The following is a 46,336-nucleotide window of genomic DNA, read 5'->3' as shown; positions in this document are numbered from 1 at the left end:
AGCAACCCTCGTTCAACACCGCCAGTGTAGGGCGAACCACCTCACCGCCGGCATCCAGAAAGGACATACGGTCTTACCCTGCACCGCATCTGAGGTCGCTTGATGAGCGAAGCAGCCATAGCGTCATGCCGCGAGCTTTGTAACTGTGCTAGTACACAGTCAATCCAGGCAGGTTGTTCGGCTGGTAGCCCGACGGCGGTAAAAATCGCGATCATGTCCCGCTAACTCGAGACGCGCTCTCCGCCGTCGAACTAGCTCGGGTGTCGCAGCTCTAGTTCACCAGTTGCGACATTTTCAAGAAACAAGGGGTGCTATGCTACCAGCTCGGGCGCCACGCGTCATATTTTACGAAATCGTAGATTTGGGCGAATTAGTCCACTTAGCGGACCCTTATGAATTTCACTGCCTGCTCCTGCTCGAGCACCTTGTCATCCATCCCGAGAAGAGTTCGATAAGGGGCAATTCTGCACAAGTCTATATTCTGGGTTAGGATGTGATTCCTAATATCCGATGGAAGCTGACCAAATTTGCTGTGCTGCTTGAGGGCGTCTCTAAGATGTCCGCTGGCAAGACTGTCGACGATTCCCGCGCTATTGATATGCCCGCCCAGGTTGAAATAGCTCGCGTTGGCAGTTGGAATTGCCCGCCACTGTTCGGGGCGCACTAACGCAGGGGCTACAGCCTGGGTTGGTCCCGGGGCTGGATCGATCCCAGTCGGTGTCAATTTGGCGACTTTGATCTCATTGTTGCCCGGCGAAGCGTTTGAATGGGCCGGCAAGGCGGTGATTTTCTTGGTCTGCTCGGGGGCAGCGGGCCCGGATGCGAGATCTTTGGTCGACGACGTCGGGTGCTCCGGCTCCGCAACGCGATCCGGATCGATCAAGCGTATCAATGGGAAACTCAGCGGACGCTCATCGTTGCCGCTGCCGGCAAATCCCGGGATGTCGTAGGCCGAGCGCTCGGCCGAAGGCTCGTAGCTTGGTTGCTGAGGCTTCGCGCTCATCGTGCCCGATCCAAGCAACGTGGCGGCTTCGAAGACGACTGCTCCGCCGATGACTGCAACGGCCGTGACAGCACCAAGTACGGGCCAGTCCATCGTTTGTTCCGCTCCCAGCGGCTCCGCTGGCTTCAGCGTGATCACTCAAAGAGATCACTGGATAGTGTAGGGCTTTGCGTCAAATGACCACTGCGCCTGTCGCAGCCGGTTATCCTGGTCGGGAACTCGCAATTCGTTCGTTCGCTTCGAGAGATAGGCAAGGATCATGTCGGGCTTGCCGAGTATTTCAGCGGGAATATCGGGTAGGTCGACGATCTGGACTGGCGAGGCGCTTAAGATTCCAACAATCATGGCTTCGCCGTTCGGCGGAGAGACCACATAGCGAACGCCGGCGTAAGGATCAGTAGCCAGTGGTATGACCAGAGGCCTGCCGGGCTTGATGTAGTTTGCGTTGACTCGATTGGTCCGGGCGAGAGCCGGCGTATTTGGATAGATTTGGTTCAGGTGGCCTGCCGCATCCACATCCATCAGCACCACATAACCAGGCTTTTTGCTCGTGACTTTGAAAGATACGAACGAGCCGACACTGACGGTCTGGCTGGGCAACATTTCGACCGATAGTTGGGCCTCGTTGGCCGGCGTGACCTTGGCGAGATCAGTCAAGTTTGGTGCCGTGTTCGGGACCGATGGGACCGTCGAAACTGGTGGGGGGGGGGGCGCTGGAACATCGGGCACCGCCGCGCCCTTGGCCGGCGGCGGCTGTTGAGGCGGCGTTGCGACCTCGGCCGGCGTAGGCGCCGGCGGCGCGACTTGCGCCGGCAGATTTGACGGCGGCGGTTCGGTGCCTTCCAGGATCCGCACCGCGGCGACGGCCGGCGGTGCCGGAAGGCCCGCCACGGTGCCGATCAAAACCGCGATAGCAAATCTGATCGGAGACATACACACCTCAGGGGGCTGTGAAGAACGCAATAGAGCCCACGCGCGCGTCAGATGGGAGGTACGTGGTCATGACCTTGATGATCTGGCCTGGAGCCTTGCGCTGATTCAGTTGGAGCAACGCCTGCTCGAGATCGACAAGTCGCTGGGTGGTGCTGACTGCGACAACTTGCTCGGCGCCGAACGGCGTGCGTACACGCAAAGGCAAACTGAGGCTGCCCGCCCGCATTGGCTCTTCATCGGACGCTAACGGGTACAACATCTGGACCGTTCCGTCGCCCGAAATGTCGAACAGGATGACGGACCGCCCGGCAACTTCGGTGAGCTCTATCTGGATCTGCTCATTGTTGCGATGCTGGGAATCATCGGGCGCGACGCGCAGCGACTGGGGAGACTTGGTTGCTATCCGCTTCAGCTCGCGGATCGCCGCCGTACGATCGACGATGGTAGCAAGCTCTCCGGGGTCGACCGTGTAGGCGATGACATCCCCCCAGGAGATCACGTCGTGCGACTTCGGATCCCAGATCAGATCAGGATTATCCAGGGGCTGGACGATCTCGACACTGGTCTCGCGCGAATTGATGATCGGGAAGCTCTTGCTGTTTCCGTCGAGCGCTGCCAGGCGTATGGGGGGCGGCCTCTTGGTGCGGGCCGCGTCGCTCGGCGTGCTGGGGAAGCTCGAGGGCTTCCCGGCAGCCGCATTTGGATTTGCCAGCGCGACCTGCTGGCGCGCTGTAGAGGGCAGGGGCAGACTTGGTGTCAACTGGAACATCACGTCGCGGTCAATCGGAAGACCCCGAGAGGTCTTGGTCACGATATTCTGACGCTGGTCCGACAACTGGTAGACAACTTGGCGAACGTTACTGAAGAGCTCTTTCAACGTGATTATGCCGTCATGGTCGGCATCGGCGCCGCCTTCAAGTGCGCGCGCAACGGCGTAGCTGAGGGCGCCACGCAGCCCTTCGATCGAGGGGACCTTGACCTCCGGAGCCTTCGTGTTGCGGTCGACTGCGGCGAGGAAAATGGTGTTATCGAGATCGAGATCCGTGGCTGGATCAGATGTATTCGTCACCGGGGTGAGCTTGTCCACCGCCAGCCTATAGGTCGGCACCTGTCTGAAGCTCATCTCAGCAGCGCGCGGATCGATATCTCTGGCCAAACCACCACCGTGGCATGTGTCCGCCACGAACAGCACCTTGGCGCCACGCAACTCGAACTGTCGGATGAAATGGTTGAACTCACTTCCGAGGATGCGCTCCTTCGAACCTTCCGCTGTCGGTTCGAATCCGGGCAGCACGAACACGTCCTGCATGCCGTCAGGCTCCGAACCCTTTGTGGTCTCGGGCTCCTGAGCGCCGTGCCCGGCTATTGAAAGGATGATCTGATCGTTGGGATTGGTCCGCTGAACCAGAGCGCTGATATTCTGGAGAATGTTTGTGCGGTTGGCGTCGCCATCGATCAGCGTCACCACGTCCGCGGTGCCCATCGCGTGAAGAGCTCCCTCGATATCGCGCGCGTCCGCCACCGAGCCCTTCAAGGGACGGACGTGCTGATAGGCGTCGATCCCGATGATCAGTGCCCGGATCGAGCCACCATCGGGATTTCTGAGATAAAGGCGAGGGCCCGAACCCGCGAACGCCACCTCTGCCACCAGAGCGACGAAGACTGAGACGAGTGCGAGGCGTATCGCTGTCATGTCGGCGCTCTATTGTCGAACGAATTCCACTCGTCGGTTCAATGCGTAGATGTCTTCCTGATTGAGACCGGAGGAATCCACGATCTTGATTGGCTCTGTCGAGCCAACGCCTTTGGTTTCGATCGTCGCAGTTACACCAGCATTCTTAAGGAAGGCGGCAACGGCTTCCGCGCGGGCCGCTGAAAGCTTCATATTGTTCTCGTCGCTGCCGCGTATGTCCGTATGACCGACGAGTTCGATACGGGCCGTTTGCTGCTCCTTGAGCGCTTCTGCAAGCTCGTGCGCCGCTTGTTCGCCGATTGGCGTGAACGTCGTCTTCGCGTACTCGAATGTGATCGGGATCGGAACGGCCTGAGGCATGATCCCGCGAACGGACTGCGAATAGATGCCGCCCAGCGTGCCATCGCGCTGATCTTTCGCAGTTCGCACAAAAACCGTGGAGCCGTCAGCCATCTTGACGTTCGCCGCGAGGAGCCGGGCCTGGCCGGACCGATTGACGAGCCCCTCGATTTCGAATTTCTCTGGCCGGGTTCTAGTCAGTGTCTCATTCTTGACGATTGCGATCGCCCGGTCATAGGCTTCCGCGGCTTCCGCAAAGCGACGCTCGCCGAAACGGACCTCGCCCAACGTAGCCGAGGCCTGCCAGAGCACTTCCGGCGCCTCGGCTGTCGTCAGCAGCCTTTCGTATTCTGCGACGGGCCGGCCCCGCGCCATCAAGGTCTGAGCGGCGGACAGGCGTAACGCAGCCAAACGAAGCTGAGCCGCGGTCTGATATGCTCCGCAGTCTGCGCTCGCTGCGATCTTATCGATGGAGGCCTGAGCGTCCGTCTCGTGGGCGTCATCGATTGCGCGATTGAACGCATCAAGGACCGATTGGCAATCTGCGGCGGGTGCCGGCCTTCCGGTGAGCAGGCAGGCAGTGGTTGCGGTAACCAAATACCATTGAACCATACGCATCGTTTGCGTCCTAAAGTAGTGTAGATAATAAATGGTCGGTGGAGCAGCAAAAAGGTTTTATACAACAAAGGAGAGGCAGAGCAGAGTTCCTTCCTGGCGCTACGGAGGGCGACACGCGTCGAGCTTAGCGGCGGGCCCGGATTGGGCCCAGCGCGAAAAGACACGATCTCCCTGCAAACACACCGCCTGCGTTTGCCCAAGATCAAGCTGGGGTCTCGTCCCTATCGGTGGACCCTCCGTCTGGCGTTACGTGCGGGCGCGGCAGATATATCCGACTTCTCGGGCTTGTCGGAGGCATAGGCGCTTTGGGCCACGAGCATGTTGTCGTCGATGAGCGCTTTGAAGCGCACGGGTTGATAGCCGCGGGCAAGCAAGGAGGCGAGCGGATAGATGTTGCGACAGACCTTCCCATTGCACCCGCCGGTCGAAGACTCCATGACCTCCGCCCTGCGGTCCGGCGTGAAGCGTAGGAACAGCATGACGTGCGAACCAGGCTTGTTCAGCGCGTCCCCAGGGCGCAATTCCCAGGGATCGCTGACGGGCTTAGCAATCGCAGGAATGGCAGCTGTTGTGTAATGAACCGAGAGGCCCCAGGAGGCGCTGACAAAGGCTGAGCAATCGACTCCGGCGACGTCGTTGCGTGGCTCGTTCTTGGTGCAAACGTTGCCGGCCTTGACGCCACGCTGCATCAGTGCCTGGAAATTCGCGAGCGATCCATGGCATCCCCAGCAATAGGGTACGCCGCGAACCTGTTGGCCCATCTTTCCCTGCAGATACCAGGGGCGCCGGATGCGGTTGAAGCCAGAACAGGACGTGTCCGGATCGGCACCATAGTTTTGTGGTGTAACGAGCCATTGAACGCCTTCGAAAGCAAAGGCTGTTTCGATCACTTGCTGGCGGTTCGACGGTCGCACGGCCGCAATGGCTTTGAAATCGCTCGAAGGCGCTGTGCGCGCATCTTGAATCCGGGGCCGGACATCGATGAACTTGGCGTTGCGCAGCGGACGGAAACCCACGCCGACGACCTCGACGCCAGTGCGCTGGGTGCGCAGGAAATAGACGTCACCGTCTCCCGAGACCGTTACGAAGCGGCGGGTGATCGGCGTGTTTTCCAGCGGGAGCTCGTAGACGCCCTCGAGGTCGCCATTGAGCGCATAGCGCGCGACGAAAGTGCCAGCTCCCGAGGCGTTGTTCGGGATGTTTTCCCCGAGGATATAGAACCGGTTGTTGTTGTCGATCTCGAGGAATTCGACTGCGCCGAGCTTATCCCGCACCCGCAGATGAATGTGGGCTACGGTTTCGTCGCTATCCATAGTGCGGACTTCGATGAGCACACTGTTTTCGCCCTTGTCGGGAGTGATGTCGGCGATAACAGAGCCCTGGCCGCGAGAGGCCACATATTGCCGGCTGAGCTTGCGCCCCTGCTTGATGGCCACGGCACGCGTGTTCTGGTCGAGGAGGTCGGCCGGATTGCCGGGCGGCTGAGACCCCATCTGCGCGAAGGCAGACGTGGCGAACACGTCATCGACGTCGCGGGAGCTAATCTCTTCGAGCCTTATCGTGGAGCCGCCGACGCCGCGCGTCGAGACCGGATCGCCGGTCTCCTTGAGAGTGTGGATGCCATTGTCCCAGACCATGATCTCGTCTTTCCGAACGATCAAGTCGTTCGGCTGAACGCTCGCAGGCATTTCGAGAATGTTCGGATCTTCTGCCGGGCGCTTCGGGTCGAACCGCACGATCCGCTGATTGAGCTGGTCAAGCAACAGGAGATCGCCATTCGCGTCGCTGGTCAGGGCTTGCGGCCCAGCGAGTTCGACATCCTCGCCGGCATCGGCGATGCCGACTGTATCGGAGGAATTGCCACTGCCGAATCGCTTTACGATCAGGTCGTCTGCGAAGGCGCCGTGTGCCGCGAGTACAATCGCCGCTGCAGCAGATGCAAAACTCAGCAACCGATTGCGCAGTTTCGGCATGGCTAATTTGGTCAAAGGGATTGAAATATTGCACCTAATTTACATCCGGCCGGGCGAAAAGTCAGCATTCTTGTATTGAATATGGTTGACAGCGACCGACCGGGCTCGGGTACCCTGGCGGGCCGTGGAGCCGGCTGGCCACGCCGGCCCTCCTGGTCTACAGTCAAGCAACAGTGGCCTAGCATTTCGCACCAAACGAATTTTTGGAAACCCATCATGGCCAACAATCGATTGGAACGCGTAAGCAGGGCCCAGCCTGACGCAATCACCCTTTCTGTGCGTTGGTCGCTCAAAGGGGAAGGTTGGTTCGGTGATCTTCCCTGCATTGGCGACCGGCGGCCGTTCTAATGCATTAGGATCAGCGGCGAACTGTCGGCAGTCGATTCGTTTCGACTTCGATCAAGCTTGCCAGTGATATGAAGGTTGCGATCGAGTGTTGGATCCGAAAAATCTGAAGAATAGCTGCGCGATCTTAACCGCCGGTTTAAGCTTCGCCCCGAAATACGCGGCCTCACGGACATTTGATCGAGTAGCAGGAGCGATAATGCACTGGCTTTGCGCAGCTACATTCGCATCTGGCCTTGTTCTTGCCAGTCACTCCATCGCAGTCGCCAATGACTCCGCGGCCGAACTCTCGATCGGCGGCCTGCAATTCACGCACGCGTCAAACGTGCAGATGAAGAGCGAGGATTTGAGAATCTCGCTCGATCGCATCGATGTCCGATACGAGTTTCTGAACACGTCGTCGGCGCCGGTGACCCTCACGGTCGCGTTCCCGCTCCCCGACATTGATCTGTCGGAAGGTGAAAGCATCTCATTTCCGTCCAACGATCCCCTCAACTTCGTCGATTTTGCCACGAGGATCGACGGCAAGCCAATCGAGTTCAAGACTGATCAGCATGCCTACATCGGCAACAATGAAGTCACGGCGATTCTGCACGAGCTGAATGTCCCGTTGCTGCCTCTCGGAGCGCAACAGTTTCGGCCGCAAGAGCTCGCTCCGGCTGTCCGAAACAGGATGGCGTCGGAGGGGCTGCTTATGCCGGCGGGCAGTGACGAGCGCGGAAAACCGCTGTATTCGCCAGGTTGGATAGTTAGGACCAAGGTGTACCGGGAGCAGACATTTCCCTCTGGCAAACCGGTTATCGTAGAACACAGCTATCGGCCCAGCGTCGGCGCCAGTTCTGACACGATTCTTCGCAAGAGCCTGCGGCAAGACAAATCGATGGCAAAAGAGATCGAGCGCTATCGCAGGGACTATTGCGTAAGCGACGAATTCCTCGGCGAGCTTGACAAGATCGCGGGCGCTTCTCGCACCAACAGTGCAAAGGTGCAGGAACGGCGGATTAGCTACGTCTTGAAGACAGGGGCAAACTGGGCCGGACCAATCAAGAGCTTCCACCTCACGATCGACAAAGGTGGCAGCAACCGCCTCGTCGGCTACTGTGCCGGCAAGCTCTCGACCTCTGCCAAGCCGGATCTAGACGTGAAGACTAACGATTTCATTCCGGACCGTGACATCAAGGTCCTGTTCGTCGGGCGGTTCTGACGTCGATTGTGTAGGAGTGTGCGGGTGCATTCGCGCGATCCACCTGGTGACAAGTTGTCACGCAAATATTCGGCGATGTTTCGGACAATTCTAGTCTGGCCACCCCTCGTTTAAGCGATCGGCATAGGTTAGCTCGGTCCTCAAGCCCATCATCGATTGCGGTCAGAACGTCTGTACCCGCAGTTGGCACGGCCTGCTTGGATCACTTCCCTTTGGACTTTCCAAGTCTTGCAAGTAATTCCCTCGCTTCAACGCTCCCGGATAGCGAGGCCTTCTCGAGCAATTGTCGCGCTTCGGAGACGTCCTTGCGGCCGCCGATGCCGTCGGCAAAGCAGCGTGCCAAGTTTAGCATTGCGGCGCTATCACCCAAGGCCGCGCTTCTCTCATAGAGCCCGCGCGCTTGCTTGGCGTCTCGCGCGGTTCCCAGGCCTTTTTCGGTAAGCTGCGCCATCATGTTGATCGCCCGCGGGCTGCCGAGATCGGCTGCCCGCTTGTAAAACCTGTAAGCCATTTCGGGTTTCCGGGCGACACCGCTACCTTGCTCATACAGAATTCCCAAGCTCAATATAGCCGGAGGAAAGTTCATTTCGGAGCCCGTTTCATAATAGAAGCGAGCACGTGCCGGATCCTTGTCGACACCCGTTCCCTTTTCATACATTTCGCCGAGAGCATAGAGCGCGGGTATATTGCCAAGCTCAAATGCTCTCTTATAGCTCAAGAGGGCGGAAGAATAATTTCGGGCGGCAAAAAATGCTCGTCCGAGTTGATAGTGGAAGCGGTCAATTTCGGGAAATTGCTTCACAGCCTCGGAACAAGCATTAAGCGCGTCACTCACCTTGATGTCGTCAACTTTGAGGCCATGGGCTGGCTGCCCCGTCTTTGCGCCTTCCGGATCTGTCGCAAGCTCGTCGCACAAGTTCGTCTTGGACGTATCACGATCCGGCTCGCGGAGATTTTCCTGTGTTCGCGTGCTCAAAAAGACCTTCGCGCCCGAGAGTTGGCCGTACATATACGGCGTTTGTTTTTGACCTGTGGACCTTCTTACGTCATCGCGAACGCTTCGAAAGAAGAAGCTGATCTCGAGATTCGGCTGAAGAAGATACTTCAATATGGCAGAAGCGAACGGGCTGTTGCGCCCGTTGCCTTCTTCGGCAAACTTTCCCGGCTCGGCCGCAAAAAAAATTGACGCGCTGCGCCCGGTTTTCGTCGGCTCCAACGTTGCGTCAGATCCGAATGTGCCTTCGTATTGTTCGAGTTTTGCATCGAAGGGATTTTCGCGCATCCCGTCAAAGAGGACCAGCCCGAGAGATCGTGCTCCGCTGACGGCGCTCGTCGCTGTATGCAACGAAATCATTTCCCTCCTCGAGGATTTTTGTGCTGCAAATTCCGCATCCACGGGAATTAAGTACATTTCACCTTTGCTGCTGGCGGCATAGCCGGCGTAGTAGACGATCGCGATATCCGACTCTCCGGATTTTTCGGCCAGCTTGCGAAGCGCCGCTTGCAAGTCCTCGCTTCCGACGTCTCTTCGCAAAATGACATCATAGCCGAGACCCTCAAGCACAGCAGCGATATCTTTCGCATCGTTGGCCGGGGTGCTCAGGCGAGCCACATTCTTGTAGTTTGAATTCCCTATGACGAGAGCAACTCGGTTTTCGGCAGCAGAATTCAGCGTACCAAAAGCAAGAAACGAAAGCGTGAGCAGACCCAAGCGAAGCCCGATAGACCGCCGGTTCCGCGATATTCCGTGTTTGAAATGCCGGTCAGATAGAGCGCGCTTCGCTTTTAGCAGGTTGTAGAATATCTCATTGGTTCGAAGGGCCAGCAGCATTAGACAATTCACCATCGTGATATTCCGACGAGGTCGACAGAATGTGAGCGGCCTCAGTGGCTCGTATCTTGGTCCATTCCGTGAAGGTCAGCAACTTCAGGCCAAGCATGCCATAATCGACGCGCAGATAGCCGTGCGGACCACGGTCGATGGCAGCCGGAACTCGTTTTGCAACGTCCTGTGCCATCACGCCAACATAGTAAGTGCTATCCCCGACGTACCTGTAGCGATAAAGCTGCAGGCCATTGTGCACGACATCCAGCGGAACGATGTCACGCTTCAATCGGAAGTCCGATGGGACCCTGATGTTGCTCGCCGCATTTGCTGCTGCTTGCGCGGCAGCCTCTGCCGCGGCTTTGGAGGCGGCATTTGATGCTGCCTTCGCTGCCGCGGTGGAGGCGGCGGTCGATGCGGCCCTGCCTGCAGCGTTGGAGGCTGCAGTCGTCGCGGCCCTGCCTGCAGCGTTGGAAGCAGCAGTCGACGCGGCCCTACCTGCCGCATGAGATGCGGCAGTCGACGCGGCCCTGCCGGCAGCGTTGGAAGCGGCAGTCGACGCGGCCCTGCCCGCAGCGTTCGAGGCGGCAAGCGACGCGGCCTTGCCTGCAGCGTGGGAGGCGGCCGCCGACGCCGCCCTGCTTGCCGCGTTAGAGGCGGCCGCCGATGCTGCAGTTGATGCCGCCCTGCCGACAGCTGCGCTGACGGAATTGCTTACGGAAGTGCTGACGGCATTGCTGACCACGTTTGAGACAATGTTCTGCACGTTGTCCTGCACGCGCGACGCAACACGACGATATTCCTTGTTACGGGTTTTCTCCAGTTCCGAGCGGGTAAACCTGGAAACGAGCAATCCCTTCTTGCGGGCTTCCTCGATCGCTCTGGTCATACAGCTGTAATTAGTTCCTTTCGTCCTGCAGAGCTGGAATGTGAGCTGCACGTATTCGGGATATTTCGCGATCGCCTTGACGCAGGCATCGGAATGGCCGCCAAAGCATTGGTTCACATCTTCGTCCTGAGCTGTATTGAGCATCCACTCCGTCGAATTTACTGGAGCCAACAAGAAGTCGCTGTCGGCCGGCAGCCGATGTGATCGCAGACTAGGGTACATTTCGGAGAAGTCAGTCAACAAGCGTTGATCTCGCGACGACTTCAATACATCCCAGGCTTTTTCCACGGACACAGGATTTTTTCTTGTCGCGCTGACCGACGCCGAGTTTGGATGATACTTCGAGGCAGGAGGCCGTGGGAGTTCGACGGTCTCTGCCTGATCGGAAGGCGCTGAAGCTTGCAGAGACGCGAGCGTCGACCGCGCCTGGTCCACGCGGTCGCCATATGGGTAGAGATCTAGGAATGCTCGATAGGCAGAGACTGATTTTTGTCGCTCGACAATTGTCCAGGCTAGATTTTCTGCACTTTCCAATTGTGCGACTCGTTCGCGGACCTCTGTCCCGTGGGGGCTTGCCGGAAATTGATCCGAGAAGCGTCGGAGAGTTGCCACGTCATTCGTGACGCGAACGAATTGCCATGCCAAAGCCTCGGGGTCGGGGTCATCGTCTGCGCTTGCCACGCCGGAAGTGTCGCCCTGCTTGAGGTAAATCTCTTCCTTCGAAAGCGTGCCGTAGACGCTCGGCTCCTGATACTTGGTTTCATTGAGCACATCGTCGTGGACAAGGCGAAACAAATAGTTGACTTCCAGTCCGGGCGTTTCGATATGGCGCAAGAGAGATCCCGAGTAGGGGCTGTTTCGGCCTCGTCCGTCCCGTGCGATGGTACCCGCAGCGGCGGCGTATGCGACCAATACGTTGTCGGTAACTTCGACAGGCGCTAACCCGCCGAAAGCTTCGGGCAAGCGAGCTGCATCTTCACTCTTCACAAGGGAAATTACTGATTTTTTCGACTTCGGATTTGGAGGTGTTGCCGCAGTCCGCGTCTCCTTGGCTGACGCGAAAGGATTGGTTCGGCAGGCATCAAGGATCACCAGCCCAATAGCCTTGGGCGTGATTGATATGTCGATCAAAGTTTCGAGATTGATGGCCTCGGCGTAAACATCAACTGCTGATTTCACCTCGGCGTCGATAGGAATGAGCCAGTTTTTGCCGTCGATCTCAACGCCATGGCCGGCGAAAAAAATGACCGCTTGGTCGGCTGTGCGCGCAGCTTTTCCAAACTCAATAAGCGCGCGTCGGAATCCGTCAAAGTCCAAGTCATTTAGATGTTTAACGGTAAAGCCCAGCCTGGTTAGTGACTCCGTCATGTCGGCGGCGTCGTTTACGGGGTTAGGCAGTTGGTTGACTTTACGATACTGGCTGTTTCCAATGACGAGGGCGATCCGGTCTTGGGCCCATGCTTGCCCAGCGTGCATGGTCAAGAAAAGTGTCAACACAAGTGCCGCCTTCTTGGCGCGCCAGCTATCTCGGCGGCTAAGCACCTTTAATGGATTACGCATTATCGGCTTCCTAAAAACCTAAATGCTATTACAAATCCCTTCCGACGATAATCCCCAAGGTAGTTCTGGAATTAGATAGTTTGGTCCGACGAGCTTGTCTCCGAGGTCTATTGTGAACGCCGCGAGTTGTACCAGACTGCGACCTTCGCGGGCGGTAAGCCATCTCGGAAACTATGATATCGGGCTCGCATCATTTTGCACCCATCCTATTGAATTCACAAGAGTCGTTGTCTGCCCGTCTCGCTGCATTCGTAGTCCGTTGACATTAACTTCCCAAGGATCGATGGTTTTGGCAGTACGCAGCTAAAACAACCCAGGTGGTTTCTGCTGCTAGCGAATCGACGTCTTTTCGAAGCGAAACGGCCTTCCGGGTGAGGAGCTGGTAATGTCGCAGAAGTTAATTAGTTTTTCCGCGATTTTTCTGCTCCAGATCGCCAATACAGCGTTTTTGCCGGGCTTGGCCGCAGCCGGTGAGAATCTGACAGAGGATCAAATCGTCGAAGCTTTGACGGCCAAGAAAGAGGTATCTCGGCAATTGGTGAATCGTCCGCGGGTTGATACGGCGGCCGAGTCAGTCTTTCTTGAAAGAATCCGTGGCCTTGAGCGAGTGCTCACGCCCGAGGAACGGGAAGAGGCCGCGGTAATTGCCAAGGACAAGCCACAGATCGACTTGGAAATCACGTTCGAATACAACTCGGCCGAGATCAATTCAAAATCCTTGCCTTCCGTTCAGGCGCTTGGTCGCGCCCTCAACACCCCCGATCTGAAGGGCTCCACCTTTTTGGTCGCCGGGCATACCGACGCGGCCGGGCGCGACTCGTATAATCAAGATCTGTCCGAGCGCAGGGCGGTTTCGATCAAGCGCTACGTGGTCGAGAAGTTCGGAATCCCCAGCGCTGGGCTCGTGACCGTGGGGTACGGCAAGACCAAGCTCAAGGACCCAGCCCACCCCTTTGCTGACGTGAACCGCAGGGTTCAGGTCTCCAACATGTCTGGCGCGATGGCGGCGTCCAAATAGTGGAGCCTCCTTGGCCTTGCCAGCGTCACAAGAAGACGCCGCATCTATTTGGAAGCGCCTGTTGCTAATCCGCAACAGCGTGTGGCGAAAACAACCTGAACCACAAGTTGCGCGCCTAAATTCAGCGGATTGTTGGTTATAGTGCGGTCATTATCAACAAGGGGGCCGGTAGCTTCCGCAGTGGTGGGGAACTGCAATGGCGTTTAAAAATTTGAGAATTGGTGCGCCCGGCATTCTGATTGGATCCATATTTGCGACGCTTGTGGCAACGCCGTCGAGAGCAGATGAGATCACGGACAGGATCGTCCAGAACGTCGTACAAAACATCCTGCAGAACGTCCGAGATCAGATCCAAAGCAGGCAACTGGCGGGCGCCAGTTCGCCGGGAAGGCTGCAGTTTACGGGAGACAGCGAAGGCCTCTTGCCGGCCGTTGACAATCCCTTTGCAGCCCTCGGCTATGCAAAGGCGCCTGTGTACACGAAGGCGCCTCCCGCCCCGCCGCCGCCAACCTACATTTATGGCCTCAATCTCATCGGGTCGGGTGACTCGAGCCGAGCGGCGGGCATAACCGTGAGTTCGTTCGGTGGAACTGGGGCCGCGGATATCACGAAGATAGGCATATTCTCGGCTTATGATGCGCTTACCTTCGTCTTCACCGGGAGCGGAGTCTGGTCTAACGCTCCGGGCATCGACACAAACACTGGCGTTGGTGCGGGCACCATTGCATACATCAACGGAGGTTTCTCAGCTGATTTCACCGTCACCGGGTCCTGGAGCTCGAGCTCGTCAGCGACTGCCGGGGTTACGGATGGCACTGGCCTGAGCTATGCACCCAACGTGCAATACAAGTTTGAGATTGGAAATGGCTGGTACATCGAGCCGACGATCGGCGTCACCTATTCAGAGGCCTACACTGCCAATTTCGATACTCAAATCGGCAATAGCACCGAGGTTCACGGTGGGGCACGCTTCGGCACCGAGACAACCTGGAATGGCGTCCGTGTCCAGCCGTCTCTCAAGCTTGAGGCTTTTTCGCTGGTGTCGCAAAGCGGGGTCGGCGCCGTTGTGCCGAGCGGGACCCCGATCACCGTCCCATCAGTGGGGCTCATTGCAACAGGGCAAGTCGGAGGAAGGGCTTCTGGCAAATTGAATATACTTTGGACGCCCACTTTCTCCAGTTTCGTAGAAGCGCACGGAACCGATATTTCCGGCTTCTCGTCGTATGGCGCGCTGGGAGGGTTCCGTTGGACCTTCTGATAGCAGCCCGTCCCATGAACAAGCGGGTTTGAAGGGATCGGTCTGACACCGTCATTTGATCCAGCGGTGGGAAGAGTTGAGCTGAATGCGAGCTCATAGGGCTCGGTGGCGCAACGAGGCGGGGCGCAGCGTCCCGCCCCGCTGCGGCCTCGTTGGTGAGGGTAGGGCCGTCGCGCCGGGCTGCCGAGATCTGACTCGTGCAGAGGGTGCCACCCCTCGCAGCGTGCTACTTCTGGATGCTGAGGTAACGCGCCGATGCATTGATCATCATGTTGGCACGCTGCGCTTCACTCAGCACTTGTAGAAAAAATAGATCCGCGGGCGTGGGTCTGGGCTGCCGAAGCGAATCAAGCACGCGCGGTGTTGCGACGGCCATGATCAGCAACGGCACACTTGGGGCTAAGCCTTCTTCCGAACGCTTCATTTCAATCGAGAATGAGAGTGTGTCTGTGCCTGGCCGCAGCAAATACGAGAGATTTTGAACTTGGCCGTCTTCGGAAATCAACAGCAGCTCGACGACCCGATTTGCAAAATTTTCGATGTTCCCAGTAATTGTTTCATCGGGACGAATCTTCACGGAACTGAGTGAAATCCGCGGAGCTCGAGAGGCATCGCCGCGCACCCTATTGAGGAAAGTAATCGCGGGGCACTGGGCCGATGTGACCAAACGTACCCCTATCATTGCCTCGTAACCCTGGCTCCGCTTGAAAGATTTGTCCAACGCTTCAAATGGCGCCGTCGATGAGCCGAATCCTTCGAGGTCGGCACCGCTTGTTCCGATCGCCATCGGCATGATGAAGAAGCAATCGCCACCATCATATTGCTGCAGGTATCGACGGGTCAGCTCAACGCGGTTGGCATTGCCAAGTGGCGGCTTCGCCGACGTGTCCTTGGAAGAATCCGTGGGACGCGAGCCAGTATCAGAGGGCTGCAATGTCGCCTGGTTTGGCTTCAACGGTGGGGCGGGAGGCTCTAGCGGCTTCGCCGACGTGTCTTTGGAAGAATCCGTGGGACGCGAGCCAGTATCAGAGGGCTGCAATGTCGCCTGGTTTGGCTTCAACGGTGGGGCGGGAGGCTCTAGCGGCTTCGCCGACGTGTCCTTGGAAGAATCCGTGGGACGGGAGCCAGTATCAGAGGGCTGCAAAGTTGGCTGGTTTGGATTCAACGTTGCAACGGGGCGCTCAGGCAGGTCTATCGGAGCGTTCCAGACGTAGGAATAGTAGGCGAAAGCACCGACGCCAATGACTAGCAGAGCAGATGCGGCGATCGCATAGCGAATCCAGGTGCGGCTTGGTCTGGGCTCCGTTGACCTCGTTGGGGGAGCAATGATGGGCTGCGCCCGCTCGGTCAAGAAGCTTCCGATGTTCCAGCTCTCGACTTCGGCCATGGTCGGCCGATCCTTCGGATCTGGCTGAAGCATTCGCTCGAAGAGAGGGCGGATCCGTGAATCGATAGCGCCGAGGTCGGGGACACGCCGGCGCTTTTCGACGAGCTGAAACTGGGTCCCTCCCATGTCCAATTTCGCGCCCGTCAGGGCGAAGAACAGCACGAGGCCCAGGCTATAGACATCCGACTGAGCGTTGACTTCACCCCCATAGAGCCCAATCTGCTCGGGCGAAACATAGTTGTGCTTGCCGGCAAAGCCAGAGCCGATGATGGTTGCATCACCGAGCTGCGTCGAGCGGGCGATGCCGAAGTCGATGATCTTGGCGCGGGCAACGTCGTTTTGCGGGATGATGATGTTGTCGGGTGACACATCGCGATGGATGATGCCTCGTTCGTGAGCCGCCTTCAGGCCGGAAGCGACCCTTTTGGTCAATCGAAGCAGTGCTTCCAGAGTGAGCGGCCCTTCCTCCAGGAGATCAGCGAGCGATCGGCCGTCGACGTATTCCATCGCTAGATATGGTCGTTGGAGAATTGGTTCGACCGTGAAGACAAAATAGCGGACGATCGCATCGTGCATCAAATAGTGAAGGGCTGCAGCCTCTCGCCGGAACAGCGCAAGAGCGGCTTCGTTCTCCGCCATGTCCGGTACCAGCATTTTGATTGCGACGGCCGTCCCGGTCTGGACCTCATGTCCCTTGTAGACCTCTCCCATGCCTCCCGCGCCAATAATCCGGTCGATTTCGTAGATGCCGTTGAGACGCGTGCCGGATGGCACGGCATGCTGGGTTGGTCGAACTGGATCCCGAGGCCTCACTCTGTCACTCCCAAATGCCCGTATTCGGCAAGCCTTCGATCGCGCCAGATCCCCGGCTCGTCGCGGTCCCTTGTATCGGCCGGACGACCACAACCGTGATGTTGTCGAGGCCGCCGCGGTTCAAGGCGAGGTCGACCAAGGCATCGCACGAGGATTGCGCCGAGCCAGTCGAAACTTGCTGAAGTATTTCCTTGTCAGACACGTGCTTGGTGAGCCCGTCGCTGCAGAGCACGAAGATGTTGGATTCCTCGACGGCGCCGGTCACGACCTCGAGTTCGGAGTTTTCGTGCACGCCGACGGCCTTGGTGATCACATTTTGAGGCCAGTTCCTTGCTTCGTCCGAGGTCATGGCTCCGCTGGCAATCATCTCCTCGACTTCGGTGTGGTCGCGAGACACCTGTCTCACCGCGCCATTGCTCACCAGATAGAGACGGCTGTCTCCTGCCCAGACGCAGGCATAGTGATCCTCCGAGATCAACAGAACCGCGACAGTCGATCCTATGACTGCACCGCCACGCTGGCGGCTGATTTCGATGATCTGGCGATTGGCCTCGAAGATTTTGCTTTCGGTTTCCGCGAGTAACTCCATTGCGGAGGTCGCGCTCGAAATCCCGTCAAGGGCCTGGATGATCAGGTGGCTCGCCAAGTCTCCCGAGTCATGCCCTCCCATGCCATCCGCGACAGCCCAAAGGCCGACGTCGGCGCGCACCAGAACAGCATCTTCGTTGCTGTGTCTCACCCTTCCCGGATGGGTCGCATAGCCGGCATCGAAGATGTAAGGCGATCGATCCATTTGGCTTAACCTTAGGCACAACCATCGGCTCGAACGGAAATCCTTCCAGTCAGCATAGCAGAGTAGCCGAACGGATCCAGCAGACCGCGGCAAGCCAGCGCCATCGGCGGAAAGTCCCCGCCGCCATCGGTCCACCAGAAGCTCGCCGCCGCCAAGGCGCCATGATTTTTCTGGCGAACCTTCGCAAGCGCATCACGAAAGGATGTGCCGGCCGTAAAGCTACCTATGGTTGTGTCACTGATGCGGAGAACGTCGCCTGTACCGCTCGCCGTGGCCTCCATGTGCGGGACTGCCAGCGAGTCGAGTGTTGCTGTGATTTGCTCAAACGACTTCTCGTGATCCAGCGTCGAGAGAAGGAACTCCTCACACGTCGAAAACCAGGAATCCTGCGCGTTCAGATCGGGTGGCGGAATTGAGAACGAAGGGTCCGCGACCGCCATCAACGTAAGCGGGTAGTACCGCCCGATGCCGTCGACTGACGGCATGAAGGCTCCCAACGTGGTTTCACCGCTTATGTCCGCGCCGAGCCAGAATCGCCATAAGGGGGCGGAGAGATAGGCACTCTGCCAGTTGGTGCCGAGCTGGTGCTGGCTCGCAGACAGGCAAGATTGCAACCAGGGTTCCCAAATCTCGAGAAACGCACGCGGTGTGGCCAATGCGATGAAGTCGCGTTTTGCCGAGAGTTTTCCGAAAAGACCGCAGCGCATGCTTGTCACAATCCGCTTGGGCACCGAAAATCACGCAACGCGGTAAAATTCAGGGGATTTTTGATCGAGCCGGTGGTGATCTGGTACTTCAGTTCTCGTCCGGCCACGATGAATGTCGCAGTTGCGGTTTCGGCGCGCGCCGACATCGATCCTGCTTCGAGCAGCCGGAACAAAGACCAGGGTCCGGTCCGCTCGAGAATCGAGGGTTGGCTCGTTGCGTCGTTCGTCACTGAAATCGCAGTTCTCATTGACGGGCCAGGCCATTGCACGTTCGTCGGCGAGACACTGACAGGTTGGGGCGGGGGAGCAGTCGAAAGGACGCCGCCACTCGCGGGTTGGGGATTCGGACTGGTGATAGTGGTGCCCCCGATCTCTATCTTGGCGACAGCACCAGGCCCGCTGACGACCGGCGGCTGCACTGCAAGGGCCACGGCCGGCTGATTGCCGCCCGTCTGGAAGAACGCGTCCCGGATATAGGCAGCGCGCTGGAATTGTTTCAACGTGTCGGCCGACAATGTGCTCCCGACCGGGCTTTCCTTGCGCCAGGCCCATTCGGGTTTTGACGTGTCGGCGTAGGGCGCGAGCGATTGCGTGAAGAATTTGTCCAGCACACCATTCGGGCTGAACAACTTGGCAAAGTCGCCGAGCGGGACTTCCTGGTTGCTGCTACGCGCAAACGGATATCGGTTGGAGATGATTTGCTGGCAGAGCGGTGTGACCTGATCGCGGAGCGTCACCAACAATTGCCCCGCGGTCGCCGCAGCCATGTCAGTTTCGAACTCTGCGGCCGCCCCGCGCAGCATGTCCGAAAATGGCGGGGGCACGCGGGAGGCATTGTTTCTCAATGTGGCGACTTGCGTCTGGAGAGCCGCCGTGGCCTGGGCCACGAGCAGCGGATTTTCGATTATCAGTGTCAGGCTCTGCGCGATGTCATTCAGATTGGCGATAATAGAATCGATCGGCCGTCGGGTGCTCTCTCCTTCCAGAATCGCGTGGTACGGCTTGAACTGAGCCTCGATTTTGGCCCCCGGAGGTCCATCCTGGGTGTTGAACAGAAGGGGGACGCTGGCCGTCTTGGCATTGGCTTTGGCATCCTGTGTCGTTGCAGTGTTTACTGCCTTGGGCCGTTCGCGCGTAAGCATGGTCTCGTCTCGCAGCGATTCAAGGATCAACCGGAGCGGCGATGTCGGTGCGGAAACGGCTCTGAGCGCCTGGTACCTCGGCTTGTCCGCAAGCAGCTTCTTCATTCTCAGTTTGGACAGTGCGTTCCGCCATGCCGCGATAAAATCGTTGCCGTAGAAGTCAAGTAAGTTGCCGGCAAGATTTTCATACTGCTGGTTGAGAGCCGCCTGTTCACCGGGCTCGCCCAGGACCCATCGGTCCTTTTTCATTCGCTCGGAAAGGTCGGCAAGCTTGGCGATGAATTTGTCCTGAAAGCCGCTATAAGTGAAGAACGCCGGCACGCTGATGCTGTCGAGCGGCTGGCCCTTGTCGCCTTCGAACACGCTCGCAACGTCCAACCCGCCCTTGCGAGCGACCGCCCAATCGTTTGCTTCCGAACCTCGCGCTTCTGACTTCAGTAGCTCGTATGCCCGCTGAGCAACACTGAGACGCGCAAGAGTCTGTTGGGCTTCGAGGACCAACCGGCCGTCGAGCTCGACGAGCGGAGCTTGCTCCGTTTCGAGATCGAACATCGCAGCCAGATGTTCTTCGAGAAGTTTGCGCCCCTCCGAGTTGGTCGGTCCTGGATAGAGGCTCTCCGCCCAGTCGCGCTGCATCCAGGATTTGATCAGCTCCTTGTCCTCTCGATGGAGACCTCCAAGCATCATATAAACCTTCAAAGCTTCGTAGACGAAGCCACCGTCGGCAATGCGCGCGTTCAACTGTTCTTCGAGGCGATAAAGCAGCCGCGGCCGGAACAGTCGCTCAAGCGAGGTGTGATACGCCGCATCAGACGATGATTGCAGCCGGTCGCGCTGGTTCAAGCCAAATTCGGCTGTCCACGGGGTCGGTGCGGATCTCGTCGCGTATCCGACGGGCGTGTTTTTCAATCGTTCAAGCAGCGGCAGCACCTTATGCAGCTCGCGGTCATCGATGACCGTTTGTTTTGCGATGGAGCCGGCGGCTGATGCGTACTCCCGGTCCGTCTGCTCGTTCTCCGCGATCAAGACAGCGTTTTGTTTGTAGCTGGTGAGCCAGGCGAGGGTGAGTCCGATGGAGATCAGCGCCACCGCACATAATGCCGCCGCCTTGAGGATCATGACCCGACGGATCGCGGCCTTATCCGTTGAAACCCAATCGGCCTCGCCGATAATGACTTTCGAAATCAGATCGGTGAGGAAGAAGCTCTTGCCGGTACCAGAATATCCTGCCGCCGCGATCTGTTCCGCCCCAAAAGTTCTCGCGAGCGATCCGACGAGCTGGTCGATCGGCGTTCCGTGCTGAGTTCCGGAGCTGAAGTAGAAGCCGCGCAAGGTCGCATTGACATGATAACGCGTCGGTTCAAAGATCTGAGTGAGGAAATTCGAAACGGCGGGCTTTAGCCGGGCCATCTGCGCGGGAAAACCAAAAAGCGAAACGCGAAAGTTCGGGGCCGGCTCTTCCTGTAGGCGATCGATGGTCTCCTCGCTGAGCCACTCGAGCAGCATATCGAGCTCGTTTGGAACTTCGGCAACCATGTTCTGCTTTTTGTTGGCGGTCTGGAAGGTCGCGCCCCAGACCTGGCGCCGGCCGGCCTCATTGAGATAGCTAAAATACTCCATGAAGCCCGCCACCAGGTCCGTCTTCGTGAAGAGTGCGTAGACCGGAAAGTCGACCTTCAGGCGGGTATGCAGATCGAGAAGACGCGCGCGAATAGCGTTGGCGTGAGCGGTGATTTCGGCGGCCGGCAGCGTCAACAAATCTTCGACACTGATTGCGACAATCGCTCCGTTGATCGGTTGACGGGGTCGGTTATTCTTCAAAAGATCAAGGAACGAAAACCAGCTTTGCTTGTCGCTAGCTGCGTCAGAGTCTTGCGTTGTGTAACGGCCGGCCGTATCGATTAGCACGGCTTCGTCAGTGAACCACCAATCACAATAACGGGTACCGCCGACACCGGCTACGGCCGTCGGCGTGCGCTGTGCCAGCGGAAATTTCAGCCCAGAGTTAACGAGCGCGGTTGTCTTTCCGGATCCTGGAGGACCGATGATGATGTACCAGGGTAGTTCATAGAGATAGTCGGATTTCCCGCCGCTTGCCGTCTTCAGCGTGGCGAGCGCATCCTTCATTCGCTCTTTCAACGCTGGCTCGTCGTTGACCGGCTCGTGCTCCCCCGCGATGCCCTCGGCGATCTGCTGCGCGCTTTTCTTGCGCTTATAAAACTTGAAGCCGCCGAAACCTGCCGTCGCTGACACCAGCAGCAGCAGGATGATTTCGCGGACCATAGAATTCTCCAGCGGATGCCATTGACCAAACGCGATCAGCGGCCCCGCGAACCAAACCAACGCGGACAGAGATCCCAGTCCCAGCCCGGTCAAAATGATTCGAATGATCTGGTTCGCCAGCATTCCTCGACCTATTAATTCGTTAATTCGGCGTCTATTCGCTTCTTTCAATAAGGATTTCGACGCGTCGGTTTTTGGCACGCCCTTCAGGTGTTGCATTGGTGTCGATCGGCACGTCGGCGGCCTTGCCTTCGACCTCGACCCGATTTTGGTTGGTCAATCCCTGCTTGAGAACTGCGGCAACGGCTTTTGCGCGCTCCAACGACAAAACGTAGTTGGTGGGGAAGCGCGTGTTGCTGATCGGCGTATTGTCAGTGTGGCCGACCACACGGATCTTGCCGGGCTCCTTTTCCAGGGTCACGGCAAGCCGCGCCGCGACCGGACGGAAGGCATCAAGAACCGTCGCCTTACCGGCGTCGAACAAGATCAGATTGCAGACGCGGATCACGATGAAGCTAGCAGTCTGGTCGGCGGTCATCTTGCAGGGGGTATTCTCGGCAGCCAATGCATTTCGAATCCTCTGCAACTGCGTGATGCGATCCGCAGGCGGTGGAGGAGGCGGTGGTGGTGGCGGCGGGGCAATGATTTTGCGCTTGAGTTCGATCTTGTCCGACGGGTGCAGTGACTGTGACAGTTGCGCGGTCCGCTCAGCTCCCGAGGTAAGCCAGGTCCGCAATGTTATAAAACCGGCGAATAACAGCGCAGCTGCGACCGAGGCGACCAACCACGTGGGAACAGTTATCCGGGATTGCCGCCCGGCGAGGGCCTGGCCGCGCCAATGCGGCGACAGATCGCGCATCTGTTTCGGGCGGACTTGTCGCAGCAATTCGTAAAGGTTTCGCTGGATGACCTGCAAGGCGGGCACCCCGCCCGCGGAGGCCCGATGCATACCCTGGAATCCCAGGGCCAGACATGCGTGCTGCAATTCCAGCACGGAATAGTTTGCCAGCGGATCAACTTTGAGGCGGTCGAGTATCTCGAAGAAACGGACACCACCAACTCGCTCGCCAAAAAAGCGGCTCAGCATGCTGTACTGCGCCCAAACGTGACGGTCGTCAGTCGGGATATGCTGCACGATGTCGTCTGCAGTCGCGCAAAGGATGTATTTTGCGGTATTGGCCTGCTGTTCGGAAACGCCCGCCGAGCGAATGTCTTTTTCGAAAAACTTAACTGCGTCGGCGACCTGCTCCATGAGGCTCGCGAATGATGCGCGCAACAGCGCAACACGCAGCCGCCCGAGCAATTGGAGGAGGGGGCCGGCCGCTCGCATGATCGGGTTGGCGTTCGGCGCAACCATATCGTCGACGCGCAGCGGCGCCGCCGCGGGCAATTCAGGGCGCGCGGGCGGCTGGTTTTGCGTTGATATCCAGTCCTCCGATGCTGGCGTCGTCGGAGCGGCCGCAAATGGAGGCGGAGGCACCGGCTGGTACTGCGGTGAAGGCGCCTGCTGGCTCGGGAATTGGCGATCGGCAAGCGGACTGGGCGAAAAAGGCGCTCGCGGGGCCTCGAAGTCGGGCGCCGGCGAGTAGGGCGGCTGAGGTGCCGGCGGAAGCCTTCCCCCCGGATTCGGGCGGATGATCGTCCGCTCGTTTCGGCCAAAAGGATTAACCGGTTTGTCCCTGTCGCTCATCGTCGATCTTCTAAAATAGCCCAGAGATAAAGTTCCAGTTCAGGCCAATCTCCCGAGAAATGCATTCCTATCGACGCTGCCGTGCTTAAGTCAGGCCAGAGCAGAGACTTCCTGTCCAGATAAAAGTACACGTGATCTGTGATCGCGCGAATGTGCGGCGGAGGCGTCGGCAGGTGGATCAACGGGATGCCCGGCAGGTTCGCGTGCACGATCTCGTTCATCTTCGTATTGGGGCCGACCTTGAAGAGGTGAGGAAAGTCGTGCTGGATTTCGATGAGCGGACGACTGGCGGAAACCTCCAGCACGAAGGTCGCATTGCGAAACAACGAGCGATCGCGGATCGGTGACACAAACGCATTTTGTGCTCGCTCGATGATTTCGAGACGGATCGCGCGCCGACCGAACTGCGCGCTCAGAAATTCCTGGAGATCACGGATCAGCGGCGCGAAGACGTTTTCGAGATTGTCGTGGTCGTAAGGCAGGTAATCTCGGGCGCGCCGTTCGGTAGTCGCAAATGTTGCAAGCTCGCCAGCCAGTCGCAAGAATTCGTCGTAGAGGCGCTCGGGATGGACAAACCCAGATCGCTGAAAATGGATCAGCGCAGGAATCTGCCTGTTGAGTACTTGAAGGACCAGATAGTCAACGCTCTGCAAGCCGCCACCCGAGGAGGGGTCTACAGCGTAACGTGCCAGTTCTTCGAGCTTGGCTTCGATCCATCCAATGACGCGGTTGAGCCAACCATCGATGACCGGGTGCGCCGCGCAGGACAGCATCGGCGGCACAAAGCGGTCATCGAATAGGACATTCTTGTCGCGGACCTCGAGTACTCGAGCGATGCCGAGTCCCACATACCCTGCCTTGGAAGTCCTGCGCAGTTCGAACGACAGTCTTGGCAAGGCGATCTCGACCTCCTCCTCGATCCTGAGAGAGGAAGTTGAGTCGATGAAGGTCTCCGATGATCTGATGTAGCGGCTCGCGCTGTCCTCGCTTGATTCGTCGACCTCACGAGTGTTCGGCGCAGCCAAAGGCATCACGAGCCAGGCGGTCTGACCGGCGGTGCCGTCGGGAACATCGATGGCTTCGGGTATCGGGCTGTCCGCCGGAATGTCGAACGGCGTTCCATCGGGCATGATGCCGCTGGCACGTCTTACGCCAAACTTGCTTTGCTGGGCGAGGTCTTGGTCGATTTCAAGGACGTCGAAACCCCACGGATACGGTGTTATTCGACGCACGCGCTTTTCGATCAGGTGTTCAACGTACCTGTCATTCTGCTGCAGGTGGTGAGGGCGAAGAAACAGGCCTTCCGACCAAAAAACCTTACTGTACCATGACATCTAAAGTGTCCGTCTCATTTAAGTGTGTGTCGGTCATCGGCCGACGGGGCACCACATCGCTATCGGGTGTCCTCTCGATCGTAATAATCCACAAAGTGAACCAGGTAGGCTTGGAGTGCCGCTCCAGCCTCTTCGCCAAAGCTTGCCCGCCAGTGTTCGCGGTAAACGTTCCAAAGGCGGCTCTTGCGCGACCAAACCTTGTCAAGCAGGCCTCCGCGCTCTGATGCCTCCTTTGCAATCTTTGTTGGATCGAGCTCGGCGATCAGCTTTGAGGCGGCATAACGCATGGCCGCATACGTCTTGGCGTGATGCAGCTTCAGATCGTTAAAGCCCTGCTCGAATGCCGATCTCGCATCCAGGTAACTACGGGATTTGGGTCCGAACAGGACCATCATCGCCTCTTGAGCATTCGGCGAAAACTTCAGCGGGTTGTTCTCCGTTGCCTGGACCATGGTGTGGGAGGCTGTTCGTGTAAGGCGCTTCGCCTCGTTCCGAGCTTGCAGCAGGACGATCAGATTTGCTACCGAAAGCTGTACCAGCTCGCCCAGTTGTTCAGCCAGCTGTTCGGCATCTTGGCCTGCGAACGCGTCCTCGCGGATCGATGCCGCGTGGGCAACCCTGCGCATGAAATCCCTATGATCGCTTGCCTCCGACCGATGCGCCGAAGCAAGTCCTGGGCTAGAAACTGGTTGGGCTTCGTCCTGGCGCGGCCTTTGCACTGGACGTTGAGGCCCGCCCGTCGAGACGGCCTGTTGCAACGCAATAGAAGGATTTTCGTCCCTCGATTCTCGCCCAGGCGTAGCCAATTGAGCCTCACCTACTTCGCCAGCGGGTGATAGATCTCCGTCGTTCCATTCGCCTGCAGCATCCCCTCCCGCCTTTCTGGTCTGCACGCGAAATCGCGCATCGCGCTCGAGGCTTGCATCGCGGTCGACAAAGCCGCCAAGTCCTGGGTTGGGGGCAATTGCTGCAGCAACAGGTGCGTGCACCGCAGGCGGTACCGAAACTGAGTCAGAACTCCATATGTCGAGTTGCGGCTGCACGGCCCTGCCGGCGATTGCCGAGCATCTGGGACCGGCCGCCACCTCCGCCGGATCAATCGATACTCCAATAATGTAGTGGCCGATCAAGAGACGATCTCTGTCTTTTAGCTCGTAGGGACTGCGAACACGATGGTCCGAGCCGTTGACAAAGGTGCCGTTCGTCGAGACGTCGTTGAGCCAATACGCGTTGCCCCGACAATGGATCTCGCAATGCTTTGCCGAAATATATTTGGTTGGATCCGGCAGGGTCCAGTCGAGGTGGTTATCTCTGCCGATGTCTATCGACCGGGTTCCGGTCGCGACAAAGGAGATCGGCCCCCCGTCAGGCAGCTTGTCAACGTTCTCGATGGTCAGGCGAAGGGCCATAACTATCTCATCAACTCGGAAGGCCCAGCCCTCCACTTAGCAATTGAATTTAAATACCATTTTACGAGCTGCGCGTCATTATTCGCTGTTTTTGACACCTCCTCAAGACGCGGCGATGTGACCGGTCGGAATTACCGCGAACCCGCACAAGCAACGATGCCATTCAAGGGACCCGGCCTGCAGGCCGCTAGAGCTCGCAAAGGTTGTTGCACCAGGACTAACGGGGGTGTCGGACAGATCCATCAGCCGCCGCCATCCCAGCCGAGACTATCTCTCGATATCAAGGTCGTAATTGTCGACGAAGTGTCTCATGAAGGCATTCACAATCGCCTGTTCGCCGCCCTGAGTTCGGCCGTTCCAGCGAAGGACGTACAAATCCCACAGGCGAGCGTCCCGTAACTCGAATATGCTCTTCTGTTGCGAAATCTTCTCGATGGCCGGAGGCTCAAATTCCCCAACCAGCGCATCGACGGCATGTTGCATTGCGGAATAAGTCTTGAGCTGGTGCGTTTTCAGGTCCTCGAAACCTTCGGCAAAGGCGCGGCGCCAATCGAGCCAACTGGGGGTCGACGGCCCGAACAGGAGGCGCATGGCATCCTCCGGAGTTGGCGCGAATTTGAGCGGATTGTTGTTCACCGCCTCGACCGTGGTTTGGTCCGAACTGCGCGCGTTCCGCTTTGTCTGCTTGCGGCTTTGCAGCATCTCCCGGACATTCTCCGTGAGAATGCGGATTAGTTGCCCGATCTCTTCGGCGAACTGGCCCGGGTCGCGGCTCGAAAGAGCATCGGCGGGCAGTCCGGCGCCGCGCGCGAACGCGCGCACCAGTTTGTCGGTCCCCATATCTTGGTTGTTCGCTGACCGCGGCCGGCCGATCGGCGATGAACGATTCGGCTCCGCTCGCGCGTCGGCGTCTGCGGACGGTGGCGGAGACGTCTCGGTTGGGGCCTCGACTGCTCCCTCTCGGCCGGGCGCCTGGCTGCCCCAGACATCTTTCGGCGGTTCGAGCGGCCAGGGGGGCGGCGGTGGTGCGGACATTGCCGCAACGTCGGGCTGGACGGGAGGCGGCTTCCCGAAAGCGCGGGCTGAGCCTGCGTTTTCAACAGGCGAATTTTGCGAAACCTGCGGGCGCGGCGCGGGCGAGCTTGGGAGCAACGACGGCACATCGACCGCCCAGTCGAGAAAGTCAGCTTTGGCGCGTCGCACGTCCCGCTGAAGCTTGAGTTGCTTGGGATTGATTGGCGGTGCGACTTCCCCGATGGCATTCCATATTTCATCGTAGCTCGGCTTCACCGCCGAAGCGGTGTTCGAGCCCACCACCGCCCTTTCGTCGTCGAGAATGGCAAGCACGATGTAGTCGCCGATGACGAAGCGGTCACCGTTGCGGATACGGTGCGGGCCGTTCAGACGATTGTCGGTGCCGTAGATGAAGGTGCCATTCGTCGACGTGTCGTGGAGCCAATAAGCGTTGTCGCGCCAGCGGACTTCGCAATGCTTGCCCGAAATGGCGCGGCTCGGGTCAGGCAGCGTCCAATCGAGATGCTGATCTCGTCCAATGTCGATGCCGCGCTTGCCCTGAATGGTCATGGTCAGCGGGCCGCCATCGGCGAGGCTGGTGTGGTTTTCGATTTTCAGTGTCAGCGCCATGATCGTCTTTTCTCTGAGATTAGACGTTTCGACGATGACCCGCCCAGCGCCTCTCATCGTTGTCGTTCGCAGCGTAGGCCCAATGACATTGGTCTTCAACTATCCCAGCCCGGACTCAACCAGCTTGATGGCCGCTGCGACACACGACCGCAAGCCAGACGTTCGTTCAGCCACCCCGAGCCGTCCCGCGCTGAGCAAGATCGCAACACGGGCAGCTCGCGCAGTCATGAAGGGCGGATTAGGCACTTGCTGGCCGCCAACCATCCGAACGCCGCCTGACCATCCGGCGGCGAGCGCCAGCCAGGTTTGCGGTTCGTTCTGATCGCCCATGGTTCCAGTGTCCAATGCGCGCTGCCTGTGATGGTCGTCGGGCTGATAGACCCAGGCTTCAGCGGCCATCGAGGTCTCGGCTCGGGTGTCCGCCCCGAGCGTCCGAACGCTGGTGCAGGCCCACCAGACCGCTTCTCGCCGCGGCAGCAAGTAGGCGCAGAATGTCGCCGCTTCCGGTAACTTGCCGGTCAAAACCAACGCTTTCACGAACTCGATCGGGGGTTGATCGGTCGGCTCGACACCAATCGCTTGCAAAACTTCCGGAAACGTCTCGTAGAGTGCTTTCGCGGTGACAAAACGCACAAGTGACATCAGCTGACCTCGGCTGCTCGAGCACTGTTGCCGCTGCAAACAGATTAATCCGATGGCCAAGCTTTGCATCTCGAGCGGACTCTCACAAGCCTCCCAACGAGTCGCACACGCGACTATTCTAGATCGGAATGCCGCTGATGAGTGCAGCACCGGCAATCAAAGACGGTGTATTCAGGACGGCTCCGACATTGACGGTGGGCGCCGTAATATTGACGGCGGCCATCGCGGTTAGATTGATTGTGGGAGACGTGATCGAAATCGACGCCGGCGTAATCTGGATGCTGCTCAGGCCCATGCACACGTTTAGATTGATTCCCATCATCGCATCGACCGTCTGCTGTCCGACGTCGAGCGTGATAGTCTGATTGCCGATTTGCAGTTCGACGGTGTCGTTGCCCTTCTGAATCGTCCAGGATCGATTGCCTCCGACTGTCCAGGTCTGGTCGCCGCCCATGGGGCAATCAGGACCCAAGCCGACAGTGCCGGTCTGATTGGCATTGATCGTCACCAGATGATCCTTTTCAGCGTGCATACGGATGAATTCGCTGCCCTTCTGGTCCTCGAACATAAACTCGTTGTAGCCGCTATGACCCTTAGAGGAGTCGGACTTCACGCCGGATTGGGTCTTGTTGTCGGGAAGTTTGTACGGAAACTTGTTGTCTCCATTGAACACGCAGCCCGTGACCAGCGGCCGATCGGGATCGCCCTCCAGAAATTCGACGACCACCTCCATGTCGACGCGCGGAATAAATTGTCCGCCCCACTCCTTGCTTGCCCACACCTGCGCCACGCGGATCGGGCACGTTTTCTGCGGCTCGCGGTCCCAATGAAATTTGACCCAGATGCGGCCATGCTCGTCTGTGCTGATCTCCTCTCCATCGTCGCCTTTTTTGGTGACGACCTTGGCTGTCTGGATGCCATAAATGCGCGGCTTAGGGGTCAGCGGCAAGCTGCGGAAGGGTCGCTCGGACGGCAGGAACTCGAAACTTCCACAATAGATTTGGTCTTGGTTATCGGCCGCCTCGGCGCCGCCGCCGAAATACTGCTGCGCGCCGAACATGTGGCTGGCGCGAACGATGAGGTATTCCTTGTTCTCGGCTTGACTTGGATGCTTTTCGACCTCAACCAGCCCGCCAGGATAGAGGCAGGGCGCATCGCCCTCGGGATGTCGGCGATAGTCGAACGCCTGCTCGGCCTCGAGGCGATATTGAGCAAACTTTTCACCTTTGCCCTTCTCATCGTATTTGCCGGGATAGTCATAGACTTCGAGTTTGGAATGCGTGTATTTCTCCGACGCATTCTTGGGCGCCTGCAGGTCTTTCTTCGGCTGCAGATAGTCGTAGTCATTGAACTGGATTTTGCCGGTTCGGAAGCGGCGTTCCCACGTCCAGCCGTTGAGATGTTGCTCCACGTGAAGGTCCTTCTCGACCAGCGGGTAGAAGGGGACCTTGGGGAGTTCGGGAATCCGCTTATGTGACGAGCGCGAATCAGCGAGCACCAATAAATGTTTGCCGTCGGAGGGCTCGAAGAAAAAATAGATTCCGAATTGCTCCATGAGCCGCGAGACAAACGTCAGGTCAGTTTCGCGATATTGCACGCAATATTCGATCTTGTCGTAGTCTCCGGTGGTTCGGAATTCGTAGTCGCTGAACCCTGCTTTCGTGAACACGTCCTGGATGATTTCCTTGACATTCTTGTCCAGGAATATCCGGCAGTCGGCCTTGTGACCGAGCAGCCAAAGCCACGGCCGAAGCACCAGGCGGTAGTGAAAGTGGTCTTGCTTCTTGCCAATCCAACGGGCTTCAGTGAGGATACCATCGTAGATGCGCTGTTTCCCCTTGAACGCCATGAGCTTCAGCGTACACGATTGCCCGATCGCCTTATCGAAATCGATGTTCTCCTGCTTGCTAAGAGCTTCGATGTGATATTCGAACAGTTCGCTAAGGCCCTCTGTCCCATCAAACCTCACTAAGGCCAGAACGTTGTCGCCAAGTGGCGTTTTGAGTTCTGCAACACGTTGGCTTTGGTTGAGGTCTGCAGCCATTGGGGTCCTCGTTTTGATGTCAAGCAGGTCAACGATTTCGAAAGCCGCTCCATTAGTCGAGCCGGCGCCTGGTTCGGTTCAGAGCTAACTCCTTAAGCGCAAACGGTTACCGGATTTTCTGGCCGGCGATCCCGAAATCGGACCTGGACTTGGATGGGCAGTTAACGTTTGAACCGGGCTCTAATATTGCACGACAAATCAGAGCCCTGCAGAGCTAAAAAAGCTTGCGGCTTTTGCCCAGTATAGGGGATCCGCACAGGACAGCCGCCAAGAATGAAGCCCTCTTAAATGGGGTCGACCCATAACGGGAGTGTCTTGTGCCTGAGTTTGTGGGACCTTCGACCAAGGATTGGTTCAACACAAAAGTCTTGAAACTTGGTCCGATTCTATCCACCGTGGTTGAAATCGAGAATATTTGTACTTGTAATATGCTGGTTTCCATGAGGCGACGTGGCTCGTTCCCGAGTTGCCGGAGCAACCATCGTGAAGCCCTATCGTGAAGACGTTCCCAGTCTTTCGGCGCAATATCCCTTTGGCGTTGTTTTAACTCTGCCGGAAAAGGCCATCATTCTCATCCCGGCGCGGTCGAGCCAATCGAGCTATCAAGACGCGCGAATTCTCGACGAAAGTAGTATCCGCCGAATACTCTGGACCTTTCGCGCCGACTTTACGGTGGTTAATGGGATAAGACGCCTTTTGGTGGACGAAACCTCTTTTGCAAGTCATCCAAATCTTCTCACCGGGCATCAGGTTGTCGAGGCGGCCATTGCGGCCACGGTCGCTGGACACATCTTTGCGGTGGTTGCTGAGCCGCGACCCGAACAACGGGCCCATGACGCAATCAACTACTTGAGGCTTGCGGCGCGTTTCTTCTCGGCAGACCCTGCCGTACAAGAAGCTGGTTTTTTTGCCTTTTTGTACCGGGAATTGCCGCGGCTTTGCTGCGATGCATACGCCCAGATGTCGAGCGCTACAGATCAGATCGTCCAGCTCAACGATCAGGGTTACGAGTTTCTGTTCGACGTTGGCGCCGAACGGGTGGTCGCAGCCTTCGGAATCACACGCTACAATCCGGGCAGCCGAGACTCGGCCCGGATGGCTGGTTTCCTTGGACAGGCCGGCAGCACCGACCTGCAACGGATCATTCTCCAGGCGGGCTCGGCGCAAGGCGCGCGCAATCGCCTGGAGAAAGCCCAGCTGACATGGCGCGACCGGTTCTTTCAGGCCTATGGGCACCACTACGATCGCGGGCATTTCATCAGTCATCGCCAGGGCGGCGGCCTGGACATCAATCTGTTTCCCCAGCTAGCCGACATCAATCAGGGCCGCACCCGGCTCGGTGCCGAATACCGCGCCATGGAAAAGGCCTGCGTCGCCAAACACGGCGTCGATCCGGTTTTCTGTTGCTCGCGTCCAATCTACAACGACGACAGCTGGGTCCCCGTCGCACTAGAATACGCCGTCATCTACAGCGCGCAACGCATCGAGTTTCGGACCTTTCCGAACAGGCCAAGCGGAGGCCGAAGAAATGGTGGTGGAGCGGACGACAAGGCTGGTGATGCCGCGTAAAACTCTAGCTCCGGGTGGTCCAAAGTTCGGTCTCGCTACAAAACACTCCGAGACTCTAACCGCCGCTGGATAAAAATTCAGGGGCAGGTCAGCTCGTACGGCAACGCCCGTAATAGGTCGTTACGGGCCCATCCAGAGAAATCATCGGCCGGGCGTTCCAAGGATCCAAGCGGCGGAGTAGCGCACTTTCTTTGAGGCGGCGTGGCGCGGTCATCGCGCGGCCGTGCGATTCTCGTATGAATGAAACCGTGAATAAGCCGATAGACCAGTCATCACGTGGCGGCGGGCGAAAATTTTGGATGGCTTCAAAAGCAAAAATCGACCGAACCTTTCTCTGGGGCGGGAGACTAATCGTCGCGCGTTGGTTGGTTGTGCCGGGATCAAAATAAACTCAGGAGGGGCGCATGGCCCACTTCTTCGATCCTTCCGATCCTTTTGGGGTTCATTATGGCACCGAGCCCGGATCGAGAATAGGTCATCTGCCTCTCGGCGGGACACTCCTGATCGGGCTTTGGGCTGGCGATCCGAGTCTGATGGCAAGACTGAATCCCGTTGCGGATGATCCGACTCGAGTCTCCATCCGCTCTGGCGCCGCCGGATTCGCCGATAAGGCCGATGTACGCTTTTACACCTTGATCGGTCTAACGGACGACGATCGCAAGATAATCACTATTGCGGCAAGGCTTGATGGAGATCACGGCCCCATATGGGCGCAGATGCAAGTCTACATTATGTCGATTGCAGGAGATCCCCTGCCGGACATTGGGTTGGATGCTGATTGTCGTAAAGATGGCTACTATCTCGATAACATCACAGGGGCTCATTACTCTCGTTTAGACAACGGGCTCTTCTGGGTCGATCATTGGCGTGGTCCGGAGGTGGTGCTCGACTTCCGGGCGATCAAACGCACGAGCGATATGGCCTCGATTTACGTCTATTATAGAGATTTGCGGGACCGTATCATTCACCCGCGGGTAATGGACAAGTATACGTGCCCTAACATCTTCTACTGCGTGAAAGATATTGATGATGCACTGCCAATGGCTGAAGCTAATCAGGAACTCATAATGCTGGCTGGAGAAACGATCGCGTTGACTGGCCTAGGGTTTCGCCCCCGAATGTCCCCGCCGAAGCGCCCATCTGCCGCGCGTCCAATGAGTAATGCAGCAATTAAAAGAATTACTCCAAAAGTCGGCGGAGCTATTCCGTTAGAAGAAGCCGCGGAGGTTGCAGTCGTCTCGCAGCCGCCCGCTCGCAATGGCTTACGGGTCCTTGTGGTTGGCCCGGAATCCGAGGCTGAGTTTCAGTACGCGTTGAAAGTCAATGATTCAGGAGGCAAGGCCGTTACAGTGAACCCGTTTCGATCTGGTGCTGCCGATGAGTTTATCAAGGCGGGCGGAGAATTTGTTGAAGGAAAAATCGAATCGCTTCCGCAGGACGCGAAATTCGATATCATTCGAGAGGATTTTCCATATCCAACGGAATGGCTCGATGTGCCTGCTGCTGCCGCTAGAATTTCGCGCACGAAACCGGGTGGCACCTGGGTGGTGGTTACCGAGAGAGAAGGGTTCGCGACTGCCCTCGAAGCTTCTGCCAAATTGCAGGGAGCTAAAGTGAACCGTTACGAAATAACTGCTCTCGATCATTGGGCAACCCCCCAATCACCGCACGCCACCAGGGATGCCTCCTCGCGATACATACTTCTCGTATCGCCGTGAATCTGTTGACTGGGTGCGGCCGTCAGTCCGGTTTTGCAGCGCGATCTTTGGGCACGAACCCATGGCAAATGTCAGCTTGGATCATCGGTGGTGGCGCATGGTTTAGGCCAGCAACGCACTCAGCTCGGAAGGTCAACTCATGGTCAGCGGGATTTTGGTGCAGAAGCCCGGGTTCCGGAAGTTCTTCTGGAATATCGACGCCGAGGTTGGACTGAATTCGCCGAATAGGACGGACGACGTGCAGTTGGTGCAGCTAGGTTATGCCTTCATGGCGATGGCTCCCACCACTCCGAATGAGATTAGAGCTACCTTCGCGGCCGTCCAGGTTGGTGCTTTCTGCACAGGCCGCGACGATGACCCGCTGGTGCAAGCTATTTTCGCTCACGAAAGCTCTCGCGGCGGAACAGTGGATGGTCATGTTAGCGTGATCGGAACTAGCAACGGCATATATATGGATAGCAGTGGCCCCCACACCTATATGCTTACGGCTTTGGTCAACAACATTCAGGACGGCATGCCCAATGATTTTCCTCGACTTGACAAGCATCCGGCTTGCCCGCCGGATCTTAAAGCCGCAGTTTTAAAAGTTCTAATCGCTTAATTTAAATCCGCGCCTGTAGTCTTAGGCCATCGCTATCGCCGCGTCGTGGAGGTGATTATTATTCGTGGCTGAGTTCGTGGCTTGATGGCGTCACCGTTGTGCTCGGAGTAGAGCAATAAAGTGACTCAATCTCGATCGCACCAAGACCAGCGAGTGCGTAACCCTCAACGCGGCGATCGATCTGATGTTGAAAAACCTCCCTGTTAGAACCTCAAGCGGGCCCATTGCGATGAGGCATACCATCGGAGGCGCGTTTTGGGGATTGACGACCGGCAAACCAGACGACGGCTTTCAGGTCAATGCCAGACCAAGCGCTTCTCCAGATCGCGAAATCAAATCGGTACACAGAACTGGCTGGCGCGAAGTCGGTTGACCTGCTCCGGCGTGAAGGCTGGTATGGGCGCCGTGATGCCGGTTGTCGGCGCAAACATGATGTTGATCGGGTCTGTGCTATGCACGGGGGTAAAGTTTGGACCGAGCAGAACGTGACCGAGCTCGTGCCCCAAAGTCCAGGGCGACCCTGAGGCTGACACGACGACAGCCGCCAAATTCGGCCGATGACCCGCGCAGCCGTTCAACTGGCCACCGTTCTTTTCCTTGATCTGATTGGCATAATAAACGACGACGTCGTTTGGGCCGACGCCCTGTCGGCCGCCAAGCTTGTCAAGCAGTTGCTGTTGATCTGACGCGTCGTTCCAGCGGCATGTGCCGTCGGAGGCATCGAGCATCAGAAGATCGTCTCCGGTAGCCCCCATGCTGACACCCGAGGCAAACTCCAGCAAGACAAGGCACGAATCGTAAACCAGTTGCGCATTCGCGAGCGCGGTAAATTCCGGGACGACGGGCAGCGCCGTCGATCTGAAATGCAAACGAACCTTGCGATCATATGCCGGCTTGGGCGGAGCAGGCTTTGGCGCGGGTACGAAACCATACACGAAAACCTCAACAGCCCGCCAGTAGCCGGAATTGTCGTTGGCTCCGCCCGTGCTTTCGGTCTCTCCCTTCCCCCATTCGATGGGAAACGACACGTTGGGGTTGTAGGTCTCGACGCGCCGCCGAATTGCCTCGCAGCGATCGAAGGACAGCTTTTGATTGAATGCCGCGCCTCCAAGATGGCTGGCGTATCCGATGATATCAACCCATGGGGTAGGCAAATCGCGCACAATGGGAGCAAGCGTTGAATCGAGCCAGTCGATATGTGCCGGGAGAAGTTCGGCATTTCCAGTATGGAAATTGCACAAGCGCGCTGCAACGCGAGCCAACGTGCCGTTGATCGGTTGGACGTCGAAAGCCATGCCCTACCTCCGATAACCTTCCCGGAGCAAATTGGAGATTGCTGGAGTTCGTCTTTCAGCGGGTTGTGTTCTGCTGCTGATGTTAGTGGCAGTTCGGCCCGATCCGGTTCACGGCTGATGCTACTCAACTGTGGGCGTCGTTGTGGCTTGGCTCAAGACCGAAATCAGGTTTCAATGGAATCCGGTTCCGAACTGATTTGTCGACGTTGTCACGGCCGGCTCTCCTGAAGGAAAGCGCAATGACGCCTTGGGAATATGCATCACGTTATCTGCCGGTCCAGGTCCCGAGATCACAAGGGTTGGCCGAAATCTATCCGATTGATATTTCACACTATCATCTCGGCGCTCCGACAGCAGCCAAAGATCAGATTCTTGGTGCCATGAGCGATCATTTTGCTTCCAACCAGCGCAAGAACGCGAGTTACCGCCTGACACTGCGTGTCAATGGCTTGCCGGTCGAGTTTGCGAGCCGCGACGAGCTGATCCCCTCACTCAACGCATTCTGGGGCAAGGGCACGCCGGAGGATTGTCAGATCGTATTGCATCTTGCATTGACGCTTGGCGGTATCAAACCCAATCAACTCCAGAGTTGGGCCGATACCAATCTGGGCCTCGATTGCAACGGTTTTGTCGGCAATTACCTGTTTCACGAGGTGCAGCAGAACGGCTGGCAGCAGGCGCCAGGCAAGACTGAAATCGGGCCGTCGACCACAATTGACGAGTATTTCAAGCGCTGGGTCCAAGATCCCATCTTGGACCTCAGCCATGTCATGCCGGGGCGCATGCACCTGATTGTCCGGGTTGACGACAACGGCCTTGTTATCCCGCGCTGCTCGGGTGGCAAGGTCGGCCATATCGCCATCACCCAGCCGGGCGAGTCGATGAACCAGTCCTTCGTCACTGATACGATGGGTTTCTACGACAAGGAAACCGCTGACCTTGGCATGTACAACAAATTCGCGTTGCGCACCGTGGAATCGGGGGGGCCGGTCAAAGGTGTACAGAAGAACTGGATGGTGTTCGTACAGCCCTACAAGGTGAAGGGTGTGTTCGAAGTGCGCAGGGACCATATCCATATGCTGGATAAGGTCAGGATCGCGCCTCTACGCGCGGGCCCTGGTTGAACGCCGGCAATGTTTGGCAGCTGCTTCGTGCAGACATGTGAATGTGTCGCAGGCCTCGGCAGCTTGCTTTCCACGTTGCCCGCGATGGGCAATACGTAGACCGAACGGTTGGGTTAGGTATTCATGACCGGAGCGCACGATTTGCATATTCTGTCTCCCGAACAGTTCCGTCCCGATGAGATTGATCGGGTGATCGACATCGGCGCGAAGCAAGCGATGCGGCGTCTCCCGTGAGTGCATTGCCACCATCAAACCATTCGCCCGACGATCTTCCGATCAGAATCGGAACAGCGCAGGAATTCGCGCAAGTCAGGGCATTCTTTTGCGACGCACAGTTCGACGAGCGTACGGTCTGTGCTGCGTTCAACGTTGGGAGCGTCGCCGATATTCGTAGTCAGAGGTACAACGAAATCGACTACAGGCCTGCATCGTCCGCAAATCACGCCGCGATCGAACTGTTCCTTCGCGGCCGGACCATCTCTAGGACTGACTTCCAGAAGATTTCCCGCGACAGTGTGTTTGCAGCGTTTTGTGCGCTCGGCCTCGTTCGTGGGGCGCGACGCAGCGAAATGGAAATTGTCTGCCCGGTTTGGCTTTATCCGGTCGATGGCTTCGTCATCGCGTCCGATCGCCGCGACGATGCGGACGGCGGTGAATACTGTCCACCGGCTGACAGCGTTTTTCCAGCGCTGGACACCGGAACATTGAAGCTGCTGTCGCTGCTCCCGAACCCCGATGGTGATGCGCTCGATCTTTGCGGCGGTTGTGGGATCGGCGCACTGCATCTCTCCCGGACGGCGCGAACTGCCGTCTCGGCCGACATCGCCGAGAGGTCCGCACATTTCGCCGAGTTCAATGCGCATCTCAACGGGATGGACATCGAGAGCGCCGCGGGCGACCTATACGCGCCAGTTTTGGGCCGGCAATTTGATCTCATCGCAGCGCATCCCCCGTGGGTGCCGTCGATCGATGATGCCATCGTGTTCCGCGACGGTGGTGACGGTGGCGAGACCATCATCAGGCGCATCATCGAAGGAATCCCGCTACATCTGCGTCGCGGCGGTACCGCTGTAATGGTTTCGCTCGGGCGCGATACCAGCGAAGCCGGCTTTGAAAGTCGTGTTCGTCGTTGGCTTGGCGAGCGCGGATCGGACTGCGATGTCATTCTCGGGGTCGAAAGATTAATGTCGATTGAGGACGTCGTCGGCTCAATTCGGAGGCTTCACCTGAAAGATGATCAGGGGCGGGCGGACCGATTGTTGACCGACCTGCGCAGGCTGGGAACCGAGAAGTTTGTCTACGGGGCCTTGTTCATCCGTCGGACGGATGCACCAATCGTAGAACCACCCCTCCGGCTGCGAATGCTGTCGCGTGCCCGGGCCTCAGATTTCGATCGTCTGTTCGCATGGCGTGGGCGCCGCCGGTTCTCTACCTTCGCCGACTGGATGAAGTCAGCCAAACCGCGTCTGGTGCCTCATCTCGAAATCAATGACGGCCAGTTGGTCGAATATGGCGCGTTGCTACCAGGCCAGATTGTTTTGAGAGCGGAGCAGGCGTTCTCGGCGGCGCTAAAATTGGAGAGTTGGTTGATCCCGATGATCGGATCTCTCGATGGCGATCGGACGGTCGAGATGGTCTTCGCCGGCCGATCCAATCAGTCGCCGGCCAATTTCACGTTGACGGCGTTTATTGATCTGGCCGCTCTCATGGTTGAACTCGGATTTCTGGAACTGGACTTCCCTGCGTTTTGACCGACTCATCGCGGGATCGCATTGCATCGATCAAGGCCGGTCGCATGTTCTGGCCGACCCCGAGGGCTGACTTTCACTGCTCACGACCTTCCAGTCTTATTGGGCAATCGTTTCATGATCCTCCCTGCAACCAGTGGTTACATCGCAAAATTCCGAGGCATTGAGCATTGAGCCCGACCCGCCCCCGGAAGCCCCGTTTGCCCCGCGCAATGGCATTAACCCACGATCGCACGGCAGCGCGGGATATTTGCGCATATCTCCGGGCTAAGCTCTTTTCGATGGACCATTAATTTGGCAATACGATCAGGGTTTTTGAACCTCTCAGCTGCCACGTCCGACCCAGTAATTGGGTCTTATTTGGCAGCTACGGGGTCCGATTGACGGGCGCGCACCATGGTGGTGTCATCACCTGATCTTTCAGCATCTGCGCAAACCGCAGAACCAACTCTCATTTCAGATTCTGGAGGCGCCTCCAGTTCCGAGGTGGATCCTGCGATTGCGCCTTATTGCTCGCCGTTGTCAGATGCAGATCCATGCGGTCCCGACCTGGATTTTGAGGCTGACGCAAGCTATCTCAACTTCTTCGCCGAAGCTGAACTCGTTTTGCCGAGTTCTTTCTTTTCGGCCGAGGACGGCAGACCATTTGACCGAACAGCCTTCGACGCGCAAGGCCAGCTCGACAAGCTAAAGCGGCTGACGATGCGCAGCCGCGATCTGCGACTTTTGGTTTGCCAGGCTCGATTTCAGATTTTGAACCGAGATCTGGCCGGGTTCGCGACGAGCGTCAGGGCAATTGCTTACCTACTTGATCACTATTGGGACACGGTGCATCCCCGTGCTGGGGATGGGGACTTCGCATTGCGATCGGCTGTTGTTGGCGCCCTCGATATGTCAACGGTAACTATTGCAGTGCAATATGTGCCGTTGTTTGAAGCGCGGCGGATGGGGGCAATCACCTATCGCGGATTGATGATCGCAAAGGAGGAGGTTCAGCCACGGCCGGGCGAATCGAAGCTCGAGGTCGGTCCTATGATGGAGGCGCTGAGCCAGGCCGAGCCTGCGGCATTAGCGCGCACGCGCGGCGAGCTGTCGATACTGCGGTCCGCCCTGAGCGCCATCGGTGCGGCCTTTTTAGCCAACGGGCAGTCCCCCGCACTGAAGAGTCTTCCCGAGCTTTTGGATAGGATCATCGCATTCGTTGATCCGGGTTCGTTAGACAAAGGGGATCAGGCCATCGATGTCGAACCATCCGATGCCGCCGAGATCGCGGCCCCGCCAGCTGGCGCTGCCCCTAATTCGCTCCTTGAGGCGAAGGCAGCCTTGGCTGCAATCGCAGACTATTACAGCCGCAGAGAGCCCTCCAGTCCAGCACTTCCGCTGGTCCGCCAGGCCCATCAATTGATCGGAAAATCTTTCTTTGATATCATCAACATCTTGGTCCCTGCCCACATGGACCAGGCTGCGTTTCGAATTGGGCATAACGAGGTTTTTGATTTACCTATTGGAAAGCTGTCAGACTTGTCCGAAGTGGCGCAGATTGGTTCCGCGGATGATGCAGATGGACCAATTGAGGGGACTCAATTGCCGAATTCTGAAACGGCAAATTACACCATTGAAACGCGTTCGCAGGCGATCGCGCTTCTCGATTTGGTTCAGCGTTTCTTTCGAAAATCAGAGCCATCAAGTCCGGTACCCATGCTTTGCGAGCGTGCGCGGGCGCTTGCTGAGCGAGATTTTATGAGCGTGCTGAAAGATGTGTTGCCAAGATCCGCGCTTCGGAATCCGAATGAGGAAACGTGAGATCGAGTGACGTGTGGTCGGGATCACACGACAAATCTGACGAAAACTGCTACTCGTTAAGTTTTAATGTATTGAGGATATCCAAATGGCAAAAGATAGCGGTCAGAAATTCATCCGACGAAATCGCCCGCCGCGCGTGCACATTACGTACGAAAATCCGGCAAATGCCGAGGAAAAAGTTGAGATTCCATTCGTCATGGGGGTGCTTGCCGATCTCTCAGGTAATACTCCGGGTGTCGAAAAGGAGGAAATCGCCCAACGTAAGTTCCTCGACTTCGACATGGACAATCTTGATGCCCGAATGGCCGCAATCCAGCCTGGCGTCAGCTTCCGCGTCGACAATAAGCTCTCCGACGGAGACGGAGAGAAGATGGGCGTGCAACTGCAATTCAACAAAATGGCGGACTTCGAGCCGGCAGCGGTGGCGCGTCAGGTGCCAGCGCTCGCGAAGCTTCTTGAGGCGCGGCAACAACTTGCGAATCTCATGCGGTACATGGACGGCAAAGTCGCCGCGGAAGATTCGCTTCGCAAATTGTTGGCTGATCCGCAACTCATGGCGGCTCTAAAGGATCGCCCCACGGAAGCGGGCGGCGAGAACTGAAGGGAAGATTCTGAAACATCATCTGGCAACTGGAGATAGTGGCCATGGCGACCGAGACAGTGAAGGCCTCCTCTCCCCAGGAGAGGCAAGTCGAAACCCGAGATGCTGACGAATTTACATCGCTGCTGAAGCAAAGCTTCAAACCACGAACGCCCCGCGCGGCCACTGAGGTCGAGAACGCGGTCAAGACGCTGGTCGAACAGGCTCTTGCTGACACGAGCCTCATTAAGTCGGACGTTCTCGATACAATCGAGGAAATGATTGCCCAGTTGGACAAGAAGCTCTCGGCGCAACTAAACGTCGTCATGCATGCACCGGAATTTCAGCAGATTGAGAGCGCTTGGCGCGGTCTCAAGTATCTCGTCTTTCAATCCGAGACTGACGCGATGCTCAAGATCCGCGTCATGAATGTCGGGAAGAGCGAGCTGTACCGGCATCTGCGCCAGTTCCCAAATGCCGCCTGGGACCAAAGTCCACTCTTCAAGAGGGTCTACGAAGAGGAATTTGGTCAGCTTGGCGGGCAGCCTTACGGCTGCCTGATCGGCGACTATACGTTCAGCCATCTGCCCGTCGACGTCCAACTGTTGCGCGATCTCAGCAAAATTGCGGGGGCCGCGCACGCCCCGTTCTTTGCCGCCGCTGATTCAACATTGATGGGAATGGATTCGTGGAACGAGCTGATGAATCCTCGGGACGTCAGCAAATTGTTCGATACGCCGGAATATGCCGCCTGGAAGTCGCTGCGGGATTCAGACGATGCCCGTTATGTAGGTCTTTGTATGCCGCGCGTTCTTGCGAGACTACCTTACGGCGCGAAGACCGAGCCGGTCGACGAATTCGGATTCGAGGAGGAGACGGACGGCCACAAGGGTGAAAAATACGCGTGGATGAATGCCGCTTATGCGATGGGCGCCAACATCAACCGCGCGTTCAAGGAATACGGCTGGTGCGCCCGCATCCGCGGCGTGCAGTCGGGCGGGGAAGTGGAAGAACTTCCCTCGCACACGTTTCCAACTGACGACGGGGGCGTCGATCTTAAATGTCCTACCGAAATTGCTATCAGCGATCGCCGTGAGGCTGAACTCGCCAAGGCGGGTATGATACCGCTGATTCATCGCAAAAACACGGACCGGGCCACCTTCATTGGCGCCCAATCACTGTTCAAGCCGAAGGCATATCAGAACAATCCGGAAGCGACGGCATCGAGCAACCTTTCGTCACGCTTACCCTATATGTTCGCATGCTGCCGCTTTGCCCACTATCTCAAAGTCATGGTTCGCGACAAGGTTGGATCTTACCTCGAGAAAGAGCAACTCGAGAGATGGCTGATGAACTGGATCTCCGAATATATTGATGGTGACCCGGCAAATTCCAGCGAAGCCACGAAATGTCGTCGGCCACTCGCCGGGGCGCAGATCACGATCGTGCCAAACGAAGAGAATCCTGGCTACTATTCGGCAACCTTCGAGTTACGGCCGCACTTCCAGTTAGAGGGAATGGACATCGGACTACGACTGGTATCGCGATTGCCGACTGGAAAATAGAATGATCGCTTGAACCGGCCGCCCAACAGGGAGCGACTAATCTGCAGCGTATCCGCCCATTAACACCGGAAACGCCGGCATCCCTCAGATTTGACCCTACAGGAGATTTAAATGGCTGACACGGACATGTTTCTCAAGCTCGATGGCATTGATGGCGAGTCGCAAGATAGCAAATTCAAGGACTGGATCGAGGTGCAGTCTTGGAATTGGAGCGTGCACCAGGCGTCGACCGCCCAAAGGCATGTTGGGTCCGGTCACTCAAAGGCGACCTTTGCGGAACTCCACGTTTCCAAGCATATGGATAAGGCTTCCGTGAAGCTTTTCAAAGCTTGTGGTAAAGGTGAACATATCAAAAAGGGAAAGCTCGTCTGTCGCAAGGCGGGTGGTGACAGTCCGCTTGAGTACTTCACCATCGAGATGGAGGATGTTCTGATCACCAACGTCGCGTTCAGCGGCCATGGAGGCGGAGCAAGTCAGGTCTCCGACACGGTTGCATTGTCGTTCGCCAAGTTCAAGGAAATTTATAAACCGCAGTCGAAGACGGGTACCGCCGAAAGCAATGTGGACTGGGGTTTTTCGATTAACGAGCACAAGGAAGTCTAAGTCAGATCAGGAGCAGTTCAAATTGCCGAACAGATCCCACTTCACTATGCGAGGGAACGCAGGGTTTTCTGCCTCATCTTGCTGGCCTAGTCTCAGGTTGGGTTTGTTCGGCTTGCGGTGAGGGGTGGACATGGCTCGTGTTACTGTCAAGACGCGCCTTAGCCCGCCTCTCATGCATGTATTTCGTGCGGCTCACGCCGCCAAAGACGCCCAAAAGCAGGTCGACATCCGCGACGAGGCGGGCGAGCGTGTTATTGCCAGCCGTCGGATGCGCGTGCGTCAGGTCATTTCTGAGCCAATGTTGCGGCGAGAGGTAACGCTCGATCTCGATGCGCTGCTCAATACGATCGCACTCGAATCCACCATCGATGACATCCGCGAAGCCGAATATGTTCGAAAATCAATTCTGAATTTCGGTCTTCCTGATGTCACACACCGCACCATCGACGAAGTCGGGGTTGGTGATATCTCCGAGGAGATAAAAACTGCGATCGTCAAATATGAACCGCGACTTGCGGCGGCCTCGATCCGGGTCGAGCGCGACATGAGTGTTGATCCTGTTGAGCTCAAGATCAGATTTATCGTGAGAGCCGATCTGACGTGTGATCCGGTCAATGCTCCGGTGGAATTTACTGCTGACATGGTCGATGGCGGCAAAATATTGATCAATCGCAGATGAAGGTCGAATGAACCGAGAATTTCTCGATCTCTACAACACGGAACTTCGGCTGCTCAACGAGCAGGCGCGGGAGTTTGCAGACGAATATCCGGGCGTAGCTGAGCGCCTCGGCGGCATCTTGGAAGACCGAATTGACCCATTGATCGGTGGCCTTCTCGAAGGCGCCGCGTTTCTGGCCGCGCGGGTCCAGCTCAAGCTAAAGCATGAGTTTCCCGAATTCACCAACAACCTGCTCGAGCAGTTGGTCCCGCATTATCTGGCGCCGACGCCCTCGATGATGATGGTTAAGGTTAACCCGACTTTTGGCGACGCGGCTCTTCGGGATGGCCACGCGGTCGCTCGTGGCTCGTACCTTGATGCCGCGTTTCGCCAGCTCGATCGACAAATTTCCTGCCGCTTTCGGCTGTGCTCAGATATTACAATCTGGCCCTTTCAGTTGACCGGCGCCGAATATTTCTCCTCGCCGGCGCCCCTCCAGGCACTCGGCGTTTCAGTCGGTCGCGAAGTCATGGCGGGCATGCGGCTCACCCTCTCGCATCGCTCGACCGCTCGTCCGGAGGATGAGCCATCCGATCTTGACGCACTCAAGAAGCCAGAGTTGTTGTTTGCGGGCTGTCGGACCGTCAAACTGCCGCTTTATTTCACTGGTCCGGAAGCGGATTCGGTCGCGTTGTACGAGCAGATCTTTGCCCATTGCAAGGGGGTCTGGTTCCGTTGGCTCGATGAGTTCGGGGATCCCGTCGTCCGTTCGGCGCCCGCGCAATGCCTTCATCAGATTGGATTCGAGCGCGAGGATGCGTTGTTTCCAAATGATCAGCGGGTCTTCGAAGGATTCGATCTGCTGCGCGAATTTTTTACTTTTCCGCGCAAATTCCTCGGCTGTAATTTGACCCGCTTGGACGAAGCGCTTCCGCAAATTCGAGCAAAGACTGTCGATATCTTGTTCTCCTTCGATGAGGTGAATGCCCGCCTTGCCACAGCTGTGCGACCAGAAATGTTCGGTCTTTATGCAGCGCCGGCGATCAACCTGTTCGAAAAAACCACGGACCGCATTCCGCTCAAGTCGAGCCAACATGAGTACCAGGTCGTTCCAGACCGCAGCCACTATCTTGATTATGAACCGCATCGCTTGCTCGACGTCTACGCTCACTATCCGGGCGGCCGGGAAAAGGTGCGGGTAGAGGCGCTCTATTCGGCGTCGTTGGAGGCGCCACCACAAAGGTCTGGCCTTTATTTCACGGTACGCAGACTGCCTCGGCGCCGCACCGTCGAGGAGAAGCGCATCGGTTTGTTCTCAGATTACACTGGGACCGATATGTTCATCTCCCTGAGCGCCCTTGGCGGCACGGACGATGATGCGGCCATCGCCGAGCTGAGCGTCCGAGCGCTATGCTCGAACCGCCATCTCACCGAGCATCTGCCCATCGGAGAAGGCGGTGCGGACCTCCGCTTGGTCGACGACTTGACCCTGGATCTGGTGTGTGTTGCCGGCCCCACATTGCCGCGCGAGCCAATTATTAGCCAATTGCGCAGCCGCAGCGAAACCGCGCATACCGGTACCGTGACGTGGCGGCTTGTCAATATGTTGAGTACCAATCATCTTGGTTTGGTGGAGCGCGGTGCCGGTCGCAACGCTCAGGCACTCCGAGAAACTCTATCAATGTTTGCAGACATGAACGACGCTGTGACCGAGCGCCGCATCACTGGCGTTCGTAAGGTGGATAGCCGGCCGATCGTGCGCCGCGTCCGCCAGCATGGCGGAGCAGGATTGGCGCGCGGCATCGAGATTACCGTTACGATTGATGAAAAGCTATTCGAGGGCACCGGTGTGTTCCTGCTTGGTGCGGTTCTGGAGCGGTACTTTGCCGAGTACTCCGGGTTTAACCATTTCACCCAGACTGTAATCCGGTCGGTCGAGCGCGGCGAAATCATGCGATGGCCGCCTCGTATGGGGCTGCGCAGGCCATTATGATGATCGGCGAGAGGTTGCGATGGTAGAGTTCGTGCGCAATCTCGAAGCCGAGCCGTGGCGCTTCGATTATTTCACTGTCCTGCGGCATCTTGAGCGCACCTACGAGCATCGCCCACGCATCGGCGAGAGTGCGGCGCGTCGCGAAGAATTCGTCCAACTCGGGCAGGAACCTTTCATGGACTTCCCCGCCTCGAACCTCGCCCGCGTGGTGCTGGATGATGCGAAGCCACTCAAGGTGTTCGTCAAATATCTCGGGTTGCTCGGACCACAGGGGGCGCTTCCGCTCGCGACCACCGAGGAGGCCTACCACTACGTGCGGGCTCAAGATGATTCTTTTCCCCGCTTTCTGGATATCTTCAATCATCGGTTCATCCAGCTTTTCTTCCGTGCCTGGGCCGATTCTCGTCCGATCGTGCAGCATGATCGTCCAAAGGCTGACCGCTTTCTTGCCTACATTGGCTCCGTGATTGGGGTCGGCTCCAAGCCCTATCAAGGTCTTGATAGTGTGCCGGACGCTGCAAAACTGGGATTTG

General features: G+C 57.6%; 33 protein-coding genes (1 of these 33 running past the window's edge). 15 read left to right on the top strand and 18 right to left on the bottom strand.

All coding sequences use genetic code 11. From position 1 onward, the window contains the following. Positions 1 to 379 precede the first annotated feature (379 nt). From JQ586_RS25080 to JQ586_RS25060, 5 genes are all read right to left on the bottom strand, one after another. Positions 380 to 1,141: a hypothetical protein gene (locus JQ586_RS25080; protein WP_212397284.1), complete on the bottom strand. Its 762-nt coding sequence runs from the start codon at positions 1,139 to 1,141 to the stop codon at positions 380 to 382. A gap of 9 nt (positions 1,142 to 1,150) precedes the next feature. Continuing rightward, positions 1,151 to 1,936, bottom strand: coding sequence for a DUF4384 domain-containing protein (locus JQ586_RS25075; protein ID WP_212397283.1), 786 nt, complete (start codon positions 1,934 to 1,936; stop codon positions 1,151 to 1,153). Between the two features lie 7 nt (positions 1,937 to 1,943). Beyond that, positions 1,944 to 3,629: a caspase family protein gene (locus JQ586_RS25070; protein WP_212397282.1), complete on the bottom strand. Its 1,686-nt coding sequence runs from the start codon at positions 3,627 to 3,629 to the stop codon at positions 1,944 to 1,946. Between the two features lie 9 nt (positions 3,630 to 3,638). Further along, positions 3,639 to 4,586, bottom strand: a complete 948-nt coding sequence (locus tag JQ586_RS25065; protein ID WP_212397281.1) for an OmpA family protein — start codon at positions 4,584 to 4,586, stop codon at positions 3,639 to 3,641. 221 nt (positions 4,587 to 4,807) lie between these two features. Then, complete coding sequence (locus JQ586_RS25060) at positions 4,808 to 6,559, bottom strand: hypothetical protein (protein ID WP_249148078.1); 1,752 nt, start codon at positions 6,557 to 6,559, stop codon at positions 4,808 to 4,810. Between the two features lie 544 nt (positions 6,560 to 7,103). Between JQ586_RS25060 and JQ586_RS25055 the strand changes: the two genes are divergently transcribed. After that, positions 7,104 to 8,108, top strand: coding sequence for a DUF4424 domain-containing protein (locus JQ586_RS25055; protein ID WP_212397280.1), 1,005 nt, complete (start codon positions 7,104 to 7,106; stop codon positions 8,106 to 8,108). 202 nt (positions 8,109 to 8,310) lie between these two features. Here the strand turns inward: JQ586_RS25055 and JQ586_RS25050 are convergent, their stop codons facing one another. Together JQ586_RS25050 and JQ586_RS25045 are read right to left on the bottom strand one after the other, a co-directional pair. Then, entirely contained in the window at positions 8,311 to 9,939 is a 1,629-nt protein-coding gene (locus tag JQ586_RS25050) for a caspase family protein (RefSeq protein WP_212397279.1), read from the bottom strand. Next, positions 9,914 to 12,382: a caspase family protein gene (locus tag JQ586_RS25045; protein WP_212397278.1), complete on the bottom strand. Its 2,469-nt coding sequence runs from the start codon at positions 12,380 to 12,382 to the stop codon at positions 9,914 to 9,916. Before JQ586_RS25045 ends, JQ586_RS25050 begins: the two co-directional genes overlap by 26 nt. Positions 12,383 to 12,767: 385 nt before the next feature. On the opposite strand from JQ586_RS25045, the gene JQ586_RS25040 reads away from it, so the two are divergent. Together JQ586_RS25040 and JQ586_RS25035 are read left to right on the top strand one after the other, a co-directional pair. Continuing rightward, a complete protein-coding gene (locus tag JQ586_RS25040; protein WP_212397277.1) occupies positions 12,768 to 13,400 on the top strand; it encodes an OmpA family protein in 633 nt (210 codons plus the stop codon). A gap of 196 nt (positions 13,401 to 13,596) precedes the next feature. Continuing rightward, the gene (locus JQ586_RS25035; RefSeq protein ID WP_212397276.1) at positions 13,597 to 14,658 is read left to right on the top strand and encodes an autotransporter domain-containing protein; all 1,062 of its coding nucleotides are present in this window, start codon (positions 13,597 to 13,599) and stop codon (positions 14,656 to 14,658) included. A 226-nt stretch (positions 14,659 to 14,884) separates the two neighbouring features. On the opposite strand, the gene JQ586_RS40635 is transcribed toward JQ586_RS25035, so the two are convergent. From JQ586_RS40635 to JQ586_RS24985, 10 genes are all read right to left on the bottom strand, one after another. After that, the gene (locus tag JQ586_RS40635; protein ID WP_409411008.1) at positions 14,885 to 16,858 is read right to left on the bottom strand and encodes a protein kinase domain-containing protein; all 1,974 of its coding nucleotides are present in this window, start codon (positions 16,856 to 16,858) and stop codon (positions 14,885 to 14,887) included. Positions 16,859 to 16,862: 4 nt separating this feature from the next. Then, positions 16,863 to 17,651 carry a PP2C family serine/threonine-protein phosphatase gene (locus tag JQ586_RS25025; protein ID WP_212397275.1) on the bottom strand — a complete coding sequence of 263 codons (789 nt, stop codon included), beginning with the start codon at positions 17,649 to 17,651 and terminating at the stop codon, positions 16,863 to 16,865. An 11-nt stretch (positions 17,652 to 17,662) separates the two neighbouring features. Further along, positions 17,663 to 18,358, bottom strand: a complete 696-nt coding sequence (tagF, locus tag JQ586_RS25020; RefSeq protein WP_212397274.1) for a type VI secretion system-associated protein TagF — start codon at positions 18,356 to 18,358, stop codon at positions 17,663 to 17,665. Between the two features lie 5 nt (positions 18,359 to 18,363). After that, a complete protein-coding gene (gene tssM, locus JQ586_RS25015; protein ID WP_212397290.1) occupies positions 18,364 to 21,906 on the bottom strand; it encodes a type VI secretion system membrane subunit TssM in 3,543 nt (1,180 codons plus the stop codon). A gap of 31 nt (positions 21,907 to 21,937) precedes the next feature. Continuing rightward, entirely contained in the window at positions 21,938 to 23,473 is a 1,536-nt protein-coding gene (gene tssL / locus JQ586_RS25010) for a type VI secretion system protein TssL, long form (RefSeq protein ID WP_212397273.1), read from the bottom strand. After that, entirely contained in the window at positions 23,470 to 24,807 is a 1,338-nt protein-coding gene (gene tssK, locus JQ586_RS25005) for a type VI secretion system baseplate subunit TssK (RefSeq protein WP_212397272.1), read from the bottom strand. Before tssK ends, tssL begins: the two co-directional genes overlap by 4 nt. Before the next feature lie 59 nt (positions 24,808 to 24,866). After that, a complete protein-coding gene (gene tagH / locus JQ586_RS25000; protein WP_212397271.1) occupies positions 24,867 to 26,216 on the bottom strand; it encodes a type VI secretion system-associated FHA domain protein TagH in 1,350 nt (449 codons plus the stop codon). Positions 26,217 to 26,483: 267 nt separating this feature from the next. Further along, positions 26,484 to 27,959, bottom strand: a complete 1,476-nt coding sequence (gene tagH / locus JQ586_RS24995) for a type VI secretion system-associated FHA domain protein TagH (protein WP_212397270.1) — start codon at positions 27,957 to 27,959, stop codon at positions 26,484 to 26,486. After that, positions 27,960 to 28,493 carry a DUF6931 family protein gene (locus tag JQ586_RS24990; protein WP_212397269.1) on the bottom strand — a complete coding sequence of 178 codons (534 nt, stop codon included), beginning with the start codon at positions 28,491 to 28,493 and terminating at the stop codon, positions 27,960 to 27,962. It abuts the gene before it with no gap. Between the two features lie 127 nt (positions 28,494 to 28,620). Then, positions 28,621 to 30,546: a type VI secretion system Vgr family protein gene (locus JQ586_RS24985; RefSeq protein ID WP_212397268.1), complete on the bottom strand. Its 1,926-nt coding sequence runs from the start codon at positions 30,544 to 30,546 to the stop codon at positions 28,621 to 28,623. Between the two features lie 483 nt (positions 30,547 to 31,029). On the opposite strand from JQ586_RS24985, the gene JQ586_RS24980 reads away from it, so the two are divergent. From JQ586_RS24980 to JQ586_RS24970, 3 genes are all read left to right on the top strand, one after another. Beyond that, on the top strand, positions 31,030 to 32,115 hold the full coding sequence (locus tag JQ586_RS24980; protein ID WP_212397267.1) for a hypothetical protein: 1,086 nt from the start codon (positions 31,030 to 31,032) through the stop codon (positions 32,113 to 32,115). 404 nt (positions 32,116 to 32,519) lie between these two features. Beyond that, positions 32,520 to 33,833: a hypothetical protein gene (locus JQ586_RS24975; RefSeq protein WP_212397266.1), complete on the top strand. Its 1,314-nt coding sequence runs from the start codon at positions 32,520 to 32,522 to the stop codon at positions 33,831 to 33,833. A 139-nt stretch (positions 33,834 to 33,972) separates the two neighbouring features. Then, a complete protein-coding gene (locus tag JQ586_RS24970; protein ID WP_212397265.1) occupies positions 33,973 to 34,434 on the top strand; it encodes a hypothetical protein in 462 nt (153 codons plus the stop codon). 332 nt (positions 34,435 to 34,766) lie between these two features. On the opposite strand, the gene JQ586_RS24965 is transcribed toward JQ586_RS24970, so the two are convergent. After that, positions 34,767 to 35,729 (bottom strand): hypothetical protein, encoded by a 963-nt coding sequence (locus JQ586_RS24965; protein WP_212397264.1) that lies wholly within the window; start codon positions 35,727 to 35,729, stop codon positions 34,767 to 34,769. 239 nt (positions 35,730 to 35,968) lie between these two features. Between JQ586_RS24965 and JQ586_RS24960 the strand changes: the two genes are divergently transcribed. The 9 genes from JQ586_RS24960 to tssG all read left to right on the top strand — a co-directional run. After that, positions 35,969 to 36,853 carry a hypothetical protein gene (locus JQ586_RS24960; RefSeq protein ID WP_212397263.1) on the top strand — a complete coding sequence of 295 codons (885 nt, stop codon included), beginning with the start codon at positions 35,969 to 35,971 and terminating at the stop codon, positions 36,851 to 36,853. Positions 36,854 to 37,083: 230 nt separating this feature from the next. Further along, on the top strand, positions 37,084 to 38,604 hold the full coding sequence (locus JQ586_RS24955) for a methyltransferase (protein ID WP_212397262.1): 1,521 nt from the start codon (positions 37,084 to 37,086) through the stop codon (positions 38,602 to 38,604). A 393-nt stretch (positions 38,605 to 38,997) separates the two neighbouring features. Further along, positions 38,998 to 40,404, top strand: a complete 1,407-nt coding sequence (locus JQ586_RS24950; RefSeq protein ID WP_212397261.1) for an ImpA family type VI secretion system protein — start codon at positions 38,998 to 39,000, stop codon at positions 40,402 to 40,404. Positions 40,405 to 40,489: 85 nt separating this feature from the next. Next, a complete protein-coding gene (gene tssB, locus JQ586_RS24945) occupies positions 40,490 to 41,005 on the top strand; it encodes a type VI secretion system contractile sheath small subunit (protein ID WP_212397260.1) in 516 nt (171 codons plus the stop codon). Positions 41,006 to 41,049: 44 nt separating this feature from the next. Further along, on the top strand, positions 41,050 to 42,549 hold the full coding sequence (tssC, locus tag JQ586_RS24940; RefSeq protein ID WP_212397259.1) for a type VI secretion system contractile sheath large subunit: 1,500 nt from the start codon (positions 41,050 to 41,052) through the stop codon (positions 42,547 to 42,549). A gap of 111 nt (positions 42,550 to 42,660) precedes the next feature. Then, on the top strand, positions 42,661 to 43,152 hold the full coding sequence (locus tag JQ586_RS24935; RefSeq protein ID WP_212397258.1) for a type VI secretion system tube protein Hcp: 492 nt from the start codon (positions 42,661 to 42,663) through the stop codon (positions 43,150 to 43,152). 130 nt (positions 43,153 to 43,282) lie between these two features. Further along, entirely contained in the window at positions 43,283 to 43,831 is a 549-nt protein-coding gene (gene tssE / locus JQ586_RS24930; RefSeq protein WP_249148076.1) for a type VI secretion system baseplate subunit TssE, read from the top strand. A 7-nt stretch (positions 43,832 to 43,838) separates the two neighbouring features. After that, positions 43,839 to 45,803 carry a type VI secretion system baseplate subunit TssF gene (gene tssF / locus JQ586_RS24925; RefSeq protein ID WP_212397257.1) on the top strand — a complete coding sequence of 655 codons (1,965 nt, stop codon included), beginning with the start codon at positions 43,839 to 43,841 and terminating at the stop codon, positions 45,801 to 45,803. A 19-nt stretch (positions 45,804 to 45,822) separates the two neighbouring features. Then, positions 45,823 to 46,336 carry the beginning of a type VI secretion system baseplate subunit TssG gene (gene tssG / locus JQ586_RS24920; protein WP_212397256.1) on the top strand. The gene runs 548 nt beyond the window's last position, so the window shows 514 of its 1,062 coding nt (coding positions 1-514); it begins with the start codon at positions 45,823 to 45,825; its stop codon lies beyond the right edge, outside the window.

The sequence above is a fragment of the Bradyrhizobium jicamae genome (assembly GCF_018130215.1).
Classification (GTDB): Bacteria; Pseudomonadota; Alphaproteobacteria; order Rhizobiales; family Xanthobacteraceae; genus Bradyrhizobium; species Bradyrhizobium jicamae_A.
The sequence above is the reverse complement of the archived record's forward strand: the minus strand, read 5'-3'. Positions and strand labels throughout refer to the sequence as shown.

Excerpts from the sequence above, each read along its gene's own strand:
- JQ586_RS25035 (WP_212397276.1), top strand. The coding sequence starts at position 13,597 with ATGGCGTTTAAAAATTTGAGAATTGGTGCGCCCGGCATTCTGATTGGA.
- JQ586_RS24970 (WP_212397265.1), top strand. The coding sequence starts at position 33,973 with ATGGTCAGCGGGATTTTGGTGCAGAAGCCCGGGTTCCGGAAGTTCTTC.
- JQ586_RS25050 (WP_212397279.1), bottom strand. The coding sequence starts at position 9,939 with ATGCTGCTGGCCCTTCGAACCAATGAGATATTCTACAACCTGCTAAAA.
- JQ586_RS24950 (WP_212397261.1), top strand. The coding sequence starts at position 38,998 with ATGGTGGTGTCATCACCTGATCTTTCAGCATCTGCGCAAACCGCAGAA.
- tssC (WP_212397259.1), top strand. The coding sequence starts at position 41,050 with ATGGCGACCGAGACAGTGAAGGCCTCCTCTCCCCAGGAGAGGCAAGTC.
- JQ586_RS25075 (WP_212397283.1), bottom strand. The coding sequence starts at position 1,936 with ATGTCTCCGATCAGATTTGCTATCGCGGTTTTGATCGGCACCGTGGCG.
- JQ586_RS24960 (WP_212397263.1), top strand. The coding sequence starts at position 35,969 with ATGACGCCTTGGGAATATGCATCACGTTATCTGCCGGTCCAGGTCCCG.
- JQ586_RS25040 (WP_212397277.1), top strand. The coding sequence starts at position 12,768 with ATGTCGCAGAAGTTAATTAGTTTTTCCGCGATTTTTCTGCTCCAGATC.
- tagH (WP_212397271.1), bottom strand. The coding sequence starts at position 26,216 with ATGGCCCTTCGCCTGACCATCGAGAACGTTGACAAGCTGCCTGACGGG.
- tssL (WP_212397273.1), bottom strand. The coding sequence starts at position 23,473 with ATGAGCGACAGGGACAAACCGGTTAATCCTTTTGGCCGAAACGAGCGG.
- JQ586_RS24965 (WP_212397264.1), bottom strand. The coding sequence starts at position 35,729 with ATGGCTTTCGACGTCCAACCGATCAACGGCACGTTGGCTCGCGTTGCA.
- JQ586_RS24975 (WP_212397266.1), top strand. The coding sequence starts at position 32,520 with ATGGCCCACTTCTTCGATCCTTCCGATCCTTTTGGGGTTCATTATGGC.
- tagF (WP_212397274.1), bottom strand. The coding sequence starts at position 18,358 with ATGCGCTGCGGTCTTTTCGGAAAACTCTCGGCAAAACGCGACTTCATC.
- tssE (WP_249148076.1), top strand. The coding sequence starts at position 43,283 with ATGGCTCGTGTTACTGTCAAGACGCGCCTTAGCCCGCCTCTCATGCAT.
- tssK (WP_212397272.1), bottom strand. The coding sequence starts at position 24,807 with ATGTCATGGTACAGTAAGGTTTTTTGGTCGGAAGGCCTGTTTCTTCGC.
- JQ586_RS24985 (WP_212397268.1), bottom strand. The coding sequence starts at position 30,546 with ATGGCTGCAGACCTCAACCAAAGCCAACGTGTTGCAGAACTCAAAACG.
- tssF (WP_212397257.1), top strand. The coding sequence starts at position 43,839 with ATGAACCGAGAATTTCTCGATCTCTACAACACGGAACTTCGGCTGCTC.
- JQ586_RS25045 (WP_212397278.1), bottom strand. The coding sequence starts at position 12,382 with ATGCGTAATCCATTAAAGGTGCTTAGCCGCCGAGATAGCTGGCGCGCC.
- JQ586_RS25025 (WP_212397275.1), bottom strand. The coding sequence starts at position 17,651 with ATGGATCGATCGCCTTACATCTTCGATGCCGGCTATGCGACCCATCCG.
- JQ586_RS24935 (WP_212397258.1), top strand. The coding sequence starts at position 42,661 with ATGGCTGACACGGACATGTTTCTCAAGCTCGATGGCATTGATGGCGAG.
- tssB (WP_212397260.1), top strand. The coding sequence starts at position 40,490 with ATGGCAAAAGATAGCGGTCAGAAATTCATCCGACGAAATCGCCCGCCG.
- JQ586_RS25055 (WP_212397280.1), top strand. The coding sequence starts at position 7,104 with ATGCACTGGCTTTGCGCAGCTACATTCGCATCTGGCCTTGTTCTTGCC.
- JQ586_RS25060 (WP_249148078.1), bottom strand. The coding sequence starts at position 6,559 with ATGCCGAAACTGCGCAATCGGTTGCTGAGTTTTGCATCTGCTGCAGCG.
- JQ586_RS25065 (WP_212397281.1), bottom strand. The coding sequence starts at position 4,586 with ATGCGTATGGTTCAATGGTATTTGGTTACCGCAACCACTGCCTGCCTG.
- JQ586_RS25070 (WP_212397282.1), bottom strand. The coding sequence starts at position 3,629 with ATGACAGCGATACGCCTCGCACTCGTCTCAGTCTTCGTCGCTCTGGTG.
- tssM (WP_212397290.1), bottom strand. The coding sequence starts at position 21,906 with ATGCTGGCGAACCAGATCATTCGAATCATTTTGACCGGGCTGGGACTG.